Raw genomic sequence first — 57671 nt, 5'->3', positions numbered from 1 at the left:
GACGATGAACGGCTCGCTGAAGTTCAGGCGCAGGTTGCGTTCCTGAGTCAGGGTCATGCCGCTGCCGATCATGTCGAACTTGTCGGTCATCAGCGCCGGGATGATGCCGTCGTAGCCGGTCGAAACCAGCTCCAGCTTGACGCCCATGGCTTTGGTCATGGCTTTGAGGATGTCGACTTCGAAGCCGATGATCTCGCCGCGCTTGTTGGTCATCTCGAACGGCATGTAGGTCGGATCCATACCGACTTTCAACGTGCCGCGCTTGACCGCTTCATCAATTGCGCCAGCCTGCGCCGCAGTGACTGCAACCAGTGCCGTGACGCCGACCAGCAGCATCGACAGATACTTCTTCATCTTCAAGTCCCCAAAACCATTGCGTTTGCGGCGCGAAAACCAACAGAGACGGGCAAAAATGCCCGGGTGCGCCAATTCGGGGACGGATGCTAACGCACTCGTTCGTTTGCACAAGGTTTTTTGATCGATTGCAGATCAGCGCCCGCTGTCGTCAGGGCAAAAAAAACCCCGCTTTCGCGGGGCTTCTTATCAGGCCGGTTGAGCTTGCATGCTCACCGGTCGCAGCGGCAGCAACGGCGCATGCGGATCGGCTTTCACCGAAGCCCGCCATGCGTCCAGCCACTCGGCGTGACCTTCGCCCCAGACCTGCTCATGCAAGCGCGCCAGCGCAACCGGGTCGCTCAGCAGTTGCAGACGATCATGATTATTCAACCCGGCAGGGCCAACCTTGATCGCGTGACGAACACGCTCCTGACGCAGCCATTCGATCGGCTCGGCCTGACCGTGACGGGAAGTCGCCAGCGAGCACGCCAAGGCGTTCTGCTGCGGATCGACCACTGCACGGATAAAGCCGTCATTCAGCGCATGCCAACGGTTCTCGTGGGTGTACTGATCAGTCGCCAGCAGCGCCTGTGGCGGATTGTATTCCTCAGGGATGAGGAACAGGCTCTCGTCACGGGATTTAAGGCCCAGACCGACACGGCTGGAAATCACCGACACCGGGATCGACAGCATCAGCGAACCGACAATCGGTACCAGCCACCACAGGAAGCTCGGGTTCAGCCAGATCACCAACAGCGCCCAGCAGAAGCCCAGCAGGGTCTGCGGGCCGTGGCGTTTGACCGCCTCGCTCCACGGTGTGGAGTCGTCGTCACGCTGTGGCGAGTTCCAGGTCGCGGCCCAGCCGAGGAACGCGGCCAGCACGAAACGGGTGTGGAAAATCATCCGCACCGGCGCCAGCAGCATGGAGAACAGCATCTCCAGCAGCATCGACAGCGTTACCTTGAACTTGCCGCCGAACTCTTTCGCGCCCTTGGCCCATATCAGAATGATGCTCAACAGTTTCGGCAGGAACAACAGCACGATAGTCGTCGAGAACAGCGCGATCGCCTTGTCCGGGTGCCATTGTGGCCACAGCGGATAGAGCTGACGCGGCTCAAGGAAGTACTGCGGCTCCATCAGCGTGTTCACCGCCAGCAGCGCAGTCGACAACACCAGGAAGAAGAACCACAACGGCGCCGACAGGTACGACATCACGCCGGTGAGGAACACCGCGCGGTGTACCGGGTGCATGCCTTTGACCAGGAACAGACGGAAGTTCATCAAGTTGCCGTGGCACCAGCGACGGTCACGCTTGAGTTCGTCGAGCAGGTTCGGCGGCAGTTCTTCGTAGCTGCCTGGCAGGTCGTAGGCAATCCACACGCCCCAACCGGCACGACGCATCAGCGCGGCTTCAACGAAGTCGTGAGACAGAATCGCACCGGAAAACGCGCCCTTGCCCGGCAACGGCGCCAAGGCGCAGTGGTCGATGAACGGCTTCATGCGGATGATCGCGTTGTGACCCCAGTAGTGGGATTCGCCCAACTGCCAGAAGTGCAGACCGGCGGTGAACAGCGGCCCATAAACGCGAGTGGCGAACTGCTGCATGCGCGCATACAGAGTGTCCATGCCCGACGCACGCGGCGCGGTCTGGATGATCCCGGCGTCCGGCGTAGCTTCCATCAGACGCACCAGACTGGTCAGACACTCACCGCTCATCACGGAGTCAGCGTCGAGGACGACCATGTACTTGTAATCACCACCCCAACGACGGCAGAAGTCGTCGAGGTTGCCGCTCTTGCGCTTAACGCGACGGCGACGGCGGCGATAGAAGATCTTGCCGAAGCCCTTGGCTTCGCGGCAGACGTCCAGCCAGGCCTGTTGCTCGGCCACGCAGATGTCGGTGTCGTTACTGTCGCTGAGCACGAAGAAGTCGAAGCGATCCAGATCACCGGTAGCAGCGACCGACTCAAACGTTGCGCGCAGACCGGCAAATACCCGTGGCACGTCTTCGTTGCAGATCGGCATGACCAGCGCGGTACGAGCGTCTTTGGCAATCGGCTCGTTGCCGGCGCTTTTGCCGGAAATGCGATATTTATCGTGACCGGTGAGCAACTCGAGGAAGCCCATCAGTGCCGTCCAGAAACCGGCCGACACCCAGCAGAACAGAATCCCGAACAGAATCAGAATGCTGGTTTGCAGCGCATACGGCAGCACTTGCGTGGCGGTTTGCAGCAGCGGCTGGTGCAGGACTTCGTCCAGATCGACGAACGACCAGCCCTGGTACGGCATGATGCCTTTCATGTACCAGCCGGCAACGATGGTCTGGCCGAGCATCAACACCAACAGAATGTAGCGGCGGATCGAACCGACAGTGCGCCAGCGCGCGGCCGGCAGGACGTTCTCGTCCTTCGGCGGTTGCGGTGGATTGGTACGGCCGGTCATACGGCGCCAGCCACGCACCAGAATATTGGTGCGCCATGGCTCCGGAACGACTTTGGTCCGACGAATCGGCGGTGTGGCCTTGAGGCTGACTCGACCGCTGGCGTCGAGCACCAGCATTTCCGCCTCTTCAAGCTCTTCGGCGGTGCTCAGGGTCAGGCGCTTGCCCACCGAAGCCTGGGCGGCTTCGGTGGGGGCGTCGAACGTCGAGGACGACAGGCGTTGATGCAGCTCGCTGAACGACTGGCAACCCGCGAGTTCCGCGCGCTGCTGGTCGGTCATCGGCAGATGCGCCAGATACTCGGACAGAGTCTCTGGCTGTACTTGAGAGTTACTCATCGGCAGGCAACTGATAGCTCCAGGTCTCGGTCAGGACTTCTTCAGTCGGCGCCGATTCCGGTGTGGCTGGGGCCGCGTCCGCAGCGACTGGCTGCTTGGCGTCTTTGTTGGCCTTGTCCTTGGCATCTGCAACTGGCTTGGCGTCGGCCTGTTTGGCCTCGGCGGCCTTGGCTTCCTTGTCGAGCTTCTCTTGCTGCTTGGCGGCAACCTTGTCGGCCTTGGCGACGGACGAGTTGGACGCCGGCACCGAAGATTTGGCCAGATCAGCGGTCACGATTGGCTGCACCAGGGCGGCTCGCATCTCGGTCGACTTGCTCGCGTCCTTGATCTTCATCCGCAGGGTCAAGCGCCAGCCCTTGGTTTCCGGGTTGTAGCGCACGCTGTTCTCGACCAGTTCGGCGTTGTCGCCAACGCTGACCTGGCTGCGCACGTCGGCATCCGGAGTCAGAGCGGCCAGCGATGGGCCTTCGAAGTCGACCAGATAGGCAACGCTGCCGTCCGGCTGACGGATCAGGTTCGATTGTTTGACGTCACCGGTGGAACGCAGAGTCTGCGCAACCCAGGCGCTGTCCGGCGCGTGAATCGCCGCTTCGTCCATGGTCCAGTGCATGCGGTAAGCGAAGTCCAGCGGCTGGCCTGGCTCCGGCATTTTTTCCGGGCTCCAGAACGCAACGATGTTGTCGTTGGTTTCGTCGGCAGTCGGAATTTCGACCAGATCGACGGTGCCTTTGCCCCAGTCACCCTTCGGTTCGATCCAGGCGCTTGGGCGCTTGTCGTAGCGGTCGTCGAGGTCTTCGTAGTGGCTGAAGTCACGGCCACGTTGCAGCAGACCGAAACCACGCAGGTTCTCGACGCTGAAGTTGCTCACGGCCAGATGTTTCGGGTTGTTCAGTGGGCGCCAGATCCACTCGCCGTTGCCGGCATGGATCGACAGACCGCTGGAGTCGTGCAGCTCACGACGATAGTTGAGGACTTTCGACGGCTGGTTGGCGCCGAACAGGAACATGCTGGTCAGTGGCGCGATGCCCAGTTTGCCGACCTTGTCACGCAGGAACATCTGCGCCTTGACGTCGACAATGGTGTCGCTGCCCGGACGCAGGATCAAACGGTAGGCGCCGGTGGCACGCGGCGAATCCAGCAGAGCGAAGATCACCAGGTGCTTGTCGCCCGGCTTCGGCTGTTGAATCCAGAATTCGCGAAAACGCGGGAACTCTTCACCCGACGGCAGCGCGGTATCGACCGCCAGACCACGGGCCGACAGACCGTAGGTGTGACCCTTGCCGACAACGCGGAAGTAGCTCGCACCGAGCATGGTCATGATTTCGTCTTGCTTGTCGGCTTTGTTGATCGGGTACAGCACACGGAAACCGGCATAACCCAGTTGTTCGGTGGCTTTAGGATCGAATTTCAAATCGCCGAAATCGAAACGCGTCGGATCGTATTTGATCTCTTCGACGGTGTTCGCCGTGATTTCGTTGATTTTCACCGGTGTATCGAAGTGCATACCCTGGTGATAGAAGGACAGTTTGAACGGCGTCTTCTGATCAGCCCACTCAGCCTTTTCGGTGAGGAAACGGATTTTCTGATAATCCGCGAACTTCATGTCGCGGAACTCGTTCGGCAGGTTGCTGCGCGGGGCTTCGAACTTCTGCCCGGCCAGCTCTTTAGCCTTGGCGGATACATCGTCAAGATTGAACGCCCAAAGCTGACCGGCGCTGAGCAGGCACAGGAGCGCCGAACCCGCTACCAGGGCACTTCGCATGCGTTTGGCAGACATTTTTGCTGCATTACAGGGACTAACGATCACGAGCAACCCTCGCCGAAAACAGATCAAAAAACCAACGGCCAGATGAAGTGTCTTTAAAGGTATCGGCATTGAAAAGCCGACCTACCAGAGCACCCTTGCCAAGTTGGCGAGCATTGTTCCGACTCCGCTAGGGCAAAATGATTCCCCAATCGGATCCAGACAAGTCTCTACCTAAGTCAAAAATGGACCAACGAACGCTGATCCCCATAGCGCGCGATTATCTAGTAGCCCGCGTGACAACGCATCAGGGGTAACAAAGTATTTATCGCGAAAACACCCTAAAAACAGTCGAAATTTCCTAAAAAGGTGTTTCAGGTGCTTTCAGGTCTGTAACAAAAAGGTAACAGGGCCATCGTTGACCAAATGCACCTGCATATCGGCGCCGAATCTACCTGATGCCACAGTGCCATGCACCTGTTTCGCTTTGCTCAATAGATAGTCGAACAATTCCTCGCCCAGCGCCGGAGGGGCGGCGGTCGAAAAGCTCGGCCGCAACCCGCTTTTGGTGTCGGCCGCGAGGGTGAACTGAGAGACCAGCAACAGCCCGCCGCTAACGTCCGCGAGGGACAAGTTCATCTTGCCCTCGGCGTCGCTGAATACCCGATAGTTAAGCAGCTTATGCAGAAGTTTGTCGGCGCTGGCACGCGTGTCGTCGGGTTCGACCGCCACCAGCACCAGCAAACCGTGATCTACCGCGCCAACCACCTCTCCCGCCACTTCGACTCGCGCGCCACGCACGCGTTGTAAAAGCCCCTTCATGCTTCTTCGGGCGGCAGGTCGAGCAGGCGTCGGGCCATTTGACCGGCGGCACGTACCAATGCGTCGGTGATACCCGGTTCGGACGCAGCGTGGCCGGCATCGCGGATCACTTGCAGCTCACTGTTCGGCCAGGCCTGGTGCAATTCCCAAGCGTTATCGAGCGGGCAGATCACGTCGTAACGGCCGTGGATGATCACGCCGGGCAGATGGGCGATCTTGCCCATATCGCGAATCAGTTGGTTCGGTTCAAGGAAGGCGTTATTGGTGAAGTAGTGGCATTCGATCCGCGCAATCGACAAGGCGCGCTGCGGTTCGGAGAAACGATCGACCACCAGCGGGTTCGGCCGCAGGGTCGCGGTGCGCCCTTCCCAGGTCGACCAGGCTTTGGCCGCGTGCATCTGGGCGATCTGATCATTGCCGGTCAGGCGCTTGTGGAAAGCGTTGAGCAGGTCGTCGCGCTCGTCCACTGGGATCGGCGCAATGTAGTCCTGCCAGTAATCGGGGAACAGACGGCTGGCACCGGCCTGGTAGAACCACTCGATTTCCTGCGGACGGCAGAGAAAGATCCCGCGCAGGATCAGACCGTGAACGCGCTCCGGATGGGTTTGCGCGTAGGCCAGTGCCAGGGTCGAACCCCACGAGCCGCCGAACAGCACCCATTTGTCGATGCCCAAGTGTTTGCGGATTCGCTCAAGGTCGGCGACCAGATCCCAGGTGGTGTTGTTTTCCAGGCTGGCGTGCGGGGTGGAGCGTCCGCAGCCGCGCTGGTCGAAGGTGACAATGCGGTACAGGTTCGGATCGAAATAACGGCGGCTCTGTGCATCGCACCCGGCACCGGGGCCGCCGTGGATGAACACGACCGGCAAGCCTTCCGGCGAACCGCTTTCGTCGACGTACAGCGTATGCGTGTCATCGACAGCCAGATCGTGCCGGGCGTGTGGTTTGATCTGCGGAAACAAAGTCTGCATTGCGCGCTCCGTAAGGGGTCGAGGTCATCCCTGGGGGGACTTCTATTATTCTGCCGTTGGGCATCATAAACCCGATTTACGTCAATGAGCATGCCCCCACAGAAAGAGGTTTATGCGCTGTAGCGGGATTTGCCCCAGGCGATGAAGCCTTGCAGCAACTCCTTGAGCACCACCCGTGTCGGCTCGGCCAGATCGGCGCGATAGCGGAACGGTTCGAACTCTTCCATGTACGTGCTCTGCCCCAGTTCCAGTTGCACGGCGTGGATGTTCTCGGCCGGGTTGCCGTAATGGCGGGTGATGTGGCCGCCCTTGAAGCGACCGTTGAGCACATGGCTGTAATCGCCATGACGCGCGCAGATCGCTTCCAGTTGCGCGGCCAGTTGCGGATCGCAGCTCGCGCCGTTGAAGGTGCCGAGGTTGAAGTCCGGCAATTTGCCGTCGAACAGGTGCGGGATGATCGAACGGATAGAGTGTGCATCGAACAGCAGCGCATAGCCGAACTCGGCCTTCAGCCGTGCCAGCTCCTCTTGCAAGGTGCGGTGATACGGCGTCCAGATCTGCTCCAGATATGTCGCGCGTTCTTCTTTCGACGGCTCCAGCCCTTCCTTGAACAACGGGATACCGTCGAACAGCGTCGCCGGGTATAGCCCGGTGGTGGCGCCGGCGTACAGCGGCTTGTCGTCGGACGGCCGGTTGAGGTCGATGACGAAACGCGAGTACTCGGCCGCCAGCGTGCTGGCGCCCAGTTCTTCGGCAAAGTCGTAGAGCTGCGGAATATGCCAGTCAGTGTCCGGCAGACTTTTCGCGTCGCCAATCAGGCCGGCCTCGACCACCGGGGTCAGACGTACACCGGCATGGGGCATGCTGATCAGCAGCGGCACGCGACCTTGTTTGAAGCTCAGAACCTTATCCACAACCGCTCTCCTACAGACTTGATTCAACGCCGTGACGCACGACGCGTTTGTCCAGATCACCACCGAGCCAATAGGCCAGATCCGCCGGACGATCGATGTGCCAGGCGACAAAATCCGCGACCTTGCCGACTTCCAGTGAGCCGTGAGTGTCGGCCATGCCCAGCGCTTGCGCGGCATGAATCGTCGCGCCGGCCAAGGCTTCTTCCGGGGTCATGCGGAAGCAGGTGCAGGCCATGTTCAACATCAGGCGCAGGGACAATGCCGGCGAGGTGCCGGGGTTGAGGTCGCTGGCGATGGCGATCTTCACCTTGTGCTTGCGCAGGACGTCCATTGGCGGCAATTGGGTTTCACGCAGGAAGTAGAACGCGCCCGGCAGCAGCACCGCGACGGTGTCGGATGCGGCCATGGCGATGGCGTCGGCTTCGTCCATGAACTCCAGGTGATCGGCGGACAACGCGTGGTAGCGCGCGGCCAGGCTGGAGCCGTGCAGCGACGACAATTGCTCGGCGTGCAGTTTCACCGGCAGACCGAGTTTTTGCGCGCTGATGAACACGCGCTCGACTTGCTCCGGCGAGAACGCCAGGTATTCGCAGAAGGCATCCACGGCATCGACCAGACCTTCAGCGGCCAGCGCTGGCAGCATCTCGGCGCAGATGTGATCGATGTAGTCGTCGGCGCGATCCTTGTATTCCGGTGGCAACGCGTGGGCGGCCAGGCAGGTGCTGCGCACGCTGATCGGCAGCTCTTTTGCCAGGCGACGGATGACCCGGAGGATTTTGCGCTCACTGGCCAGATCGAGACCGTAGCCGGACTTCATTTCCACCGTGGTCACGCCGTCGCGCATCAGGCTTTTCAGGCGTTTGGCGGCGCTGGCGAACAGTTCGTCTTCGGTTGCTTCACGAGTGGCGCGTACGGTACTGGCAATGCCACCACCCTGCGCCGCGATCTCGGCGTAGCTGACACCTTGCAGGCGCTTTTCGAATTCGCCGCTGCGGTTGCCGCCGAACACGGTGTGGGTGTGGCAATCGATCAGGCCGGGGGTAACCCACGCGCCTTGCAGATCATTGACCGCCGGGTATTCGCCGGAGGGCAGTTGATGACGCGGGCCGATCCACTCGATATGCGCACCGGACGTCACGATGGCCGCGTCCTCGATGATCGAGTAGACGCCTTGCGCCATGGTTGCGACGTGGCAGTGTTGCCAGAGGGTTTTCATCCCTTAGTCTCCACACTATTCAAAATCGATTTCGCGAGCAGGCTCGCTCCCACAGGGATACGCATTCCAACTGTGGGAGCGAGCCTGCTCGCGAAGAGGCTCTTACAGGCTAGGCAGCAATTTCGCCGGAACCAGCTCAGTCAAACACCGCGAAGCCAACAACTCAGTTGCCGCATTGATGTCCGGCGCAAAGAACCGGTCCTTCTCATAGAACGGCACTTCCTGACGCAGAATCGCCCGGGCCTTTTCCAGCTTCGCCGAAGTCTTCAGGCCGTTACGCAGATCCAGGCCCTGTACCGCCGCGAGCCATTCCACCGCGAGAATCCCGCGAGTGTTCTCGGCCATTTCCCACAAGCGTTTGCCGGCAGCCGGGGCCATGGACACATGGTCTTCCTGGTTGGCCGAGGTCGGCAGGCTGTCCACCGAATGCGGGTGGGACAACGCCTTGTTTTCACTGGCCAGTGCCGCCGCCGTCACTTGGGCGATCATGAAACCGGAGTTGACCCCGCCATTGGCCACCAGGAATGGCGGCAGTTGCGACATGTGCTTGTCCATCATCAGCGAGATGCGGCGTTCACTCAGCGAGCCGATTTCAGCGATGGCCAGGGCCATGTTGTCAGCGGCCATGGCCACCGGTTCGGCGTGGAAGTTACCGCCGGAAATCACATCGCCTTCAGCGGCGAACACCAACGGGTTATCTGACACGGCGTTGGCTTCGACCGCCAGCACCTCAGCCGCTTGACGGAACTGGGTCAGGCAGGCGCCCATGACTTGCGGCTGGCAGCGCAGGGAGTACGGATCCTGGACCTTGTCGCAGTTCTGGTGCGAGTCGGAAACTTCGCTGCGCTCACCGAGCAAATCACGGTAAGCGGCGGCGGCGTCGATCTGGCCTTTCTGGCCGCGGGCGGCGTGAATACGCGCGTCGAAAGGCGAGCGCGAGCCGAGCACCGCTTCAACGGTCAGACCGCCCAACGCGATCGCACCGGCAAACAGATCCTCACCTTCAAACAGACCGCGCAAGGCAAACGCAGTCGACACCTGAGTCCCGTTGAGCAGCGCCAGACCTTCTTTCGCCGCCAGCGTCAGCGGCGTCAGGCCGGCGACTTTCAGCGCCTCGGTCGCTTCCATCCACTCGCCCTTGTAACGCGCCTTGCCCTCGCCCAGCAGCACCAGCGACATGTGCGCCAACGGCGCCAGATCACCGGAAGCACCCACCGAACCTTTCAGCGGAATGTGCGGATAGACCTCGGCATTGATCAGCGCAATCAGCGCATCGATCACCTGCCGACGAATCCCGGAGAAACCACGGCTGAGGCTGTTGACCTTGAGCACCATGATCAGACGCACCAAGTCATCGCTGATCGGCTGACCGACGCCGGCGGCGTGGGACAACACCAGCGAGCGCTGGAGGTTTTCCAGGTCTTCGCTGGCAATACGAGTCGAGGCCAGCAGGCCGAACCCGGTGTTGATGCCGTAGGCGGTGCGGTTCTCGGCGAGGATCTGTTCGACGCAGGCCACACTGGCTTCGATCTGCTGCGATGCGCTGTTGTCGAGGGTCAGCTTGACCGGGTTTTGAAAAACGTCACGCAGTTGAGCCAGGCTCAGTTGGCCGGGGATCAGGTTTAGCGCAGTCATTTAAATGCTCCTTTTGAGAGATTGTTATTGGCTCGCCAGTCGCTCCGGAGCATTCCGTTATCCGTCGCATTTCGCTTTTTGGGCGATCCGCGCCTTGGCACGCTGGCGTTTAAGAAATCAGTGCAAATTCGGTAATACGTTGTGCAGCAAATTCGGGTCTTTCAAAACGCTCGCAGCGGCGGCGATATCCGGCGCCAGCCAGCGGTCCTGATCGTAGGCCGGGACTTTCTCACGCAGCAGGCGCCACGCGATATCGGTGCCCGCGCCAAAGCGCTGCGCTTTCAAGAATTCAAACGCCTGGGCCGCCAGCAGATATTCGATGGCGAGGATCTGCGTGCAGTTTTCCAGCGCGCGATGCAGCTTCAGCGCGGCGCTGGTACCCATGCTCAGATGGTCTTCCTGCAAACCGGAGGTGACGTAGTTGTCGAGCACCGCCGGTTGCGCCAATTGGCGGTTTTCCGCACACAGCGACGCGGCGACGTATTGCACGATCATCATCCCCGAGTTCACCCCCGGATTGGCCACCAGAAACGCTGGCAAACCGCTGACGTGCGGGTTGACCAGACGATCGAGACGGCGCTCGGCAATCGAGCCGATTTCCGCCACGGCGATCGCCAGCAGATCAGCGGCCATCGCTACCGATTGGCCGTGCGGATTGGCTTGCGACATGACGCGGAAATCGTCCGGTGTCCCCAACAGCAACGGGTTGTCGGTGCAGCCGTTGAGTTCGGCTTCGACCTGTTTGATTGCGTGCTCGATTTGATCGCGCGCGGCGCCATGAACCTGCGGGATCGAACGAATGCTCAAGGCATCTTGAGTGCGAATGCCTTTGCTCGACGCGATCACTTCACTGCCATCAAGCAACGCGCGCAGATTGACGCCAACCTGCTGCATGCCCGGGTGCGGTTTGAGCGCAATGATCTCGGCATCGAACGCATCGATCTGACCACGCTGAGCTTCGAAACTCATGGCGCCGATGACGTCGGCCCATTGCAGCAGACGCGTGGCATCGGCGATGGCCAGACAGCTGAGGCCAGTCATGCACGGCGTACCGTTGACCAGACACAAACCGTCTTTCGCGCCGAGTTGCACCGGTTGCAGGCCCTCTTCTGCCAAGGCCTGTTGTGCAGAAACAATCTGCCCGCGATAGCTGACATTGCCCACGCCCAGCAGCGCAATGCCGATGTGCGCCATGTGGGTCAGGTAGCCCACCGAGCCTTGCGACGGAACCTGCGGGGTGATGCCGCGATTGAGCAGTGCCAACAGTGCTTCGACGACCCGGCGGTGCAGGCCGGATTTGCCTTGGCTGAAGTTGCGGATCGCCGCGCAGAGGATGGCGCGGGTCTGTTCGTCAGGCAGTACCGGGCCGACGCCGCAGGCGTGGCTGAGCAAGGTGTTGCGCGACAACTGGCTGAGTTGTTCGTCTTTCAGCGAGACGTTGGACAACCCGCCCAGACCGGTGTTGACGCCATAAGCGCGCTCGCCGCTGACGACAATGCGCTGGACGATGGCCTGAGCGTTTTCGATGCGCGCCCAGGCCTCGCCCGACAGCTCAAGTTGCGCGCCGTGCCGTGCGACGGCGACCACGTCCTGCCAACGCAGATGGTCGCCGGTGATCACGATTTTTTCAGCCTGGGACATCTAAAACCTCATGCCAATTCTGTTGATGCGGAAATCCTGTGGTGAGGGGATTTATCCCCGATGGGTGGCGAAGCCGCCCCAAATATGCAGCCCGGCTGCTTCAGGTACACCGCATGCAATCCTGAGGGGCGGCTTCGCCGCCCATCGGGGATAAATCCCCTCACCACAAAATCTGTCAAACCACCGCCGCACGCCGCTGCACGAACCGGTCGACATACTCATCCGCCGGCGAATGCAGGATCTCGCGCGGCGTACCGACCTGAATCAGCTTGCCGTCCTTGAGGATCGCAATGCGGTTGCCGATGCGCACGGCCTCGTCGAGGTCGTGGGTGATGAAGACGATGGTCTTGTGCAGGGTCTTTTGCAGTTCCAGCAACTGGTCCTGCATCTCGGCGCGGATCAGCGGATCCAGCGCGCTGAACGCTTCGTCCATCAGGATGATGTCAGTGTCCGCCGCCAAGGCACGGGCCAGGCCGACACGCTGACGCATGCCGCCGGAAAGCTGATGCGGGTATTTGTTTTCGTAGCCCTTGAGGCCCACGGTGTTGATCCAGTGCAGCGCCCGTTCGGCGCACAGTTGCTTGCTCTCGCCGCGCACTTTCAGGCCGTAGGCGACGTTGTCGAGCACAGTCTTGTGCGGCAGCAGGCCGAAGCTCTGGAAGACCATGCTGATCTTGTGCCGGCGAAATTCGCGCAGGGCTTCCATGTCGTATTGCAGGATGTCCACGCCGTCGACCAGGATCGCGCCGCTGGTCGGGTCGATCAGGCGATTGAAATGGCGCACCAGCGTCGACTTGCCGGAGCCGGACAGGCCCATGATCACGAAGATCTCGCCGGTGCCGATGCTCAGCGACAGGTCGTTGACCCCGACCACGCAACCGGTTTCGTTCAGCACCTGATCCTTGGTCTTGCCCTGGCCAACCATGGCCAAGGCGTCCTTGGCGCGGTTGCCGAAAATCTTGAAGACGTTTTTGACTTCGATCTTGCTCACGGTTGCGTTGCTCATTTGCTCACCTCATGCCGTGGCCGACCATATGCCTGAGTAATGCGGTCGATGACCACTGCGAGAATCACGATCGCCAGACCGGCCTCAAGACCCCGTCCGACGTTGAGGGTCTGAATCCCCACCAACACATCTTCACCCAAGCCACGGGCGCCGATCATCGAGGCGATCACCACCATCGACAGGGCCATCATGGTGGTCTGGTTGATCCCGGCCATGATGCTCGGCAGGGCCAGCGGCAGTTGCACGCCGAACAGTTGCTGCCAGCGGTTGGCGCCGAAGGCGTTGATCGCTTCCATGACTTCGCCGTCGACCTGCCGGATGCCCAGATCGGTCAGGCGAATCAGCGGTGGCGCGGCGTAGATCACGGTCGCGAAAATCGCCGGCACCTTGCCCAGACCGAACAGCATCAGCACCGGGATCAGGTACACGAAGCTCGGCATGGTCTGCATGATGTCGAGCAGCGGCATCAGCACCGAACGCAGGCGATTGCTGCGCGCCGAGAGAATCCCCAACGGTATGCCGATCAGCACCGAAATGATCGTCGCGACCATCATCAGCGCCAGGGTTTGCATGAGTTTGTCCCACAGGCCGACAGCGCCAACGAGGAACAGCAGACCGACGATCACCGCCGTGGTCACCACTTTGCGCGTTGCGTGCCAGGCGACGACACCGACGATTGCCAGCATCAACCACCACGGCGCTGCACGCAGCAGGCCTTCAAGATTGACGATGGCCCACAGCAGGGTGTCCGAGATCTGGCGGAACACATCACCATAGTTGGTGACGAGGGAATCGACCCAACCGTTGACCCAGTCGGCGATGGAAAAGGTAAAGCTTTCGGGAAACATAAGAGACTCTCAATCAAGGGGTTGCGATCAAGCATCCGACTGCCGTGGCCGGCAGCCGGAGAAGCTGGACCTACAAGGCCGCGTCGATCTTTTTGGCTGCGTCTTCGCTCACCCATGCGTGCCAGACTTCAGGATGTTCCTTGAGGAAGATTTTCGCCAGTTTTGGCGACTCGATACGTTCCTTCGCCATGCGGCCGAGGTTCTGGTTGAGCAGGTCGATTGGCAGGTTGACCTTCTCCAGCACGGCCACCAGCTCCGGGGCTTGCTCGTGGAAGGTCTTGGACAGGCCGACCTTGATCGTCACGCGCTTGTCGACGCCCGGTTTTTCTTCCAGTTTGACCAGATCGACCTGGCCCATCAGCGGGGTTGGCGACCAGTAGTAGAACAGGATCGGCTCGCCACGCTTGTAGCTCGACAGAACCGCCGCATCCAGCGCCGGGCCGGTGCCCGGACGGAAGTTGGTGTAGCTGCTTTCCAGACCATAGCTTTTCAGCATTTCGCTGTTGTCCAGCTCGCAGGTCCAGCCGGCCGGGCAGTTGTAGAAACGGCCTTTGGAGGGCTCTTCGGCGTCCTTGAACACAGCAGAGTACTTGGCCAGATCAGCGATGTTTTTCAGGTCAGGGGCTTTCGGTTCAAGTTTGCGCTTGGCGTCGCCTTCGATCACGTAACGCGGCACGTACCAGCCTTCGATAGCGCCCACTACAGGGGCGCCAACGCCGACGACTTTGCCGGCCTTCTCGGCCTTGTTCCAGACCTCGCTGCGGCCGACCCACTCTTCGGCGAACACTTGAATGTCGTTGCTGCTCAGGGCGTTTTCCATGGTGATGGAGTTGCCCGGCAGGCTGTCGGTCTTGCAGTCATAACCTTTTTCCAGCACCACTTGCAGCACGTCGGTCAGCAGCATGCCGCTTTCCCAGTTCAGACCGGCGAATTTCACCGGTTTGCCCGATTCGCACCAGCCGGCGGCTTGAGTTGCGCCAGCGCTGGCCAACAGGCCCATGGACAGCAATGTAGTCAGCAGGGTCTTGTTCGATTTCATTGTTGCGACGCTCCTAATCATGAATTGGCTTACGGCAGTCAAGAGGCATCCAGCCCTGTCCACGTCCAATCAGGCCTGCGCCGCAGCGCGAACGGCCCCACTTGTTTTAGGTTGTACAACGCTGTCCTGCTCGACCGGCAGAATCAGTTGATCGGGCACTGGGCTGTGCCATTTTTTTGCGCACACGTAATACACGGCGGCAGGCAGCAGCAGACCGATGATCCAGGAGATATCCACATCACCGAGAGCGGCCACCAGCGGACCGGTATAGAACTTGGTGGAGATGAACGGCAATTGCACCAGTACCCCGAAGACGTAAACGCTGATACCGAGTAGGTTCCAGCGGCCATAGCGACCGTTCGGATCGGCCAGCGCCGGCACGTCATAGCGCTCGCGAGTGATGCAGTAGTAGTCCACCAGGTTGATCGCGCTCCACGGCGTGAAGAACGCGAGCAGGAACAGGATGAAAGACTTGAACGCACCGAGGAACGAGTGCTGACCGAGCAACGCGATCAGGGTCGCCGCGCCGACGATGAACAGCACGAACACCAGACGCTGCATGCGCGAGACCTGCAGATGGCCTTTGAAACCGCTGATGATGGTGGCGATGCACATGAAGCTGCCGTAGGAGTTCAGCGTCGAGATGGTCACCTTGCCGAACGCAATGCTGAAGTACAGCAGCGCAGCGGTGGCACCGGTTCCGCCCAGACCGACGATGTAAGCCACTTCATGGCCGGCGAACTGGCCGTTGGCCGAAGCGGCAGCAAACACACCAAGGATCATCGCCACTTGGGCGCCAATCACCGAACCGGCGCCGGCGGCGAAAAAGGTTTTCACCGCTGACGTCTTGCTCGGCAGGTAGCGCGAATAGTCAGCCACATAAGGGCCGAAAGCGATCTGCCAGGACGCCGCGAGTGACACCGCCAGCAGGAAACTGCTCCAGCTGAAGTGACGGATTTGCAGGAGTGCGCCGACGTCGGTCTGGCTCATCAGGCGCCAGAACAGAAAAACGAACGCAATCACGCCAATGACGCTGGCGACACGGCCAATCCAGTGGATGACCCGATAACCCATCACCGTCACCAGTACGATGACGCTGGCGAAAATCAGAATGCCGATGCTGTCGCTGACGCCAAACAACTGGCCCAACGCCTGGCCGGAAAGCACCGTGCCCGTTGCGGTGAAGCCCAGGTACATCAGGCACACCAGCACGATCGGGATGGCTGCGCCATAAACCCCGAACTGCACGCGGCTGGAGATCATCTGCGGCAGGCCAAGCTTCGGCCCTTGCGCCGCATGCAGCGCCATCACCCCGCCGCCCAGCAGTTGACCGATCAACAGACCGATCAACGACCAGAACACATCACCGCCCAGCACCACGGCCAACGCCCCGGTGACAATCGCCGTGATTTGCAGATTGGCACCCATCCACAGGGTGAATTGGCTGAACAGACGACCGTGTCTTTCCGCTTCCGGGATGTAGTCGATCGAACGCCTTTCGATCAACGGTTTGTTGCCTGCACGATCGGGACTGACAGCCATGGTTCAACCTCTGTGGATTGTTATTCTGGGTTGGTTCGTACCCCTGTAGGAGCTGTCGAGTGAAACGAGGCTGCGATCTTTTTGAAGATCAAAAGATCGCAGCCTTCGGCAGCTTCTACAGGGTTTTTGCGTTTATTTACCGGTAATCATCGGCAGGTTCAGGCCCTGTTCCTTGGCGCAGTCGATGGCGATCTGGTAACCGGCATCGGCGTGACGCATGACACCGGTGGCCGGGTCGTTGTGCAGCACGCGGGCGATACGCTCGGCCGCTTCGTCAGTACCGTCGCAGACGATCACCATGCCCGAGTGCTGGGAGAAGCCCATGCCGACGCCGCCGCCGTGGTGCAGGGAAACCCAGGTCGCGCCGCTCGCGGTGTTGAGCAGAGCGTTGAGCAGTGGCCAGTCGGACACGGCGTCGGAACCGTCCTGCATCGATTCGGTTTCACGGTTCGGGCTGGCCACCGAGCCAGAGTCGAGGTGGTCGCGACCGATCACGATCGGCGCCGACAACTCACCGCTGCGGACCATTTCGTTGAACGCCAGACCGAGCTTGGCGCGCAGGCCCAGGCCAACCCAGCAGATACGTGCCGGCAGACCCTGGAAGCTGATGCGTTCGCGGGCCATGTCCAGCCAGTTGTGCAGGTGGGCGTCGTCCGGGATCAGCTCTTTGACCTTGGCGTCGGTTTTGTAGATGTCTTGCGGATCACCCGACAGCGCCGCCCAGCGGAACGGGCCGATGCCACGGCAGAACAGCGGACGGATGTAAGCCGGTACGAAACCCGGGAAGTCGAATGCGTTCTCGACGCCTTCTTCCTGGGCCATCTGACGGATGTTGTTGCCGTAGTCGAAAGTCGGGATGCCTTGCTTCTGGAATTCCAGCATCGCTTTGACGTGCACGGCCATCGACTGCTTGGCGGCTTTGATCACAGCGGCCGGTTCGGTCTTGGCGCGGGCGCGGTATTCGTCCCAGGTCCAGCCGGCCGGCAGGTAGCCGTTGAGTGGGTCATGGGCGCTGGTCTGGTCGGTGACCATGTCCGGGCGCACGCCGCGCTTGACCAGTTCCGGCAGGATTTCAGCCGCGTTACCCAGCAGGGCGATGGAGATCGCTTTGCCTTCTTTGGTGTACTTGGCGATGCGCGCCAGCGCGTCGTCGAGATCGGTGGCTTGCTCGTCGACGTAACGGCTTTTCAGGCGGAAATCGATGCTGACCTGCTGGCATTCGATGTTCAGCGAGCACGCGCCGGCCAGGGTTGCGGCCAGAGGCTGAGCACCGCCCATGCCGCCCAGACCTGCAGTCAGGACCCACTTGCCGGTGAGGTTGTCGTTGTAGTGCTGACGGCCAGCTTCAACGAAGGTTTCGTAGGTGCCCTGAACGATGCCCTGGCTGCCGATGTAGATCCAGCTGCCGGCGGTCATCTGGCCGTACATGGCCAGGCCTTTGGCGTCGAGTTCGTTGAAGTGCTCCCAACTCGCCCAGTGTGGAACCAGGTTGGAGTTGGCGATCAGTACACGCGGGGCGTTGCTGTGAGTCTTGAACACGCCGACCGGCTTGCCGGATTGCACCAGCAGGGTCTCGTCGTCGTTCAGGTTGGTCAGGCTCTCGACGATCTTGTCGTAGCACTCCCAGTTACGCGCGGCGCGACCGATACCGCCGTAGACCACCAGCTCTTTCGGGTTCTCGGCGACTTCCGGGTCGAGGTTGTTCATCAGCATGCGCAGCGGCGCTTCGGTCAGCCAGCTCTTGGCGGTCAGCTTGGTGCCGCGCGATGCACGGATTTCGACGTCACGGTGCTTCGTAAAGTTAGTAGCAGTGGTCATCTTGTTGTCAGTCACGAAAAAGACTCCTCAGCGATCAATTCAAACCAACCCTGGCAGTGGGCAAGCAGCCTGTGCGCTTCAATGCGCGACAAGCGAATCAGTGGACGCTGCGGACTTATACGCATACGTCTTTACTTGTACATACAAGCATATGCAATCAAGCGGCCAACTTGCTGGAGGAGTGCTCAAGAAAAATTGCGGATACGACTGGAGGGCGCCTGAATCAAGGGTTCTGGCGTGGGTGAAATTTTTCGCGCGGGTGGTTTTTGAAGTTGGGGAGTTGTTACGAGAGCGTGGTTTTGCGCCACGCTGGGGCATTCGGTAACAAATTGGTGCGGAGAAAGAAACAGGAGGTATGAACGCTTTTGTGGTGAGGGGATTTATCCCCTCACCACAGGATGTGTTACCAGATTTAGATCAGCGTGCAGTGAGTTCGATTACGCAGCAGGCCGCATCGACGGCGACTTCAACCAGCCCGGTGTTACCGTCCAGTTGCAGGCAATCGTGTCGGCCAAGTTGCGCAACGCTGTCACCGACCCGCACCTGCAGCAACTCACTGACACTGAACACCAACACCGTGCCCGCCGAACTGAAAAACCGCTGTTCACCGTCCAGCCACTGCAAGCGCGCGCTGTAGCGCTGCGGCGCGTAGATCAGGTTGAAGTCACGGATTGCGCCGCCGAGCAGCGTGCAGGAAACCTGGCTCTCACCGCTGAAGGCGAACGGGTCGAGGGGTAACAGTGGCCGAGTGTCGTCACCGTCGACGCACAAAGTCATACCGTCACCTTGCAGCACAGTGATCACGCGCTGGTAACCGGCGAAGGTCGAAAAGCCGCCGGACTCGGCGATGTCGGCAATCGACAGACGCCAGCCAAAACCATCAAGGCCAGCGCCAGCGTCACGGGTGATTTCTTCGGTGCTGCCACCGCCGTTTTTCCACGGCATGCGCGGGTAGCCTTCGGCGCGTAAAACCTTCAAACCATTCATTTATGCTCTCTATTTATGGAACCGACCTTCCAGACGATGACGGGAACCCGGGTGAATCAATCGCGCGGCGGTCACCGGCTGACGGCCCGACCATGTGCGACGGCGAATCAGCAGGCATGGCTCGCCTTTTTCGATTTGCAGCAACTTGCACTCGGATGACTCGGCGAGGATCGCTTCGACTACGTGCTCGCCCTCGGTCAGTGGCGCGACTTGATTGAGATAGGCGTAAGGCGTTTGCAGGGTGAAGTCCTGCTTGAGGTATTCCGGGGCGACCAGCGCATTGACGAAACGGTCTTCGATTTGCACCGGAATGTCGTTTTCGTAATGCACGATCAGCGAGTGAAAGACCTTCTGCCCTTCGCGCATGTCCAGTGCCAACGCACGTTCGGAGCCGGCGGCCTCTTCTTCGAGAGTGATGACCTGGCAGGTGTGGCGATGACCGCGCGAGGCGATCTCGTCGGCGATGTTGTGTACTTCGAACAGCGCGGACTGGCTCTTCGGTTCGGCGACAAAAGTCCCGACACCTTGCATGCGCACCAACAGGCCGTCGGCGGTCATCTCGCGCAGCGCGCGGTTGATGGTCATGCGGCTAAAACCGAGCTGATTGACCAGTTCGCTTTCCGACGGTACGCGGTAGTGCGGCGGCCAGTTACCGCTGTCGATCTGCTGGGTGATCATCTGTTTGACGCGGGCGTACAAGGGCGCCGGACTGTCGCCCATGTTCGCGGCCAACGGGGAAACTGGAGGCGGAGTCGGCACGGTGGATCCTTGTTCGTCGGTAGAGGTTGCTAGCTTGCCGGAGTTTACCGGGCAGGCAAACGTCTGTATATGTATATACAAATAACACACGATGGGGTGCTGAACCATGTCCGCTTTCTTTGCCGAACGCGCGCTGCTGCCTAACGGATGGGCCAACAATGTACGTCTTGAGGTCAGCGCCGATGGCGTGTTGACCCAAATCCAGGCCGATTCCACCGCAGATGGCGCCGAACGATTAAGCGGTCCGCTGCTGCCGGGGATGCCCAATCTGCACTCCCACGCGTTCCAGCGAGCAATGGCCGGTTTGGCCGAAGTGGCCGGTAATCCCAACGACAGTTTCTGGACGTGGCGCGACTTGATGTATCGGCTCGTCGGAAAAATCAGCCCCGATCAACTCGGCGTCATCGCCCGACAGCTGTACATCGAAATGCTCAAGGCCGGTTACACCTCGGTGGCCGAATTTCACTACGTGCATCATGACAGCAACGGCCAGCCTTACGCCGATCCGGCCGAGTTGGCGTTACGCATCAGTCAGGCCGCCAGTGAAAGTGGTATCGCCCTGACCCTGCTGCCGGTGCTCTACAGCCACGCAGGTTTCGGTGGGCAGATCCCGAATGACGGCCAGCGCCGCTTCATCAACAGCACCGAAAACTACCTGAATCTGCAGTCACGCTTACAGCCGCTGCTGGCGCAACAGAAGGCGCAATCCCTGGGCCTGTGCTTCCACTCGTTGCGCGCGGTCACCCCGCAGCAGATCAGCGAAGTGCTGGCGGCCAGCGACAAGCAGTGCCCGGTGCACATCCACATCGCCGAACAGCAGAAAGAAGTCGATGACTGCCTGAGCTGGAGCGGTCGTCGTCCGCTGCAATGGCTCTACGAAAACACCGACGTCGATCAGCGCTGGTGCCTGGTTCACGCCACCCACGCCAACCCGGAAGAAGTCACGCTGATGGCGAAGAGTCGCGCCATCGCCGGCCTGTGCCTGACCACCGAGGCGAACCTCGGCGACGGGATTTTCCCGGCGGTGGATTTCCTCGCTCAGGGCGGGCGCATGGGCATCGGTTCCGACAGCCATGTGTCGCTCAGCGTGGTGGAAGAATTGCGTTGGCTGGAATACGGCCAGCGTCTGCGTGATCAGCGACGTAACCGCTTGTATGGCGCGGATCAGCAAATGGTCGGGCGCACGCTGTACGACGCCGCACTGGATGGCGGTGCTCAGGCACTGGGGCAACCGATTGGTGCGCTGGAAGTTGGCAAACGCGCGGACTGGATTGTGCTCGATGGCAACGATCCGTATCTGGCGACAGCCACTGGCGACGGGATTTTGAATCGCTGGCTGTTTGCCGGCGGCGATCGTCAGGTGCGTGATGTGCTGGTCAATGGCCAGTGGGTGGTGCGCGATGGGCGGCATGCGGCAGAAGAAGAAAGCGCTCGGGCGTTCACCCAAGTCCTGCGCGAACTTCTGGGCTGACCCAAAACCAAATGTGGGAGCGAGCCTGCTCGCGAAAGCGGTGTATCAGTCAACATTTTCGTTAACTGACACGCCCTCTTCGCGAGCAGGCTCGCTCCCACATTTCGATTTTGTGGCGATGCTTAATTCGAAGTCTTGGCCATCTGCCGGTCCGTCGCCCGCCAGATCAATCGCGTGGTGTCATAACCCTGCTGACGCGCCTTGCTCAGCAGCTCTTCGCGCACCACACCGTTAACGGTCGGCGTGCGCGACAGCAACCACATGTACTTGCGGCTCGGGTCGCCGACGATGGCGGTCTTGTAGTCATCGCTGACGTACAACACCCAGTATTCGCCCTTCGCCACACCCGGAATCAGGCGTGAGAACCAGGTATCGAACTCGACCCACAGCTTGTCGGTCTTGCCCGGCACCTGTGGATAAGCCGTGCCCTTGGCTTCTTCCCATTGCCAGTCCGGAGTCAGGCAGCGATTGAGCACCGCGACATTACCGTCAGGCTTGAGGGTGTAATGGGCTTCGGATTGCGCGCAATTGCGCTGGAAGTACATCGGCAAGCGCGCCAGCTCATACCAGGTGCCCTGGTAACGCTTGAGATTGACGCTGTTGACGGTTTTCGGCGCCAACGGATCTACGCCGGAAGTGGCGCAGCCGGCCAGTACCAGGCCGGCAAAAAGGATTAGCAATAACCGCTTCATTTTTCTTCTCCGTGGGCGCGAAGCCCCGGTTTACTTCAGGCCTTGGCCGGAAAACATCAGCACTTTGTCACCGGCGTATTGCACGCTGATAAAGCTGTTCTTGTCGCCCCAAGTGCAACTGGACATGCCGAGCGCACCCGAGCAGTCAGTGGGTTTGCCGAGCAGTGTCTCGACTTCAGCCTTGGCCATGCCAGCCGAAAGCTTCGAGTAGTTTTCCTGATTGACCTTGCTGCATGCGGCCAACAGCACGCAAAACGACAGAAGGGCGATAGATCGCAGCGACATGGTGTAACTCCTGGAACGAGGGGGGATGGCATGGTGCCAACCAGAAGCTTAGAAGAGAAAACCCTCATCTGGTTCCGTGGGCGGACGGCTATTTATTAGCCCGCCCGTCTGGCTTTTGCCTTTAAATCAGACACTTTGTAGGGCTATTGAGCATTTCGTCGTATTTCACCAAAGCAGCCTAATCTTTGGCGCGCGGCGGTCGAAATAAGAGCAGCGCAAAGCCCCCGAGTATGGCAAATTGCCGCCCTTTCTTGACCAGCACCTTCGCGGTAGTTCATTCGATGACCAGAAACATGAAATTCAGCCACAAAATCTTGTTGGCTGCCGCCCTCGTGGTGGCCGTTGCGTTCGCCTGTTTCATTTTGTTCAACGACTATCGTCAGCGCGAAGCTCTGGGCAGCAGCACCGAAGCCACGATGCAGGAGCTGGGCAGCCTGACCACCAGCAACATCCAGACCTGGCTGGAAAGTCGCATTCAATTGCTGCAATCGCTGTCTCAACAGGTTGTCGTCGACGGTAATGCGCCTGCCAGCCTGAAACGCATCATCGACCTGCCCGCCTACACCGGCAATTTCCAGCTCAGCTACTTTGGAGGTGCGGACGGCGTGATGTTCTCCGTGCCCGCCGGCAACCGCGCGCCGGATTACGACCCGCGTGCCCGCGGCTGGTACAAAGCGGCCAACAGCGCCCAGCAGACCATCGTCACCGAACCGTACATCGCCGCCTCCTCGGGCAAACTGGTGATCACCGTCGCCACCCCGGTACAGCGTCAGGGCCAGATGCTCGGCGTCGCCGGTGCCGACATCGACCTGACCAGCGTCAGCGCGATCATCAACTCGCTGAACTTCGGCGGCCACGGCCATGCGTTCATCGTCAGTGCCGACGGCAAAATCCTGATCCACCCGGACAGCAAACTGGTGCTCAAGACCCTCGCCGAGGCCTATCCAAACGGTGCGCCAAAAGTCAGCCCGGGCCTGAAGGAAGTCGAGTTCGACGGCAAGACTCAGTTGATCTCCTTCACCCACGTCAACGGCGTGCCATCGGCCGACTGGTACGTGGCGCTGGTGCTGGATAAAGACACCGCGTTTTCGATGCTCAGCGAATTCCGCACCTCGGCGCTGATCGCCATGGTCATTGCCGTGGTGATCATCATCGCCCTGCTCGGCATGCTGATCCGCGTGCTGATGCAACCGCTGCTGACCATGGGCCGAGCCATGCATGACATCGCCGAAGGTGAAGGCGACCTGACCAAGCGTCTGGTGATCCACGGTAACGATGAGTTTGGCGCGCTGGGCACATCGTTCAACCGTTTCGTCGAACGCATCCACACCTCGATCCGCGAAGTGGCCTCGGCCACCGGCCAGGTCAACGAAGTCGCCCTGCGCGTGGTCGCCGCGTCGAACTCGTCGATGTACAACTCCGATCAGCAATCCAGCCGCACCAACAGCGTCGCGGCGGCGATCAACCAACTCGGCGCCGCCGCCCAGGAAATCGCCCAGAACGCCGCCCTCGCCTCGCAACACTCAAGTGATGCGCGCAGCCTCGCAGTCGACGGTCAGCAGGTTGTGGATAAAACCATCCACGCGATGCAGCAGCTCTCGGCGAAGATCAGCGATTCCTGCGGCAACATCGAAACCCTGAACAGCAACACGGTGAACATCGGCCAGATTCTGGAAGTGATCACCAGCATCTCCCAGCAAACCAACCTGCTCGCGCTGAACGCCGCGATTGAAGCGGCCCGTGCCGGTGAGGCTGGCCGTGGTTTCGCCGTGGTCGCTGACGAAGTGCGAAATCTGGCGCACCGCACCCAGGATTCGGCGCAGCAAGTGCAGAAGATGATCGAAGAACTGCAAGTCGGCGCGCGCCAGGCGGTCAGCATCATGACCGAGAGCCAGCGTGAGAGCGAAAGCAGCGTCGGCATCGCCAACCAGGCCGGCGAACGCCTGGGCAGCGTCACCCAGCGCATCGGCGAGATCGACGGAATGAACCAGTCGGTAGCGACCGCGACTGAAGAACAGACCGCTGTGGTCGAGTCGATCAACGTTGATATCAACGAGATCAACACGCTGAATCAGGAAGGCGTGGAGAACTTGCAGGCGACGTTGCGGGCGTGCTCGGATCTGGAGCAGCAGGCGGCGCGGTTGAAGCAGTTGGTGGGTAGTTTCAGGATTTAAGGCGCTGCCACAGGCCTGTTCGCGGGCAAGCCCGCTTCCACATTGGAATGCATTTCAACTGTGGGAGCGAGCCTGCTCGCGAAGAGGGATTCAGCCGCGATGAAGATTTAGAACCGTGACCCCGGCCCAGACAGAAACTCCAACTCCTCAGCCGTAGACTCGCGCCCCAACACCGCATTGCGATGCGGAAACCGTCCAAACCGCGCAATCACTTTCTGATGCCGCTCGGCATAATCCAGATTGTCGGCAAACACCACGCGCTGCGCTTGCGGCTGCTCAGCGACCAGATCGATAAACCGCGAAACCGCTTCGTTCTGCACCGCAAGGTTTTCGCAGTGTTCGAAGACGAGGTAGATGAATACCCGCTGAATCGGCTTCAACTGCCGGTCAAAATCCGCAGCAATGCCTTGCGCGACGAGCTTCTGCGCACGCAGATCACCGGAGAAAGCTTTGGGAGAGTCGCGAAAGATCATTCGCGGCAGTTGATCAAGCAAAAACACCACCGCCAGCCAACCTTCGGGACATTGCGTCCACTCGGCCAATTCGCCGGCCAGTGCCTGATCGACAAAGACCCCGAAACGCGTCTGCGCTTCGAGGTCTTGGCTGTCACGCTTGCCGAACCACAACTTGCCCTTGTCAGCCGAAACCTCGTCCGGTAATTCGGCGTGACCGAACCACCAATCGAGCAACGGCTGCCAGGGCGCGTTCATGGCTTAAGCCTTGTGGTAGGCCGTGGCGCGTGCGACTTCTTCTTTCGAACCGAGGAATACCGCAACACGCTGGTGCAGACCTTCAGGCTGAATGTCGAGGATACGCTGGTGACCGTCGGTGGACGCGCCGCCCGCTTGTTCCACCAGGAACGACATCGGGTTGGCTTCGTACATCAGACGCAGTTTGCCCGGCTTCGACGGCTCGCGGCTGTCGCGTGGGTACATGAACAGGCCACCACGGGTCAGGATGCGGTGAACGTCGGCAACCATCGCCGCGACCCAACGCATGTTGTAGTTCTTTTTCAGCGGACCTTCTTCGCCAGCCAGCAGCTCGTCAACGTAGCGCTGCACAGGGGCTTCCCAGTGCCGCTGGTTGGACATGTTGATGGCGAATTCCTGGGTGGACTCAGGAATGGTGATGTCTTCGTGGGTCAGCACGAAGCTGCCCATTTCGCGGTCCAGGGTGAAGCCTTTGACGCCGTCGCCCAGGGTCAGTACCAGCATGGTCTGCGGGCCGTAGATCGCGTAACCGGCAGCGACCTGCTCGGTGCCTGGCTGGAGGAAGGCTTTTTCATTCAGCGCTTCGTTCTGGCTCAGGTATTCGTTCGGGCAACGCAGCACGGAGAAGATAGTGCCGACCGGGGCGTTGATGTCGATGTTCGACGAACCGTCCAGTGGGTCGAATACCAGCAGGTACGCGCCTTTCGGGTATTTGCCCGGGATCTGGTAGGCATTGTCCATTTCTTCGGACGCCATGCCGGCCAGGTGACCGCCCCATTCGTTGGCTTCGAGCAGGATCTCGTTGGAGATCACGTCGAGCTTCTTCTGCACTTCGCCTTGTACGTTTTCAGTGCCCATGCTGCCCAGAACACCACCCAGGGCGCCTTTGGACACGGCGTGGCTGATCTCCTTGCAGGCACGCGCCACCACTTCGATCAGGAAGCGCAGATCGGCAGGAGTGTTGTTGCTGCGGGTCTGCTCAATCAAATAGCGACTCAAGGTAACGCGGGACATGGACGGCTCCGGTGGAATGGGGGGCTAAAAACCCGCGCAGTTTACAGGGAGTCTGAAAACGTAGCGAGCGAAGACGCCCGGTAACGTGCGTTGGGGCGCAATTGCTTGCATCAGACGTGATTGGGTCGGGAGAGTTCAGGTACGGGGTTTAGCGTAGACCGGTTCGAGACGGGTGGTGCTTGGCTGACGGCAACAGTTCGAAGATTTTTGCTGGCTGGTAGACCGCGATCGCGAGCAGGCTCACTCCTACAGGGAGCGCATTTCTTCAGATGGAATGCGATCCCTGTAGGAGTGAGCCTGCTCGCGATCGGGTGCGCAGCACCCGCCTTTTTCAGGAATTAGCGGGAGGCTTACGCAGCAGACTGAACGCCATCGTCCCGAGAAAAACCACACTCAGCAGCAACACCGCCCACAAACCGATCTTCTTCCAATTGGTTTCGGCCACGGCCGCCGTAGTGGCGGTTGAGGTCTGCGTGATTATTGCTTCCCCCTGAACCGTCGCCTTACCCAACGTCGCCAGTTTCTCCGGTTTGAAATCCGGGATCAGCGTCGACAACGGCAAGTTAGCGGTTTTCACACTTGGACTGCCCAGCGCCAGACTGTAAGGCCCTGCCCCACGCGCAAGGAAAATCACCTGCGTCGCCCGCACCGCATATTTCAAACTCGGCGCCTGCTCGCCCAAACCACCACCGCGCTCATCCACCGTCAGCTTCAACTGCTGCACGGTCTGCCCGTACAGTTGCAATTCGTTCTGCACCACGTCCTGACCATTCTGCGTCAGGCGATACAGCAAGCCACTGCTCAGCGTCTGCCAAGGCAGGCTGCTCTCACGCCGACCGGCCAACGCCACCGGCGCCAGACTGTTCGGTTGTTTCAACTCAACCTGAACCCGCTCGACATTCAGCCCCATCGGCAACTGCCAGGTGTATTCCCCGGCCTTGGTGCTGCTGCCGGCCAATGCCTGCGACCAGACCAACGGCAGCGGCAGGTTGCGCGGATCGCTGCTTTTCAGTTGCGCCGAGGTGAGGATCGGCGCCGAACTCGGCGAATCCCACAGCAAGCGCAAATAACGCGCCGAATGCCCTGGCAACGTCACTTCGTGCTGTTCGATGCGCTCATCGGAGAAGGTCAGGCGCGCGACCTGCCCTTCGCCCCACGGCTGCCAGCGCTGCAAATCGTCGCTGGCCTCGATGCTGAAACGCTGAAAGCCGTCGCGCTCGCTGGTCCAGTCGAGGATCAGTTGCTGCAACGGCGCCTTGATCGCGCTGGCATCGAGCAGCCAGCCGCGCAGCACTTCTTCACCGGCCTCCAATTGGCTGGACGGTTGCACTTCCACCAGCGTGCCAGTGGTGGTCGATTGCACGCGCACATTCGGCGCGCGCTCAGTGGCGTCGGCGGCGTTGTACAGCGGGAACCACTTCACGTCGTGCAACTGGCCGTCGTCGCGGGTCTGCGCCGATTCGCGGGCCAAGGCATAGGCCTGAGCTTCGCCGGCAGCGTTGAAGACGCGCAGATCGCCGAGATCGGTCTGGCGCGCCTGCAATTGCACGCTCAGCGGCAGTTCGAGGCGATACCACGGGCCATCGCCCGTGACCGTCAGCGGCACTTGAGTGGCGAAGTCCGCCGGTTTTTCCTGGCCGCCGGCAGCCATCACCACGCCCAACGCCAACCACCCCAGATTACGCATGTGACTCAAGATGAAACTCCTTCGGTGTCCGGGGCCGGTTTGTCCGCCGCCGGCTCAGCATCAGCACGTTTGGGTGGCAGCGGCGCGAAGTAGCCAACCACCAGCAACAACACGCCAACGCCGATAAACGAGACGATCCGGGCGAGGCCGCCACGGTTGCTCAATTCGACAAAAATCAGTTTGGCCACCACCAGCGCAATCAGCGCCGCGCCGATCAGCCAGACCTCGCGACGATGGCGCAGATGCCCGCCAATCATCAGCCCCAGCGCCATCAACGTCCAGACGATGGACAACCCGGCCTGCACCAGCATCGAAGCGAGCAGTTGATCAAGCTCAAAGGGAATTCCCGCCCAGTGGTGCGCGGCGCGGGTCACCAACGCGGTGCAGAAGGCGAACAGCGACACCCCGGCGACCAATTGTGTGGCGTAATCGGCGTAGTCCTGGCGGATCGACAGCTGCGACACCGCACTGCGCGACCACACGTAAACCCCGAATAATGCGAACAACAGGCCCAGCTCCAACGGGTTGAGCAGCGGCACATACGGCAGCGGTTCGGCATTGCCATCGCTGACGCCGTTGGCCAGCCAGAACCAGCCGAGCATCAACACCGCCAGCGGCGCGGCGGCGTACAAGCGGTACTCGCGGGCAAACGCCGCGACCGGCCAAGGCCAGTTGCGCGGTGCGGCTGCCAGCAACAGATACAGGCTCGGCAAAATCGCCCAGCCCAGCCAACGCCAGGCGTTGTATTGCTCGGACAACAGCAGCAAGCCGTAGCGCAACTCCAGCGCCAACACGCCGATCAGCAGCCAGCAGCCGAGCACATGCGCAGTGCTCAAGGCCCGCGCCGGCAGCATCGGCGCCAAACGCCGCAGACTGAAGAAATGCACTGCGAACACCAACGTCCACGCCAGCCAGCCGAAATCTGCCGCCGGGTGATAACGCGAGTGCCAAGCCGCAAGCAGCACCAGCCCGGTCGCCGGAATCAGCAGCGTGCAGAGCAGGCCCAGCGCAGGCCATTTCAAGCGCAGCGACAGCAGCGTCCACAACGCCACGCTCAGCGCCGCAACCAGCAACAGCAGAGTGCCTTGCAGATTCACCGGGGCAAAACGCAGCACCTCACTGACCCACGCCAGCACCCACCAACCGGCGCCCCACACCAGCAACACCTCGGATAAGCGCTGCAAACTCAGCGCATCGAACGCCGAGGCGTGATTGCCCAGTTGCAGGCGCCACGCACCGATCATGGCGGCCAGACCCAGCACCAGCGGCGTCCAGAATCCGCCATGTGCCAACGGTTTCAAACCCTCACCGGACAGCGGCCCAAGCAACTCGGGACCGGCCAGCAAGAACGCCGCACCGCCGATCACCTGCAACAGCAGACCGAAGACAAAACTCACGCGCTGCTTGAGGTACAGGCTCAACCAGATGATCAGCAAACCACTGGCCGCCCACACCGCGCTCGCGGTCTGCCAAGGCAGGACAAACAACACCGCCAGATTGATCAACACCAGACCGGCGAGCAGCACCACCGACAAGCCGCGCAACAGGCGCACATCGCCGCGCACCATCTCGTCGCGAGCGGCCAGCAGCATGCCGGCGATCAATGCGAGACCGATCAAGGATGCGCTAAGCAAACCGCTCCAACCGGCGCTGAACACCGCCGCCGAATCTTCGCCCGCGCCTTGCAGCCGCAGCAGGAACAACGCGCCACCCAGCAGTTGCACGGCAAACGCGGTAAACAGGAAGGTCCGCGATTGCAGGCGCAGGCCGACAAACAACGTCGCCAGACCCGCCAGCGCCCAACTGATCGCGGTGCCTTGGACGAAGAAGAACAACGGCGCCAGCAGATAAAGGAAGGTCAGGCCCAGACACGCCAAAACCGGCAAGGCCTGACGCTCCCACGGCGACACTTGTTCCGGCGAGGCCTGACGCAGTTGGTAGAAACTGAACAGCAACGCCATGCCGAGCATCAGCGCGCCCAGCGGAGCACCGTCGAGCAGGCTGCTTTCGCCGACATTCAATTGACTGATGAAAGCCAGCGCCGAACCCAATTGCAGGAGCAAGGCAAAGGCCCGGGCAAACGGTCGATGCTGACGCAAACCGAGCCAGAAAATCCCCGCACCTTCGACGGCCCAGGCTGCCGAAGTCCAGCGCGCATCGAGCCCCAGCGGAATCGCCAGACTGGCGAAAATCACCCCCAGCGCCAGACAGGTTTCACCCAGCAACACGGCGCGCCCGCCCATCAACACCTTGGCCAGGCCCATGTAGATCATGCCCAGCGCGAGGGCGCTGAACGCGGCGGCAAATTCCAGATGCTGGACCAACGCGAACTGCAGACCGAAGCCGATAATCGGCGGGCCAAACAGCATCGTGCCATCGACATAATCGCCCTTGCGCGCCGACCATTTCAGCAGCGCTTCACGATCGCCATCCGCCGGGGCATCGGGCATATCCAGCAGTTTCCGCCGGGCAAACAGCAGGCCGATGGCGAGATACATCAGGAAGAACAGAATCAGGAACGGCTCGGTGCTCCACAGAAGCTCCGGCGCGTACGAACGCAGCCCCCAGGCGAAGCCGATACCGAAGGTGCCGACGAAGCCGATCAGGTTGAGCAGACGCCAGGCCTTGAACCAGGCGATGGTGAGAATGCCGGCGTTAAGCAAAGCGAAATAACTGAACAGCGCGACATGGTTGCCGGCGCCGGTGGACGTCAGGATTGGTGCGGCAAACCCGCCCAGCGCGGCGACACACGCCAGCGCCAGAGAGTCCTGGGTAATCGCCAGGATCGCCGAGAACACCGTCACCGCTACCAGCAAGCCCAGTGCGGCGGACGGATCCAGCAACGGATGCAGACGCATCGCCGCAAACACCGTCAGGTACAACACCGCGATGCCAGTGCCTTGCAGCATCAACGCATAGCTGTTGTTGCGGTGCCGCAGCCACCAACCCAACGCCAGCAAGCCCAGCGCCGCAGCCGCGACTCCGGCGTAACGCAATTCGATCGGCACCACCATGCCTTCAGTGGCGTAACGCAGCAGGAATGCCAGACCGAAGAACAACAGCACCACACCGACCCGCAGCACGGTATTGCCACCGAACAGCCAGTTGCGCGCGGCGCTGATCCCGCGCTCGATGAGGTTCGGGCCACGGGGTTCGGCGGGTTGTTGTGGTTCAGGTTCGGGCGTGACGGCGTCCAGACGCCAGACATCGGCCGGCAAGGGTTGGCTGGTTTCACGAGCGACGGCGGACAGTGGTTCCAGATCGGCCGGCAGTTCCCAGACCAGTTCGGGGGCCGGGGCCTCTTCGACGACTTTGACAGGTTCGGCCAATGGCTCGCTGAGCGGTGCCACACTCGGTGGCGGCGCAGCACGAACCGGTGCGCCTTCGAGCAGGAACAGGCGCTGTTCAATGCCCTGCAAGGCAACCTTCGCCTGCTCAAGTTGATGCTGCTGATGCGCAGCCTGCGAGCCAAGCCGCGCGATGCGCAGCGCTTGCCCGATCACCAGCCCCAGCAGCGCGCCCAACAGCGCCGAGCTGAACGACTCGTCGAGCAGCCAGCCGAGCACCAGCCCGATCAACATGAACATCCATTGCATGGTCGATATCCCTAAGCGCGAAGGCCAATCCGGGAAGATTAGCGCAGCCTGATCGAAAAAGATCGCAGCCTTCGGCAGCGCCTACAGGGGTTCACATGACCTGTGTAGGAGCTGCCGAAGGCTGCGATCTTTTCCGGGGCGCCAGTATATCGAGCCGAGCGGAAAGTTACTCCAGCGCTTTCCAGATATCCGTGGCGTACTCGCGAATCGTCCGGTCAGAGGAGAACCAGCCCATTCGCGAAGTGTTGAGCACCGCCGAACGCCACCAGTTGTTGCTGTCGTGCCAATGCTCTTCGACGCGCTTCTGTGCTTCCCAGTAGGAGTCGAAGTCAGCGCAGACCAGGAAGCGGTCGTAGTCCACCAGCGAATCGATCAACCCGGTGTAGCGCGAAGTGTCATCCGGCGAGAACACGCCACTGCGGATCGCTTGCAGCACGTCGTTGAGGCGATGGGACGCAGCGATGTCCGGCGCCGCGCTGAACTCGTGGTTCTGTTTGCGCGCTTCAACCTGCTGGGCACTGAGGCCGAAGATAAACATGTGCTCGGCACCGATGCGCTCGCACATTTCCACGTTGGCGCCGTCGAGGGTGCCGATGGTCAGCGCACCGTTGAGGCCGAACTTCATGTTACTGGTGCCCGAGGCCTCGAAACCGGCGGTGGAAATCTGCTCGGACAAGTCTGCCGCCGGAATAATGCTCTCCGCCAGGCTGACGTTGTAGTTGGGCAGGAACACCACTTTCAGCAAGCCACGCACGGTCGGGTCGTTGTTCACCACCCGGGCGATGTCGTTGGTCAGCTTGATGATCAGTTTGGCCTGGTGATAACTGGCCGCCGCTTTACCGGCGAAGATCTTCACGCGCGGCACCCAGTCGACTTCCGGCTCGGCGCGAATCGCCTGATACAGCGCCACGGTGTGCAGCAAATTGAGCAACTGGCGTTTGTATTCGTGGATCCGTTTGACTTGGACGTCGAACATCGCCGCCGGGTTGACTGCGATCCCCAGCCGCTCGTGAATCAGATAGGCCAAGGCCTTCTTGCTGTGCAGGCGTTGCTCGGCGAAGGCTTTTCGGAACGCGGGTTTCTCGGCAAACGGTTCGAGATCGAGCAGGCGCTCTTCAGGGTTGTCGAGCAAGTCCGGGCCGAGGGCATCGACCAGCATCGAGGTCAGCTCGGCGTTGGCCTGATACAACCAGCGGCGGAAAGTGATGCCGTTGGTTTTGTTGTTGATCCGCTCCGGATACAGCTTGTGCAACTCGGAGAACACCGTACTGCGCATCAGTTGAGTGTGCAATCCGGACACGCCGTTGACGCTGTGCGAACCAAGGAATGCGAGGTTACCCATGCGCACCCGGCGTCCGTTGTCTTCCTCAATCAGTGACACCGCGCGCAGCACGTCGAAATCGTGGATGCCCTTGGCCCGCAGCGAGTCGATGTGCTGGGCGTTGATCAGGTAAATGATCTGCATGTGCCGTGGCAGCATGCGCTCCATCAAACCTACCGGCCAGGTTTCCAGCGCTTCCGGCAGCAGCGTGTGGTTGGTGTACGACAGCGTGTCGACGGTGACTTGCCACGCCGCATCCCAGGCCACGTCGTAGACGTCGACCAGTTGGCGCATCAATTCGGCGACGGCAATCGAGGGGTGGGTGTCGTTGAGCTGGATCGCGGCATGATCGCCCAAGGTCAACACCGAGGTGTGCATGTTGCGGTGGCGACGCAGCAAATCCTGCAACGACGCGGCGACAAAGAAGTATTCCTGGCGCAGGCGCAACTCTTGCCCGGCCTCGGTGCTGTCCGCCGGGTAAAGCACACGCGAGATACTTTCGGCGCGGGCCACTTCGGCAACGGCCCCGAGGTGGTCACCGGCGTTGAAGCGCTCAAGGTGCAAATCTTCCATGGCCCGCGCACGCCACAGGCGCAAGGTGTTGACGCTCGCCCCGCGCCAGCCGACTACCGGCGTGTCGTAGGCAATCGCGCGGACGGTTTCGGCGGGAGACCAGACTTGTTTGGTTTTGCCGCTGGCATCGGTGACGGTTTCAACGCTGCCACCGAAGCCGATGGAATAAACAACTTCCGGCCGTTCGAACTCCCACGGGTTGCCGAAATCCAGCCAGTGTTCGGTCTGCTCCTGTTGCCAGCCATCGACGATGGCCTGCCGGAACAAGCCGTGCTCGTAACGAATGCCGTAACCGTGGCCGGCGATGCCGAGGGTCGACATGCTTTCCATGAAGCATGCCGCCAGTCGTCCGAGGCCGCCGTTGCCGAGCGCCGCGTCAGGCTCCAGCAGACGGATGCGCTCCAGATCGACACCGAGCTCGGTCAGGGCTTCACGCGCGACGTCGAGCAGGCCGAGGTTGCTCAGGCTGTCGTAGAGCAGCCGGCCGATGAGAAATTCCAGCGAGAGGTAATACACCCGCTTCTGACCTTTGCGGTAGATCTGCCGGGTGTGGTCCATCCAGTGCTCGACCATGTGATCTCGCGCGGCCAGGGCAATGGCTTCGAACCAGTCATGGTCGAAGGCGTGATCGGGGTCTTTACCCACCGCGTAGGTGAGTTTGGTCAGGACGGCGTCGCGAAATGCGGCCACCTCTGCTTCGCGAACTAGTGGTTCTTGAGTCATCGATAGGACCTCGGGCGAGCGGGGAATTGTCTGAGCCTAGACGGTCTGACCGACGGTAACGGCTCTGGTTCGGCAGTTTTTCCCGGGACTGTGAGATAGCCCGGCAAACGCTTGGCATCTGCCCCAATGAATGCAGGGGCCGTGCCGATTTGTCCAACCGATTGGCCGCACGCAGAAAAAATCTGGCGAAAGGTTGTTCAAAAATCCACCAGTCCCGGTATGATCGCGCGCCCTGATGCACACACGCCTGGTAACTCCCGATGATGAAGCCCAACCTGATTGCCGCCGCCGAGATCGATCGTCTCGATACGTGGGCCAAATATTCGGCCCCGATGTGCGGCTCTTGTATCTCCAGCTGCTGCACGCTGCCGGTCGAGGTGAAGATCAAGGATCTGGTGCGCATCGGCGTGGTCGATGAATTCGAGCTGGGCGATCCGCCGAAGAACATCGCCAAGCGCCTGCAAAAGGAAGGGCTGGTCGAGCGCTTCAATCAGAAGTCGGGCATCTTCACCCTCCAGCGCATGAGCAACAACGATTGCTACTACCTGGATCGTAAGAGCCGCCTGTGCACCATTTATGACAAGCGCCCCGACACCTGCCGCAACCACCCGAAAATCGGCCCGCGCCCGGGATACTGCGCTTACAAGCCGAAGGAAGTCGAGCGGGTGCAGAATTTCCGGGCGATCGAGAAGTTCTGATGCTGATCGTTCCCACGCTTCGCGTGGGAACGCAGCCCGGGACGCTCTGCGTCCCAAAAAGCCGAACGCGGAGCGTCCGTTGAGGCATTCCCACGCAGAGCGTAGGAACGAGATCATCAAACCCCAGACAAACAAAAACGCCCCCGGTCTCTCGACCGGGGGCGTTTTCATTCAGCCTGAACTAATTACTTAGATCTTGGCTTTCTTGGCAGCGCGGGTACGCTCGCTTTCGTCCAGGATCTTCTTGCGAAGACGGATGGACTTAGGAGTAACTTCGCACAGCTCGTCTTCCTGGATGTATTCCAGAGCCTGTTCCAGAGTGAACTTCACTGGTGGAACCAGAGCGATGGTTTCGTCTTTACCCGAAGCACGCATGTTGTCGAGCTTCTTGCCTTTGGTTGGGTTGATACCCAGGTCGTTGTCGCGGCTGTTCTGGCCGACGATTTGACCGGTGTAGACCTCCTGACCGTGTTCAACGAACAGCTTGCCACGCGCCTGCAGGGTTTCCAGCGAGTAGGTCAGAGCCTTACCGGTTTCAACCGATACCAGAACGCCGTTCTGACGGCCGGACATGTGGCCCGACTTGACGGTGTCGTAGCGATCGAAGATCGAGGTCAGGATGCCAGCACCGTTGGTCAGGGTCAGGAACTGGTTACGGAAACCGATCAGACCGCGAGCAGGGATGTTGTATTCCAGACGAACACGGCCCTTACCATCCGGAACCATGTTGGTCAGGTCGCCTTTACGCAGACCCATCTCTTCCATGACCTTGCCCTGCGAATCTTCAGGGATGTCGATGGTCACGTTTTCGAACGGTTCTTGCTTGACGCCGTTCACTTCACGAATGATCACTTCCGGACGGCCCAGGGCCAGCTCGAAGCCTTCGCGACGCATGGTTTCGATCAGTACCGAGAGGTGCAACTCACCACGGCCGGAAACCTTGAACTTGTCAGCGGTGTCGCCTTCTTCAACTTTCAGAGCAACGTTGTACAGCAGCTCTTTGTCCAGACGGTCCTTGATGTTACGGGACGTCACGAACTTGCCTTCTTTACCGCAGAATGGCGAGTCGTTTACCTGGAAGGTCATCGAAACGGTTGGCTCGTCAACGGTCAGAGGCTTCATCGCCTCGACAGTGTCCGGGTGGCACAGGGTGTCGGAGATGAACAGCGAGTCCATACCGCTGACGCAAACGATATCGCCTGCGAAAGCTTCTTCAACGTCGATACGGTGCAGACCGTGGTGACCCATCAGCTTCAGGATACGACCGTTACGCTTCTTGCCGTCGGCACCGATAGCAACAACCGGGGTGTTCGGCTTGACGCTACCACGAGCGATACGGCCAACGCCGATAACACCCAGGAAGCTGTTGTAGTCCAGTGCCGAGATTTGCATCTGGAACGGACCTTCACGGTCAACTTTTGGCGCTGGAACGTGATCGACTACCGCTTGGTACAGCGGGGTCATGTCTTCAGCCATGGCGGTGTGATCCAGACCGGCAATGCCGTTCAGGGCCGAGGCGTAAACAACCTGGAAGTCCAGTTGTTCTTCGGTAGCACCGAGGTTGTCGAACAGGTCGAAGATCTGATCCAGAACCCAGTCCGGACGCGCGCCTGGACGGTCAACCTTGTTGATGACCACGATCGGACGCAGGCCGGCTTCGAAAGCCTTCTTGGTCACGAAACGGGTTTGCGGCATAGGGCCGTCTTGAGCGTCAACCAGCAGCAGAACGGAGTCAACCATCGACATTACGCGTTCAACTTCGCCGCCGAAGTCGGCGTGGCCCGGGGTGTCCACGATGTTGATGTGGTAGCCGTTCCAGTTGATGGCGGTGTTTTTCGCCAGAATGGTAATACCGCGCTCTTTTTCCTGGTCGTTGGAGTCCATCACGCGCTCGTCGTTGAGCTCGTTGCGCTCCAGAGTGCCGGATTGACGCAGGAGTTTGTCTACCAGGGTGGTTTTACCGTGGTCAACGTGGGCAATGATGGCGATGTTGCGTAGATTTTCGATCACTTGTGTATCTCGATCAGAGGATTCGGTTTGCTGACAAGTCTTGGCAGCGATTAGCAGTAGTGTCCGGCATGGCCGTTACAGCTTGACGGCGGTGTCGGGGGGCCGGTGACGCAGGCCACAGGCAAACAGCCCCGGGCACTTAGCTCGGTCGATAAACGCGCACATTGGCATGCCCCTCACTGAGCAAATGGTGGGCATGCAGGCGACTCATCACGCCTTTGTCGCAATACAGCAGGTACTGGCGAGTAGGGTCCAGTTCCTTGAAACGTGCGTTCACTGCATAGAACGGCATCGTCTGTACCTCTATGCCGGCAAGCTCCAGCGGTTCGTCTTCAGCGGCATCCGGGTGACGGATGTCGATGACGATCTGACCGGCCAGCGCTTCGCCGACTTCTTCAATCTGCAAATCCTGGCCCAATTCGTCGATGACTCGATCGATCGCGACCAGTTTGGCGTTGGCGAGCGCACGCTCGAGCACCGCCATGTCGAATTCTTTCTCTTCGTGCTCAACGCGGCCACGCTTGGCGGCGGTCTTCGGATTGACCGAGATGACGCCGCAGTATTCCGGCATGTGCCGGGCGAAATCGGCGGTGCCGATCTCGTTGGCCGTGTCGATGATGTCCTGCTTGTGGGCGACGATCAGCGGGCGCAGGACCAGTTTATCGGTCACGCAATCGATCACCGACAGGTTCGGCAGCGTCTGGCTCGAAACCTGGGAGATCGCTTCACCGGTGACCAGCGCATCGATATGCAGGCGGTCGGCGATCGCGGAGGACGCGCGCAACATCATACGCTTCAATACGACGCCCATATGACTGTTATCGACTTTACCGAGAATTTCGCTCAACACTTCTTCGAACGGAACACTGACAAATAGCACGCGTTGCGAGCTGCCGTACTTCTTCCAGATGAAATGCGCGACTTCCATCACGCCCAATTCGTGGGCACGCCCGCCCAGATTAAAGAAGCAGAAGTGCGCCATCAGGCCGCGGCGCATGATCTGGTAGGCCGCAACGGTCGAATCAAAGCCGCCGGACATCAATACCAGCGTCTGCTCCAACGCACCAAGCGGATAACCGCCGATGCCGTTGTGCTGGCTGTGGATGACAAACAACCGTTTGTCGCGAATTTCCATGCGAACTTTAATTTGCGGTGCTTTCAGGTCGATGCCGGCGGCACCGCACTCACGGCGCAGCTTGCTGCCGACGTATTTTTCGACGTCCATCGAGCTGAACGTGTGCTTGCCTGCACGTTTGCAGCGCACCGAGAAAACCTTACCGGCCAGTGCATCACCGTAGTGCTGTTTGCACTTTTCGGAGATGTCGTCGAAGTCACCCAGCGGGTACTCGTCGATCTGCAAAAAGTGCGCGATGCCCGGCATGCAGGTCAGGCGCTCACCCATCTCTTTCAAGGCTTTGGGGTCGGTAACGCGGGTTTCCAGCTCGAGGTTGTCCCACACGCCGTTCACCACCACAGCCGGGTCCAGATCGCGGAGCACGGCGCGGATGTTCTTGGCCAACTGGCGGATGAATTTCGTCCGGACAGGTCGGCTTTTGATGGTGATCTCGGGGAAGACTTTTACGATTAGTTTCATGAAAACAGCGCGCGCAGGGCCAGCCGAAAAAGGGGGGCGCGGATTATAGCGGAAATTGCTCAAGGTTTAACCAGTTAATGTGCAGAAGGTTTTGCGCGCACCAAAACGGGTCATTTATGGATTAAGACGCTACATTAGAGGGCGAGATTTTCACCATCAGGCCACTTTGCACCTTTATAAGCGTGAATTTGGGGCAAAAAACCCATGCTGGGGCACTGGCATGCAATTTGCTCCCTTGTGAGGCAGGTTGCCTTGGCAGAGTATTCGCGCCGGCATCACCACTATTAAGGGCATCCACTACCAGCCCTAATTCACCCGGAGGACACTATGTCGAAGTCGGTTCAACTCATCAAAGATCATGACGTCAAGTGGATTGATCTGCGCTTCACGGACACCAAAGGCACTCAGCACCACGTGACCATGCCGGCTCGCGATGCGCTGGAAGACGACTTCTTCGAAGTCGGCAAGATGTTCGACGGTTCCTCCATCGCTGGCTGGAAAGGCATCGAAGCCTCCGACATGATCCTGCTGCCGGACGACGAAACTGCCGTTCTCGACCCGTTCACCGAAGACGCGACCCTGATCCTGGTCTGCGACATCATCGAACCGTCGACCATGCAAGGTTACGATCGCGACCCGCGCGCCATCGCTCACCGCGCCGAGGAATACCTGAAGACCACTGGTATCGGTGACACCGTCTTCGCCGGTCCAGAACCAGAATTCTTCATCTTCGACGAAGTGAAGTTCAAGTCGGACATCTCCGGCTCGATGTTCAAAATCTACTCCGAACAAGGTTCGTGGATGTCAGACCAGGACATCGAAGGTGGTAACAAGGGTCACCGTCCAGGCGTCAAAGGTGGCTACTTCCCGGTTCCGCCGTTCGACCACGACCACGAAATCCGTACTGCCATGTGTAACGCACTGGAAGAAATGGGCCAGACCGTTGAAGTTCACCACCACGAAGTGGCGACTGCCGGTCAGAACGAAATCGGTGTCAAGTTCAACACCCTGGTGAAGAAAGCTGACGAAGTTCAGACTCTGAAATACGTTGTACACAACGTTGCCGACGCTTACGGCCGCACCGCTACCTTCATGCCGAAGCCGCTGTACGGCGACAACGGTTCGGGTATGCACGTACACATGTCCATCTCCAAAGATGGCAAGAACACCTTCGCTGGCGAAGGCTATGCCGGCCTGTCCGAAACCGCTCTGTACTTCATCGGCGGCATCATCAAGCACGGTAAGGCCCTGAACGGCTTCACCAACCCGGCTACCAACTCGTACAAGCGTCTGGTGCCAGGCTTCGAAGCTCCGGTCATGCTGGCCTACTCGGCTCGTAACCGTTCCGCCTCGATCCGTATTCCTTACGTCAACAGCCCTAAAGGCCGTCGTATCGAAGCACGTTTCCCGGATCCGGCTGCCAACCCGTACCTGGCTTTCGCAGCACTGCTGATGGCCGGCCTGGACGGTATCCAGAACAAGATCCACCCAGGCGATGCCGCTGACAAAAACCTGTACGACCTGCCGCCTGAAGAGGCGAAAGAGATCCCACAAGTTTGCGGCAGCCTGAAAGAAGCCCTGGAAGAGCTGGACAAGGGCCGTGCGTTCCTGACCAAGGGCGGCGTGTTCTCCGACGACTTCATCGACGCTTACATCGCGCTGAAATCCGAAGAAGAAATCAAGGTCCGCACCTTCGTACACCCACTGGAATATGAGCTGTACTACAGCTGCTGATCCGGTAGCGCCGCGCTAAGCGGCGTGACAAAAAGAGGCCTCCTTCGGGAGGCCTCTTTTATTGCTCGGTGTCCCGTCCTGAATAAGGTTTACACCTTCTGACCCATTCTCAGGAGGGAGTAATGAATACGGGAGAAAGGCGCAGTCAGCGTGATTACACGCTGACCTTTAAATTGTCGGTCGTCGATCAGGTCGAAAAAGGCGAGTTGAGTTATAAAGAGGCTCAAGAGCGCTATGGCATTCAGGGTAAAACGACCGTACTGAACTGGTTACGCAGGCATGGTCGGCAGGACTGGAGTCAAGGCGCGTCCATTCGCTCCAAGAGACCCCGTTCCATGGATGAGCCCGATAAACCCCTGACACCCGAACAGCGAATCAAAGAGCTTGAAGAAAAGCTTGCCCAAGCCAACCAGAAAGCTCAGTTTTTCGAGGCCGTCGTTGACGTTTTGAAGAACGACTTCGGTGTTTCTGTCGTAAAAAAGCGATCCGGCAAGTCCTCTCCCAAGGGCAGATCCAAGGCCTGAGCATCAGTAGGGCTTGCCAGTTCATGGGGATTTCCCGTCAGGCTTATTACAAGCGCAACCGGGCGTGTGATGCCCGGGCCCGTCATGCCCAGGAAGTGATGGGATTCGTGAGGGAAAAGCGACTTAGGCAGCCGCGCCTTGGCACCCGAAAACTTCACAATCTAATGCGCACTGAGCCAGAAGTGTCCGTAAAGGTTGGTCGAGACCGTTTATTCGATATCTTGCGAGATCGGCGCGAACTGGTTCCCCGCAGACGGGCGTATCACAAAACGACAGACAGCCATCATCGCTTTCGCCGGCATCCAAACCTGCTCAAAGATGGACCGATTCAGGTAGTCGCCAAGGCGCCAGAGCAAGTATGGGTTGCGGACATCACCTACTTACCGACGCAAACGGGTGTGGCTTATCTGAGTTTGATCACCGATGCGTACTCTCGAAAAATCGTGGGGCACCATGTCCATGAAAGCTTGCACACCGAATCGGTGATCCAGGCGTTCAACAAAGCCCTCAGGCAGCGGACAACGGAGCAACGCCTGGTGCATCACTCGGATAGAGGCGTCCAATACTGCTCCGAGCTTTATCAGCGGCTGCATGCCAAATACGGCATCACCTGCTCAATGACCGATGGCTACGACTGCTACCAAAATGCGTTGGCTGAGCGTGTGAACGGGATTTTGAAAAACGAGTTATTGCTGCATCGCCCCAAAGATTTTGCAGAGGCCATCCGGATGGTGGACGAGTCGGTGCAGATCTATAACAACGAGCGGCCTCATCTGTCGCTGAAATACAAAACGCCCGATGCGGTGCATCGGGCGTTTTGAGGCTGAAACAGGTGTAAACCTATTTCAGGACTAGACACGGCTTTATGGCAAACGATGAGTTCTGTGGAAACTGAGGCGTATGAAAGGTTTCAGTAATGCTTGGCAAAATGCGTCCTGAGTTGGGACAACTGCCGCACCTGACCTATGCTGCAACCCATCGTTTTCTTCCCCGGTCGAGTTCATGGGTCGCACCTTTCTCTACATCCTGCTGCTGATCGCCCTGCCCGCCGCCGCGCAGATCTACAAGTACACCGACGCCAACGGCAACACGGTGTACAGCGATCACTCGCCGGACGGCGTAAACGCGCAGTCGGTGGAGTTGCCGCCGCTCAACACGGTCGAGCCTCAGTCACCAGGCGCACCCGCCGCGCCAACCTCCGACAACCGGGAGCCGCCGCGTAATGCCTACGCCATCCTCGAGCTCGCCGGTCTGCCCACCGAGGAAGCCCTGCGCGCGAACAACGGCACATTCACGGTCAACGTGCTGATCAAGCCGCGCCTGCAACCGCCGCATCAATTAAGACTGCTGCTCGACGATCAACCCTACGGCCAGCCGAGCAACGTGCCGATCCTGCAACTGGTTAACGTCGACCGAGGTGATCATCGACTCGCAGTGCAGGTGATCGATGGTCAGATGATCATTCAGCAAAGTCCGCCAGTGGTCTTTACCGTGCAGCGGGTGCACAAGCCATGATCCGCGAATGGCTGGTCGCCGTGTTGGCACTGACGGCACTGCAAGCCTCGGCAGAGGTGTTCACTTACGTCGATGCGCAGGGCAATCGCGTCTACACCGACCAGCCGCGTGGTAACGCCAAGCGAGTGCCGCTGGCGACCAGCAACCGAATGTCGGCCAATCCAACCGGCGCCGCGCCGATCACCACGGCGAAAAAATCTCCGGAGCAACCGCTGTTCCACTACGACATGCTCCGTGTTCTGGTGCCCGAGCCTGACGCAACCATTCGCAGCAGCGCCGGCGAAGTGATCGTCAGCGTGACCAGCGAGCCGGGCCTGCAAGCAGGCCATCGCTATCGCCTGTTGCTGGACGGCAAGGCCACCGGCAAGCCCGGCCTGAGCCCGGTGTTCCCGTTGAGCAATATCGACCGTGGCAGCCACAGCCTTTCGGTCGAGATTCTCGATGCGCAGGGCCGCACCGTCGAACGCACTGCTAATCAGCCCTTCCACATGCTGCGCATCTCGCTGGCGCAGAAGCGCCAGGTCAAACCCTGCACAACGGACGATTACGGCGTCCGCCCGGAATGTCCGCTTAAAGACAAACCTGAGGAACCGAAAAACCCTTTCCTGCGTTTCTTCTAACGCCCATCAGCTTTGCGCACTATATTGGTGCAACAAGCTGCACTCTTCACACATTCCAACCCATTTTGGTTCGAAAGTACCCGCAAGCGCTGGCGAACTGCCACGCAAACGAGCGTCAAACGCCTGTTTCATGGGTTGAGCGCTTCTTTTCGGAGCCTTGGTTTGGTTTTTGCATTTTCCGTTTAACGACGCCTGCTTCTTGCGCACGCTCCGCCCCCAAAAGAGGCTCTGATGACTATAAGTGACGCAATTCATCGTTTGCTGCTCGACAACCTGACCACCGCTACCATTCTGCTCGACGCCGAATTGCGCCTTGAGTACATGAACCCGGCGGCAGAGATGCTGCTGGCCATCAGCGGTCAGCGAAGCCATGGGCAGTTCATCAGCGAGCTGTTCACCGAATCCACCGAGGCGCTCAACTCTTTGCGCCAGGCAGTGGAACAGGCGCATCCATTCACCAAGCGCGAAGCGATGCTCACCGCCCTCACCGGCCAGACCCTGACCGTGGATTACGCGGTGACGCCGATCCTCAGCAATGGCGCGACCATGCTGTTGCTGGAAGTCCACCCGCGTGACCGCTTGCTGCGGATCACCAAGGAAGAGGCGCAGTTGTCGAAGCAGGAAACCAGCAAGATGTTGGTTCGCGGCCTCGCCCATGAGATCAAGAATCCCCTAGGAGGTATTCGGGGCGCGGCGCAACTACTGGCCCGCGAACTGCCGGAAGACAGCCTGCGCGACTACACCAACGTGATCATTGAAGAGGCCGATCGTCTGCGCAATCTGGTCGACCGCATGCTCGGTTCGAACAAGTTGCCGTCGCTGGCTATGTGCAACGTTCACGAAGTGCTCGAACGCGTCGGCCAACTGGTCGAAGCGGAAAGTCAGGGCTGCATCACGCTGGTGCGCGATTACGACCCAAGCATTCCCGACGTGTTGATCGACCGCGAGCAAATGATTCAGGCCGTATTGAACATTGTGCGCAATGCGATGCAGGCGATCAGCAGCCAGAACGAGCTGCGCCTGGGTCGCATCAGTTTGCGTACCCGGACCATGCGTCAGTTCACCATCGGCCACGTCCGCCATCGTCTGGTGACCAAGATCGAGATCATCGACAACGGTCCGGGCATTCCGGCGGAACTCCAGGAAACCATTTTCTTTCCCATGGTCAGCGGCCGTCCGGACGGTACCGGGCTGGGCCTGGCCATTACCCAGAACATCATCAGCCAGCACCAGGGCCTGATCGAGTGTGACAGCCACCCAGGCCACACCACCTTCTCGATCTTTCTGCCACTGGAACAAGGAGCCACATCGACATGAGCCGTAGTGAAACTGTGTGGATCGTCGATGACGACCGTTCTATCCGTTGGGTTCTGGAAAAAGCCTTGCAGCAGGAAGGCATGACCACCCAGAGCTTCGACAGCGCCGATGGCGTGATGAGTCGTCTGGCCCGTCAGCAACCGGACGTGATCATTTCCGACATCCGCATGCCGGGTGCCAGTGGCCTGGACCTGTTGGCACGGATTCGCGAGCAGCACCCACGGCTGCCGGTCATCATCATGACCGCTCACTCCGATCTGGACAGCGCTGTCGCCTCTTATCAGGGCGGCGCGTTCGAATATCTGCCCAAGCCGTTCGACGTTGATGAGGCGGTTTCGCTGGTCAAGCGCGCCAATCAGCATGCGCAAGAACAGCAAGGCCTGGAAGTGGTGCCAGCGCTGACTCGCACTCCGGAAATCATCGGCGAAGCGCCGGCGATGCAGGAAGTGTTTCGCGCCATCGGCCGCTTGAGCCACTCCAACATCACCGTGCTGATCAACGGCGAATCCGGCACTGGTAAAGAACTTGTCGCCCACGCCCTGCACCGCCACAGCCCGCGCGCGGCCTCGCCGTTCATCGCGCTGAACATGGCGGCGATCCCCAAGGATCTGATGGAATCCGAACTGTTTGGCCACGAGAAGGGCGCGTTCACTGGCGCGGCCAACCTGCGTCGCGGCCGCTTTGAGCAGGCCGACGGCGGCACGCTGTTCCTTGATGAGATCGGCGATATGCCGGCGGATACCCAAACCCGTCTGCTGCGCGTATTGGCCGACGGCGAGTTCTATCGCGTCGGTGGTCATGTTCCGGTCAAGGTCGACGTACGGATCATCGCCGCGACCCACCAGAATCTGGAAACACTGGTCCACGCCGGGAAATTCCGTGAGGACTTGTTCCACCGCCTAAACGTGATCCGCATCCACATCCCGCGCTTGTCGGATCGTCGTGAAGACATCCCGACCCTGGCCAAGCACTTCCTCAGCCGTGCCGCGCAGGAATTGGCGGTCGAGCCGAAGCTGCTGAAAAGCGAGACAGAGGAATACCTGAAGAATCTGCCGTGGGGCGGCAACGTGCGCCAGTTGGAGAACACGTGCCGCTGGATCACGGTGATGGCCTCCGGGCGCGAAGTACACATCAGTGACTTGCCGCCGGAACTGCTGAGCCTGCCGCAGGATTCGGCGCCAGTAACCAACTGGGAGCAGGCGTTGCGCCAGTGGGCGGATCAGGCGTTGGCGCGTGGCCAGTCGAGTCTGCTCGACAGTGCAGTGCCGGCGTTTGAGCGGATCATGATCGAAACGGCGTTGAAACATACCGCCGGGCGTCGTCGTGATGCCGCGGTGTTGCTGGGTTGGGGGCGTAATACCCTGACGCGCAAGATCAAGGAACTGGGGATGAAGGTCGATGGTGGGGATGATGATGAAGGGGATGAGGGTTGAGTTCGACCTCAACACCTGAGCGATCTTTTTTCGCATGCACCACCATAAGGCACTTTGACCCGCTATCGCGCACAGCGAGCGGTTCAAAATCCGACACCAAATCACTTGAAAACTGAAACTTTATAAACACGAAAGCCCCGTATTCCGGGGCTTTCGCATTTCTGAAGACGGTTTTTGTTTCAATCCGTAAAAAGCTGGCACGCCCCCTGCAATACCTCTTACAGGTGATTCGATTCACCCACCCTTTCGGGGACCTTGGTACAGGCAGGCCGGGGATTCCCCTCTTTACACCGGGCTCACACCGCAACGGATGCGCCCACCCTTTTGGGATCCTTGGTACAGGCAGGCCGGGGGTTCCCTCTTTACACCGGACTGACGCCATCGCGCAGTCCAGCCTTTTGGGAACCCTGATACAGGCAGGTCAGGGATTCCCGCTTTTATTGCTCCCGGAGATGGATCTCCAGCCGCCAGCGGTCATCGACCTCGCTCCCGGCCCAGTCACCCTGCAGCGGCCGCGCTGCCAGTACCGTCAGCAACAACCCGCCATCACTCACTCGCGTCCGCCAATTAACGTCCTTGCCGTTGAGCTTGAGTTGGCCCTTCTGCGCCTTGCCCTCAGCCTGGAACAACAGCGCCACCGTGCCGTCGATGATTTCACCGTGCAGCTTCGGCTCGTTGTTGAACCAGACCACCAGACCGCCGTCAGTCGCCTCGATCTGCTGCAGCACGCTCGGGTCGGGCGTGGTCAGGCGACCAATCATCAAACCGATCATCAGTCCGACAATCGCCAGCGAACCGATCACCCGTGGGAATAGTTTCGAACGCGAGTCCGTTTGCGGCGTAGAATGCGCGTCATCTTTACCTTCGGAGCCGTGCATGTTTCACGTCATCCTTTTTCAACCAGAAATTCCGCCGAATACCGGCAACGTTATCAGGCTGTGCGCCAACAGCGGCTGCCACCTGCATTTGATCGAACCGCTGGGCTTCGAGATGGACGACAAGCGCTTGCGTCGTGCCGGTCTCGATTACCACGAATATGCCACGCTGCAACGCCACGCCGACCTCGCCAGTTGCCTGAAAAGCCTGGGCAACCCGCGCTTGTTCGCCTTCACCACCAAGGGCTCGCGACCGTTTCATGATGCCGCGTTCGTCCCGGGCGATGCGTTCATCTTCGGCCCGGAAAGCCGTGGCCTGCCGCCAGAGGTACTGGACGCCCTGCCCGCCGAACAACGCTTGCGCCTGCCAATGCGCGAAGGCTGCCGCAGCCTGAACCTGTCCAACACCGTGGCAGTGGCCGTGTACGAAGCGTGGCGCCAAAACGACTTCAAATAACACGCAAGCCCCTGACCGATCGTTCCCATGCTCTGCGTGGGAACGATCAGCCAAGAAAAAAGCGCCTGTTACGGCGCTTTTTTCGTTGTTGCTCAGACCGTTTATTGAACGGTTGGCGTCTCGCCGCTTTCCTGCATGCGCTGCAGCTCTTGCGCGTACAGGGCGTCGAAGTTCACCGGAGCCAGCATCAACGCCGGGAACGAACCACGGGTCACCAGGCTGTCCAGAGTCTCACGAGCGTACGGGAACAGGATGTTCGGGCAGAACGCACCCAGGGTGTGGCTCATCGAAGCCGGGTCCAGATTCTTGATCAGGAAGATACCGGCCTGTTGCACTTCAGCGATGAAGGCCACTTCGTCGCCGTTTTTCACGGTAACGGACAGGGTCAGCACGACTTCGAAGAAATCGCCTTCCAGCTCTTTCTGGCGAGTGTTCAGATCCAGACCGACGCTCGGATCCCACTGCTGGCGGAAAATCGCCGGGCTTTTCGGGGCTTCGAAGGACAAGTCGCGTACGTAGATGCGCTGCAAGGAGAATTGCGGTGCGGTTTCTTCTTCGCTGGCTGCAGTGTTCTGTTGGTCAGTCATCTCAGATCCTTTCTGATCTTGGGTCTTTAGGGATTGCTGTACGTGGGTGCAGCCGTTCAGGCCTTGAGCAGCGCGTCGAGCTTGCCGGCGCGCTCCAGGGCATATAAATCGTCACAACCGCCGATGTGCTTGCTGCCGATCCAGATCTGCGGCACGGATGTGCGGCCGGCCTTCTGGGTCATTTCGGCGCGCACCTGCGGCTTGCCATCGACCTTGATCTCTTTGAAGGCCACGCCTTTGTTCTCGAGCAGGTACTTGGCTCGCGAGCAATAAGGGCAGTAATCGCTGGAGTAGACGATGACTTCGCTCATATCACTTCACCAACGGCAGGTTGTCGCCTTTCCAGCTGGAGATCCCGCCGGACAGCTTGGCGGCGGTGAAGCCGGTCTTCATCAGTTCGCGGGCGTGGGTACCGGCGGTCTGGCCCAGTGCATCGACCAGAATGATGGTCTTGGCCTTGTGTTTTTCCAGCTCGCCAGTGCGCGCGGCCAGCTTGTCTTGAGGAATGTTGATCGCGCCAACGATGTGGCCGGCAGCGAAATCCTTGGCCGGACGGATGTCCACCACCACGCCTGCTTCTTTGTTGACCAGCGCGGTCAGCTCGCCCGTGCTCAGGCTTTTACCGCCGCCCTGCATCGTGTGCGCCAGCAGCAGAGCCAGCAGTACGACGAAGATACCGACAAGAATGTAGTGGTTAGTGGCAAATTCAATCAGGTGAGCAACCATCGAAGGAGGTTCCAGGGCGTTAAAATGTCGGCCAGTATACACAGCCCCTATGGTGGGCCAAACCCCGTCCGGCGGTGACGTGGATTGAACTTGGCTTTAAACTCCAACTCCCTTTTCCATCGCCTTCTTCTTTATTAGCCACGAGTGGATTCCATGACTACCACGCCTAAACCTTTGGTCCTGATCATTCTCGACGGCTTCGGTCACAGCGACAGCCCCGAATCGAATGCCGTTTTCGCGGCGAAGAAGCCCGTGCTGGATCGCCTGTGGGCCACAGTGCCGAACGGTTTGATCTCGGGCAGCGGCATGGACGTCGGCCTGCCGGACGGTCAGATGGGCAACTCCGAAGTCGGCCACATGAACCTCGGTGCCGGTCGCGTGGTGTATCAGGACTTCACCCGTGTGACCAAATCGATCCGCGACGGCGAGTTCTTCGAGAACCCGACCATTTGCGCCGCTGTGGATAAAGCCGTGGCTGCGGGCAAAGCCGTGCACTTCATGGGCCTGCTGTCGGATGGCGGCGTGCACAGCCACCAGGACCACCTGATCGCCATGGCCGAACTGGCCTTCAAGCGCGGCGCCGAAAAAATCTACCTGCACGCCTTCCTCGATGGCCGTGACACCCCACCGAAAAGCGCCGCGTCGTCGATCGAACTGCTCGACGCGACGTTCCAGGCACTCGGCAAGGGCCGCATCGCCAGTATCGTCGGCCGCTACTTCGCCATGGACCGTGACAACCGCTGGGACCGCGTGGCTCAGGCGTACAACCTGATCGTCGACGGCAACAGCGAATACAACGCCGCCACCGCTCAGGAAGGCCTGGAAGCCGCTTACGCTCGCGGCGAGAGCGACGAATTCGTCAAAGCCACCACCATCGGCGAGCCGGTGAAAGTCGAAGACGGCGACGCCGTGGTGTTCATGAACTTCCGCGCCGACCGCGCCCGCGAGCTGACCCGCGTATTCGTCGAAAACGATTTCAACGACTTCGAGCGCGCACGCCAGCCTGCACTTGCCGGTTTCGTCATGCTGACCCAATACGCGGCGAGCATTCCCGCGCCTTGCGCCTTCGCCGCCGGCAGCCTGGAAAACGTGCTGGGCGACTACCTGGCGAAAAACGGCAAGACCCAGCTGCGCATCGCTGAAACCGAGAAATACGCCCATGTGACCTTCTTCTTCTCCGGCGGTCGCGAAGAACCGTTCCCGGGCGAAGAGCGCATTCTGATCCCGTCGCCGAAAGTCGCCACCTACGACCTGCAGCCGGAAATGAGCGCGCCTGAGGTGACCGACCGCATCGTCGATGCCATCGAAAACCAGCGCTACGACGTGATCGTGGTCAACTACGCCAACGGCGATATGGTTGGTCATAGCGGCGTGTTCGACGCGGCAGTGAAGGCGGTTGAATGCCTCGACACCTGCGTCGGCCGCATCGTCGAAGCGCTGGAGAAGGTCGATGGCGAAGCACTGATCACCGCTGACCACGGCAACGTCGAAAAAATGGCCGATGAAGAAACCCACCAGGCGCACACCGCGCACACCACCGAGCCGGTGCCGTTCATTTATGTCGGCAAGCGTGACCTCAAGATCCGTGAAGGCGGCGTACTGGCGGACGTGGCGCCGACCATGCTGAAACTGCTGGGCCTGGAAAAACCGGCAGAAATGACTGGTACCTCGATTCTGGTCTGACTCGAATCAGCAAGCACCGCAAAAAACCTGTTGGAATGATTTTGTGGTGAGGGGATTCATCCCCGATGGGTGGCGGAGCCGCCCTGAAACCTGACACCGCGGCGTATCAGATGCATCGGGTGTTCGGGTTTTACGACTGCTGCGCAGCCGATCGGGGATAAATCCCCTCGCCACAGGTCACTCCTACAAAGGTTTGTGGTGTTTTTCAGTCCAGTTATCACACAGCCCCAATTGGGCGTTTTTTTTGCAGCGTCGGGCGGGCATACTAGGCCGTCCCTTACCCTGGTGCCGCCCGCCCCTATGCTTCGCGTCCTGATTGCCCTCGCTCTGACCTGCCTGCTCCAACCGGCCTTCGCTGACGAGCGCGCGCAAACCCAACAACAGTTGGATGCCACGCGTCAGGATATTGCCGAGCTGAAAAAGCTGCTGGGCAAGCTCCAGGAAGAAAAATCCGGCGTGCAGAAAGAGCTCAAGGGCACTGAAACCGAGATGGGCAAGCTGCAGAAACAGGTCGATGCGCTGCAGAAAGAACTGCAAAAGAGCGAATCCGAGCTGCAGCGACTCGATGCGGAGAAAAAAAAACTCCAGAGCGCGCGCACTGAACAGCAGAGACTGATCGCCATCCAGGCCCGCGCGGCCTATCAGAACGGCCGTCAGGAATACCTCAAGTTGCTGCTCAACCAGCAGAACCCCGAGAAATTCGCCCGCACCCTCACCTATTACGATTACCTGAGCCAGGCCCGCCTGGAGCAGCTAAAGAACTTCAACGAAACCCTGCGCCAACTGGCTAATGTCGAAAAAGACATCGGCTTGCAGCAAGCGCAATTGCTCGTCCAGAAAAGCAGCCTCGACAGCCAGCGTGACGAGCTCGACAAGGTTCGCAAGGAACGCCAGCAAGTCCTCGCCAAGCTCAACGATGACGTGAAGGCCCGCGACCAGAAGCTCGTCGCTCGCGAGCAGGATCAGGCAGACCTGTCTAAAGTCCTTAAAACCATTGAAGAAACCCTGGCCCGACAGGCTCGTGAGGCAGAAGAAGCGCGGCAGAAAGCGCTGATCGCCCAGCAGGAAGCGGAAAAAAAGCGCTTGCGTGAGGCGCAGGCTGAAAACAGCGACGCCCCACGAAAACCAGCCAGATCAACAGCCGGCGCGCTGGTTTCCAGCAGCGGCGAGACCTTTGGCGGGCCTTTTGCTGCAACCCGGGGAAAACTTCCGTGGCCAGTTGATGGTCGACTGCTGGCACGCTTCGGTGAAAGTCGTGGCGACGATGCCCGGACCAAGTGGGATGGCGTGATGATCAGCGCCTCTGCCGGTAGCCAGGTGCACGCCGTACACGGCGGGCGCGTAGTGTTTGCCGACTGGTTGCGCGGTGCCGGGCTGCTGGTGATCCTCGATCACGGCAACGGTTTTCTGAGTCTTTACGGTCACAACCAGACGCTGCTCAAGTCAGCCGGCGACGTGGTTAAAGCCGGTGAGTCCATCTCCACTGTCGGTAACAGTGGCGGCCAGGACACATCAGCGCTGTATTTTGCAATTCGTCAGCAGGGTCACCCGAGTGATCCGGCGCAATGGTGCCGCGCGCAAGGATAGGCGTTGAGTCACCAAATTTCAGGAGTTCGTTCGACATGCTGCATTTGTCCCGCCTTACCTCGCTGGCCCTGACGATCGCCCTGGTGATCGGCGCGCCTTTGGCGTTCGCCGCTCAACCGGCCCCGGCCGTCGCGCCGGCAGGCACTGCCGCGACCTCCAAAGCCCCGCTGCCGCTGGAAGAGTTGCGCACCTTTGCCGAGGTCATGGACCGGATCAAAGCCGCCTATGTCGAACCGGTGGACGACAAGACCCTGCTGGAGAACGCGATCAAGGGCATGCTCAGCAACCTTGATCCACACTCCGCTTATCTGGGCCCTGAAGACTTCACCGAGTTGCAGGAAAGCACCAGCGGCGAGTTCGGCGGTCTGGGTATCGAAGTCGGTGCCGAAGACGGCTTCATCAAAGTCGTCTCGCCAATCGACGACACGCCTGCGTCGAAGGCCGGTATTCAGGCCGGCGACTTCATCGTCAAGATCAACGGCGCGCCGACGCGCGGCCAGACCATGACCGAAGCCGTGGACAAGATGCGCGGCAAGATCGGCCAGAAAATCACCCTGACCCTGGTCCGTGACGGCGGCACGCCGTTTGACGTGACCCTGGCGCGTGCAGTGATTCAGGTGAAGAGCGTTAAGTCGCAGTTGCTCGAATCGGGCTACGGTTACATCCGCATCACCCAGTTCCAGGTCAAGACCGGTGAAGAGGTCTCCAAGGCCCTGGCCAAGATGCGCAAGGACAACGGCAAGAAGCTCAACGGCATCATTCTCGACCTGCGCAACAACCCGGGCGGCGTGTTGCAGGCGGCGGTGGAAGTGGTCGACCACTTCATCACCAAAGGCCTGATCGTCTACACCAAAGGCCGGATCGCCAACTCCGAGCTGCGCTTCTCCGCCACCGGCAAGGACGAAAGCGAAGCCGTGCCGATGGTCGTGCTGATCAACGGTGGCAGCGCCTCGGCCTCGGAAATCGTCGCCGGCGCCCTGCAGGATCAGAAACGCGCTGTGGTCATGGGTACTACCAGTTTCGGCAAAGGCTCGGTACAAACCGTGCTGCCGCTGAATAACGACCGCGCGCTGAAGATCACCACCGCGCTGTACTTCACGCCCAATGGTCGCTCGATCCAGGCCCAGGGCATCGTCCCGGACATCGAAGTGCGCAAGGCCAAGATCACCAACGAGGCGGACGGCGATTACTTCAAGGAAGCCGATCTGCAAGGTCACTTGGGCAATGGCAACGGCGGCGCCGACAAACCGACCGGTTCCGGCACCAAGGCCAAAGCGATGCCGCAGGATGATGATTACCAGTTGGCCCAGGCCCTCAGCCTGCTCAAAGGCCTGAGCATCACCTCCGGCCGTTGAGGATGGGTTTGCGTTTCCTCTTCGTCCTGTTGTGTTGTCTGGCGGGTACTGCTCACGCAGAGCTCGCCAAACCGACACCGCACAAAGCCTACCTGACGCTGATCATCGACGACCTGGGGCAGAACCTGCCCCGGGACCGCCGTGTGCTGGCCCTGCCCGGCCCGGTGACCACGGCGATCATGCCCGACACACCGCACGCCACCGAATTCGCCCGCGAGGCCCATCGCGCCGGCAAGGTCGTCATCCTGCACATGCCGATGGACCCGGCCACCGGTCCGTTTGCCTGGCATCCGGAACTACCCATCGAAGAACTCGAAAAACGCCTCAACGCTGCGTTCAAAAGGGTCCCCTTCACCGCCGGCATCAATAACCACATGGGCAGTCGCATGACTGCGCAACCGGTAGCGATGGCATGGTTGATGGCGGAGTTGCAGCGCCGCCACAAGTTCTTCGTCGACAGCCGCACCAGCGCGCAGACCGTGGCCGCGCAACAGGCGCAGAAGATCGATCTGGCGAGTGTTTCCCGCGATGTATTCCTCGATGACGAGCGCACCGAGGCGGCGATCTTCACCCAGTTGCAGACAGCGATCAGCCTTGCGCACAAACAAGGTTCAGCCGTGATGATCGGACATCCTTATCCACAGACGTTGGCGGTGCTCGAGCGCGAGTTGCCCAAGCTCAAGGCCCAGGGCATCGAGTGGATCGACATCAAGCAGATGATCAGCGTGCGCAGCAATCGCGCCATGGCCGGTCATGGCAAAGACGGCGTGTATCGGTAACACCCGGTCACGAATGTAAATACATAGTTACCGCCAGAGGTCTGGCGCACTTGCTGATAGTGAGACCTGCAACAGGTCGCGACTCCCCTTGAGTCGCCCATCAACTATCAGGACTGACTATGACGACCGATGAACAAATCACTTCGTCTGCCGGGCGAATGAACTCCATAAAAATCGACAACCTGCTGATCAACTTCACGACAGAATTTCTGCGAATCTGGGATACCAGCGGTTTGCAGGCAAAACCTGCAGCCTTCTGGCACCCCACCCCTGCCCCTGATCTGCTGCCAGGCTATTTTCCTCTGGGCGACGTCGCCTCTGTCGGTCACGGCAATATCAACGGCACGCGCGTGGTGGCTGTGGTTTGCGAAGCAGACACACCCAGCACCGATCCCGCCAAGGGCAAGGCGCTGTGTCGCCCCGACGATTACCAGTTGATCTGGAAAGATTCCGGCTCAGGATCGAAAAGAGACCTATCGATCTGGAAACCAATCCCCCCAGACGGCTACGTGGCACTGGGGTCGGTTTGCTCAAGCGACCACGAAAAACCTTCGTTCAACGCGGTCCGTTGTGTCCGTGAGGATCTGGTGATTGCATCGAGCGGCACCGAACCGGTCTGGAACGACAAAAGCAGCGGTGCCCGACAAAGTGTGAGCGTCTGGACTGCCGTACCGCCAGCCCCCGCATCGGGTGAGATCCATCTGGCACCGGGCACCTTTACCGGTTTCAGCGGCTACTCAAGGCCGGCCAATGCTCCTGTCTACTCGTTGCGCATGCAGATCCCGCTTCAGGTCAACCCGCAGCCAACAGCACCTGTGCTTTGCGGGGAAACGCCAGCGCTTGCGGAGGCTGCGGACAAGCCCACTTACACCGTTCGACTTCCCTGGTTTGCAGTAAGAGACCCGCAACTCCCTCCCCTTGAGCAGCTACGCCTGTCACCTTGCTATCTTCTGGAACGCACGGATCAGTATGTGCTGGTCGGCCATGGCCACAACACAGACGACCAGAGCAAGACGTTCAGATGGACGTCTCCCCGTGCGCAGCGAACTGAAAGCCTGCGCACATTCACCCGCATCACCTCGGTCGAGTTTGGCGCTCAATGGCAAACCAACCTGCCCAACCCGCTCCTGTTTTCGGCGCGACTGAGCCACGATTTCACCCAATGTGAAATTCACGCCAACGAATGGTTAAACACAGCAGCCATTGACGTGGTCGCTGTCGTGGACAAAAACAGATCCGTGGCGGTTTATCTGAAGCAGAGCGACTACCGGCTAATGCGCGCTGACGGTACGCCGGTGACAGGTGGTTTCAGTTACACCGATGGCGCCAGCCTGCACATCAGCCAGTACACGCCCGCGGAGCCTGAAGTCGCTGTCGTTGCGCAACAGGAGCCAGAAGTGGAAATGGACACACGGACTCCCGGAGCAGACAACGAAGTCATCGCCTCGCCACCGGAGCCAGATTTGCCGAGCGCTACAGATACCGCGCCATGATGTCGTCAACTACACCTTCTTTGCGCAGTTGATCGAGCGCGGCCTGAAGCTTGGCGACAACGTCGTCGGAGACGTCTTTGTTCAGTGCCAGGTACAACTCTGCGCTATTGAAACGCAGCACGGTCTTGAGCCCGGTCACACCATCCTGTCGCGCCAGATATCGGCCGGCAGGATCACCCGTCGCCCACAGGTCGATCTGACCGTTGACCAGCTTCTTCGCATTGTCCTGATCGCGCAGCACGACTACCGGCTTCAGGCCTTGCTTGGTCAGCGTCTCGGCAATCGCATCGCCCTTGTAGGCACCGATCTTGTATTTGCGCGCGTCATTGAGGGTTTCGAGGGTGATCTTGCTGTCAGCCTTGGCCAACAAAATCCAGTCGTCGGGGCCGATCGGGCCGACCCATTTGAAGAGTTTCTCGCGATCCGGCAACCGCGCCATCACGAAGGCACCGTAACCGGGATTTTCCAGCGCCAGTTTGTAGACCCGCTCCCAAGGGAAGCGCAGTGTCAGGCTGTAGCTGACACCGGCACGCTGGAACATCTCGCGCACGATATCGGTCGCAATACCGTTGATGTTCTCGCCCTGGGCGAAGTTTTTGCCGTTCTTCGCCATGTTGTACGGCGGGAAGTTTTCGGTGAGCAGCACCAGATCGGTGTCGGGACTGTTTTCCGCACGGGCCGTGTTGAGCAGCAACACAGAGGCACTGGCGAGAACAAGAAGCAGGCGTTTGATCATGTCGGGCTACCGAAATCCATGGCGTGCCCAAGAGTGCCTTGGGTACGCCATGCTGTCCACTGGCCTGTATGGTTTAGCGCATTACAATCCCACGATGCGCCATATACGCCTTGGCTTCCTGCACGGTGTATTCGCCGAAGTGGAAAATACTCGCCGCCAACACCGCACTGGCGTGACCTTCGAGGATGCCGTCGGCCAGATGCTGCAGGTTGCCGACACCACCGGAAGCGATCACCGGAATGCCCAGTGCATCGCTGATGGCACGGGTCACGCCGAGGTCGAAACCGTTTTTCATGCCGTCCTGATCCATGCTGGTCAGCAGGATCTCACCGGCACCGAGGCCTTCCATTTTCTTTGCCCACTCGACCGCGTCGAGGCCGGTCGGCTTGCGACCTCCGTGGGTGAAGATTTCCCAGCGCGGGGTTTCGCCCGGGCCGGAAACCTTCTTCGCGTCGATGGCGACGACGATGCATTGCGAGCCGAAATGCTGCGCCGCTTCGCCAACGAATTCCGGGTTGAACACCGCAGCGGTGTTGATCGAAACCTTATCGGCACCAGCATTGAGCAGATTGCGAATGTCCTGCACGGTACGCACGCCACCGCCGACGGTCAGCGGGATAAACACCTGGCTGGCCATGCGCTCGACGGTATGCAGCGTAGTGTCGCGGCCATCGACGCTGGCGGTGATGTCGAGAAAGGTAATCTCGTCGGCACCCTGCTCGTCATAGCGACGGGCGATTTCCACCGGGTCGCCGGCATCGCGGATGTTCTCGAACTTCACACCTTTGACGACCCGGCCGTTGTCCACGTCCAGGCAAGGGATGATGCGTTTGGCCAGCGCCATGGTCAGTCCTCAGCCTTTGTACGAATCGCAGAAAGCTTGCGCTTCGGCGACATCGAGAGTGCCTTCGTAGATCGCCCGGCCGGTGATCGCGCCGATGATGCCCGGTGCCTTGGCGTCGAGCAGTGACTTGATGTCACCGAGGTTGTGGATGCCGCCGGAAGCGATCACCGGAATCTTCGTGGCCGCCGCCAGCGCGGCGGTGAACGGCACGTTGCAGCCCTGCATCATGCCGTCTTTGGCGATGTCGGTATAAACGATCGAGGACACACCATCGGCTTCGAACTGCTTGGCCAGATCAATCACCTGCACGGTGCTGATTTCAGCCCAGCCATCAGTAGCGACAAAACCGTCTTTGGCATCCAGACCGACAATGATTTTGCCCGGGAACGCACGGCAGGCTTCAGCCACGAACGCCGGATCTTTCACCGCTTTGGTGCCGATGATGACGTAGCTCACGCCAGCCTTGACGTAGTGCTCGATGGTTTCCAGCGAGCGAATGCCGCCGCCAATCTGGATCGGCAGGGTCGGGTAACGCTTGGCGATGGCAGTGACCACTTCGCCGTTGACCGGCTGGCCTTCGAATGCGCCATTCAGATCGACCAGATGCAGACGACGGCAACCGCCCTCTACCCACTTGGCAGCCATGCTCACCGGGTCATCGGAGAACACTGTGGAATCTTCCATGCGGCCCTGGCGCAGACGTACGCAGGCACCGTCTTTAAGATCGATAGCGGGAATAATCAGCATCTGGCAAACCTTCAAATTTGAATGTTCAGCTTGGCTCGGAAATCAGTTTTTCTCGAGC

Annotated in this window: 48 protein-coding genes and 1 pseudogene (2 of these 49 only partly in view); 16 read left to right on the top strand and 33 right to left on the bottom strand. The window is 60.0% G+C overall.

What is annotated here, in order from left to right:
- The 16 genes from ACA043_RS01870 to hutC all read right to left on the bottom strand — a co-directional run.
- Window positions 1-354, bottom strand: partial view of a transporter substrate-binding domain-containing protein gene (locus ACA043_RS01870; protein ID WP_187678844.1) — the start only. 444 nt of this gene lie to the left of the window's left edge; 354 of the gene's 798 nt are visible here — the first part of the coding sequence; the start codon lies at window positions 352-354; the stop codon falls past the left edge of the window.
- A 189-nt stretch (window positions 355-543) separates the two neighbouring features.
- Window positions 544-3114 (bottom strand): glucans biosynthesis glucosyltransferase MdoH, encoded by a 2571-nt coding sequence (gene mdoH / locus ACA043_RS01865; protein ID WP_497616099.1) that lies wholly within the window; start codon window positions 3112-3114, stop codon window positions 544-546.
- A complete protein-coding gene (locus ACA043_RS01860; RefSeq protein WP_489879715.1) occupies window positions 3107-4891 on the bottom strand; it encodes a glucan biosynthesis protein G in 1785 nt (594 codons plus the stop codon). The genes mdoH and ACA043_RS01860 overlap by 8 nt, the downstream gene beginning before the upstream one ends.
- A gap of 351 nt (window positions 4892-5242) precedes the next feature.
- On the bottom strand, window positions 5243-5680 hold the full coding sequence (gene dtd, locus ACA043_RS01855; protein WP_497658512.1) for a D-aminoacyl-tRNA deacylase: 438 nt from the start codon (window positions 5678-5680) through the stop codon (window positions 5243-5245).
- Window positions 5677-6648: a prolyl aminopeptidase gene (pip, locus tag ACA043_RS01850; RefSeq protein ID WP_187678848.1), complete on the bottom strand. Its 972-nt coding sequence runs from the start codon at window positions 6646-6648 to the stop codon at window positions 5677-5679. Before pip ends, dtd begins: the two co-directional genes overlap by 4 nt.
- Before the next feature lie 110 nt (window positions 6649-6758).
- Window positions 6759-7562, bottom strand: a complete 804-nt coding sequence (hutG, locus tag ACA043_RS01845) for an N-formylglutamate deformylase (protein WP_497658511.1) — start codon at window positions 7560-7562, stop codon at window positions 6759-6761.
- Between the two features lie 10 nt (window positions 7563-7572).
- Window positions 7573-8778 carry an imidazolonepropionase gene (gene hutI / locus ACA043_RS01840; protein ID WP_497658510.1) on the bottom strand — a complete coding sequence of 402 codons (1206 nt, stop codon included), beginning with the start codon at window positions 8776-8778 and terminating at the stop codon, window positions 7573-7575.
- A gap of 102 nt (window positions 8779-8880) precedes the next feature.
- Window positions 8881-10413, bottom strand: coding sequence for a histidine ammonia-lyase (hutH, locus tag ACA043_RS01835; RefSeq protein ID WP_497658509.1), 1533 nt, complete (start codon window positions 10411-10413; stop codon window positions 8881-8883).
- Between the two features lie 117 nt (window positions 10414-10530).
- Window positions 10531-12054, bottom strand: a complete 1524-nt coding sequence (hutH, locus tag ACA043_RS01830; RefSeq protein WP_497658508.1) for a histidine ammonia-lyase — start codon at window positions 12052-12054, stop codon at window positions 10531-10533.
- Between the two features lie 175 nt (window positions 12055-12229).
- Window positions 12230-13060, bottom strand: coding sequence for a quaternary amine ABC transporter ATP-binding protein (locus ACA043_RS01825; RefSeq protein ID WP_187678853.1), 831 nt, complete (start codon window positions 13058-13060; stop codon window positions 12230-12232).
- Window positions 13057-13908 (bottom strand): ABC transporter permease, encoded by an 852-nt coding sequence (locus ACA043_RS01820; RefSeq protein ID WP_042557230.1) that lies wholly within the window; start codon window positions 13906-13908, stop codon window positions 13057-13059. The genes ACA043_RS01825 and ACA043_RS01820 overlap by 4 nt, the downstream gene beginning before the upstream one ends.
- 70 nt (window positions 13909-13978) lie before the next feature.
- The gene (locus tag ACA043_RS01815; protein ID WP_187678854.1) at window positions 13979-14947 is read right to left on the bottom strand and encodes an ABC transporter substrate-binding protein; all 969 of its coding nucleotides are present in this window, start codon (window positions 14945-14947) and stop codon (window positions 13979-13981) included.
- Window positions 14948-15016: 69 nt separating this feature from the next.
- Window positions 15017-16489 (bottom strand): purine-cytosine permease family protein, encoded by a 1473-nt coding sequence (locus ACA043_RS01810; RefSeq protein ID WP_401270385.1) that lies wholly within the window; start codon window positions 16487-16489, stop codon window positions 15017-15019.
- A 132-nt stretch (window positions 16490-16621) separates the two neighbouring features.
- A complete protein-coding gene (gene hutU / locus ACA043_RS01805; protein WP_497618180.1) occupies window positions 16622-18307 on the bottom strand; it encodes a urocanate hydratase in 1686 nt (561 codons plus the stop codon).
- A gap of 417 nt (window positions 18308-18724) precedes the next feature.
- The gene (locus ACA043_RS01800) at window positions 18725-19294 is read right to left on the bottom strand and encodes a HutD/Ves family protein (RefSeq protein ID WP_497658507.1); all 570 of its coding nucleotides are present in this window, start codon (window positions 19292-19294) and stop codon (window positions 18725-18727) included.
- A gap of 9 nt (window positions 19295-19303) precedes the next feature.
- The gene (gene hutC, locus ACA043_RS01795) at window positions 19304-20014 is read right to left on the bottom strand and encodes a histidine utilization transcriptional repressor HutC (protein WP_162130175.1); all 711 of its coding nucleotides are present in this window, start codon (window positions 20012-20014) and stop codon (window positions 19304-19306) included.
- A gap of 145 nt (window positions 20015-20159) precedes the next feature.
- On the opposite strand from hutC, the gene ACA043_RS01790 reads away from it, so the two are divergent.
- Window positions 20160-21524: a formimidoylglutamate deiminase gene (locus tag ACA043_RS01790; RefSeq protein ID WP_497658506.1), complete on the top strand. Its 1365-nt coding sequence runs from the start codon at window positions 20160-20162 to the stop codon at window positions 21522-21524.
- Window positions 21525-21646: 122 nt separating this feature from the next.
- Here the strand turns inward: ACA043_RS01790 and ACA043_RS01785 are convergent, their stop codons facing one another.
- Window positions 21647-22216: a lipocalin family protein gene (locus ACA043_RS01785; RefSeq protein ID WP_099757755.1), complete on the bottom strand. Its 570-nt coding sequence runs from the start codon at window positions 22214-22216 to the stop codon at window positions 21647-21649.
- A gap of 30 nt (window positions 22217-22246) precedes the next feature.
- Complete coding sequence (locus ACA043_RS01780) at window positions 22247-22501, bottom strand: hypothetical protein (RefSeq protein WP_007952486.1); 255 nt, start codon at window positions 22499-22501, stop codon at window positions 22247-22249.
- A 230-nt stretch (window positions 22502-22731) separates the two neighbouring features.
- Here ACA043_RS01780 and ACA043_RS01775 point away from each other — a divergent pair.
- Together ACA043_RS01775 and ACA043_RS01770 are read left to right on the top strand one after the other, a co-directional pair.
- Window positions 22732-23817 (top strand): annotated as a pseudogene (locus tag ACA043_RS01775) (HAMP domain-containing protein); the annotation flags it as partial.
- Between the two features lie 93 nt (window positions 23818-23910).
- Window positions 23911-24675, top strand: coding sequence for a methyl-accepting chemotaxis protein (locus ACA043_RS01770; RefSeq protein WP_370872645.1), 765 nt, complete (start codon window positions 23911-23913; stop codon window positions 24673-24675).
- 107 nt (window positions 24676-24782) lie between these two features.
- On the opposite strand, the gene ACA043_RS01765 is transcribed toward ACA043_RS01770, so the two are convergent.
- The 5 genes from ACA043_RS01765 to ACA043_RS01745 form a co-directional block, all read right to left on the bottom strand.
- Window positions 24783-25385, bottom strand: a complete 603-nt coding sequence (locus ACA043_RS01765) for a DUF924 family protein (protein WP_497658505.1) — start codon at window positions 25383-25385, stop codon at window positions 24783-24785.
- A gap of 3 nt (window positions 25386-25388) precedes the next feature.
- Entirely contained in the window at window positions 25389-26399 is a 1011-nt protein-coding gene (locus tag ACA043_RS01760) for a class 1 fructose-bisphosphatase (RefSeq protein ID WP_187678860.1), read from the bottom strand.
- Between the two features lie 331 nt (window positions 26400-26730).
- Window positions 26731-28095: a DUF3999 domain-containing protein gene (locus ACA043_RS01755; RefSeq protein WP_497658504.1), complete on the bottom strand. Its 1365-nt coding sequence runs from the start codon at window positions 28093-28095 to the stop codon at window positions 26731-26733.
- On the bottom strand, window positions 28092-31682 hold the full coding sequence (locus ACA043_RS01750; protein ID WP_497658503.1) for a DUF2339 domain-containing protein: 3591 nt from the start codon (window positions 31680-31682) through the stop codon (window positions 28092-28094). Before ACA043_RS01750 ends, ACA043_RS01755 begins: the two co-directional genes overlap by 4 nt.
- A 166-nt stretch (window positions 31683-31848) precedes the next feature.
- Window positions 31849-34299: a glycogen/starch/alpha-glucan phosphorylase gene (locus tag ACA043_RS01745; protein ID WP_187678863.1), complete on the bottom strand. Its 2451-nt coding sequence runs from the start codon at window positions 34297-34299 to the stop codon at window positions 31849-31851.
- A gap of 260 nt (window positions 34300-34559) precedes the next feature.
- Here ACA043_RS01745 and ACA043_RS01740 point away from each other — a divergent pair, with 260 nt between their 5' ends.
- On the top strand, window positions 34560-34997 hold the full coding sequence (locus tag ACA043_RS01740; protein ID WP_064117051.1) for a YkgJ family cysteine cluster protein: 438 nt from the start codon (window positions 34560-34562) through the stop codon (window positions 34995-34997).
- Window positions 34998-35186: 189 nt separating this feature from the next.
- Here ACA043_RS01740 and typA read toward each other — a convergent pair whose 3' ends face one another.
- Window positions 35187-37007, bottom strand: coding sequence for a translational GTPase TypA (typA, locus tag ACA043_RS01735; protein WP_489879706.1), 1821 nt, complete (start codon window positions 37005-37007; stop codon window positions 35187-35189).
- Between the two features lie 139 nt (window positions 37008-37146).
- Window positions 37147-38601 (bottom strand): tRNA uracil 4-sulfurtransferase ThiI, encoded by a 1455-nt coding sequence (gene thiI / locus ACA043_RS01730; RefSeq protein ID WP_497658502.1) that lies wholly within the window; start codon window positions 38599-38601, stop codon window positions 37147-37149.
- A gap of 327 nt (window positions 38602-38928) precedes the next feature.
- Between thiI and glnA the strand changes: the two genes are divergently transcribed.
- The 6 genes from glnA to ntrC all read left to right on the top strand — a co-directional run bounded on the left by glnA (window position 38929) and on the right by ntrC (window position 45744).
- Window positions 38929-40335 (top strand): glutamate--ammonia ligase, encoded by a 1407-nt coding sequence (glnA, locus tag ACA043_RS01725; RefSeq protein ID WP_150604017.1) that lies wholly within the window; start codon window positions 38929-38931, stop codon window positions 40333-40335.
- A 122-nt stretch (window positions 40336-40457) separates the two neighbouring features.
- Window positions 40458-41680 (top strand): IS3 family transposase gene (locus ACA043_RS01720; RefSeq protein WP_123367138.1). Its coding sequence is split into 2 segments (ribosomal slippage): window positions 40458-40809 and window positions 40809-41680, totalling 1224 coding nucleotides; the frame shifts between segments, so codons are not numbered across the junction.
- A gap of 181 nt (window positions 41681-41861) precedes the next feature.
- On the top strand, window positions 41862-42374 hold the full coding sequence (locus ACA043_RS01715) for a DUF4124 domain-containing protein (RefSeq protein ID WP_401267809.1): 513 nt from the start codon (window positions 41862-41864) through the stop codon (window positions 42372-42374).
- Window positions 42371-42994, top strand: coding sequence for a DUF4124 domain-containing protein (locus ACA043_RS01710; RefSeq protein WP_401267806.1), 624 nt, complete (start codon window positions 42371-42373; stop codon window positions 42992-42994). Before ACA043_RS01715 ends, ACA043_RS01710 begins: the two co-directional genes overlap by 4 nt.
- 231 nt (window positions 42995-43225) lie before the next feature.
- The gene (gene glnL, locus ACA043_RS01705) at window positions 43226-44311 is read left to right on the top strand and encodes a nitrogen regulation protein NR(II) (RefSeq protein WP_187678868.1); all 1086 of its coding nucleotides are present in this window, start codon (window positions 43226-43228) and stop codon (window positions 44309-44311) included.
- Complete coding sequence (ntrC, locus tag ACA043_RS01700) at window positions 44308-45744, top strand: nitrogen regulation protein NR(I) (protein WP_003220781.1); 1437 nt, start codon at window positions 44308-44310, stop codon at window positions 45742-45744. Before glnL ends, ntrC begins: the two co-directional genes overlap by 4 nt.
- A gap of 437 nt (window positions 45745-46181) precedes the next feature.
- Here ntrC and ACA043_RS01695 read toward each other — a convergent pair whose 3' ends face one another.
- Window positions 46182-46622, bottom strand: coding sequence for a hypothetical protein (locus tag ACA043_RS01695; RefSeq protein ID WP_497658501.1), 441 nt, complete (start codon window positions 46620-46622; stop codon window positions 46182-46184).
- Between ACA043_RS01695 and ACA043_RS01690 the strand changes: the two genes are divergently transcribed.
- On the top strand, window positions 46621-47076 hold the full coding sequence (locus ACA043_RS01690) for a tRNA (cytidine(34)-2'-O)-methyltransferase (RefSeq protein ID WP_497658500.1): 456 nt from the start codon (window positions 46621-46623) through the stop codon (window positions 47074-47076). The two genes, ACA043_RS01695 and ACA043_RS01690, sit on opposite strands and share 2 nt — an antisense overlap.
- Window positions 47077-47177: 101 nt before the next feature.
- On the opposite strand, the gene secB is transcribed toward ACA043_RS01690, so the two are convergent.
- Genes secB through ACA043_RS01675 form a run of 3 tightly spaced genes read right to left on the bottom strand, consistent with a single transcriptional unit; the run spans window position 47178 to window position 48389 of the window.
- Window positions 47178-47663, bottom strand: coding sequence for a protein-export chaperone SecB (gene secB, locus ACA043_RS01685; protein ID WP_095190086.1), 486 nt, complete (start codon window positions 47661-47663; stop codon window positions 47178-47180).
- A gap of 56 nt (window positions 47664-47719) precedes the next feature.
- Complete coding sequence (gene grxC / locus ACA043_RS01680) at window positions 47720-47974, bottom strand: glutaredoxin 3 (RefSeq protein WP_038359971.1); 255 nt, start codon at window positions 47972-47974, stop codon at window positions 47720-47722.
- A gap of 1 nt (window position 47975) precedes the next feature.
- Window positions 47976-48389, bottom strand: coding sequence for a rhodanese-like domain-containing protein (locus ACA043_RS01675; RefSeq protein ID WP_187678872.1), 414 nt, complete (start codon window positions 48387-48389; stop codon window positions 47976-47978).
- A gap of 153 nt (window positions 48390-48542) precedes the next feature.
- On the opposite strand from ACA043_RS01675, the gene gpmI reads away from it, so the two are divergent.
- The 5 genes from gpmI to ACA043_RS01650 all read left to right on the top strand — a co-directional run bounded on the left by gpmI (window position 48543) and on the right by ACA043_RS01650 (window position 55286).
- Window positions 48543-50072 (top strand): 2,3-bisphosphoglycerate-independent phosphoglycerate mutase, encoded by a 1530-nt coding sequence (gene gpmI / locus ACA043_RS01670; protein WP_497658499.1) that lies wholly within the window; start codon window positions 48543-48545, stop codon window positions 50070-50072.
- Between the two features lie 300 nt (window positions 50073-50372).
- Entirely contained in the window at window positions 50373-51659 is a 1287-nt protein-coding gene (locus tag ACA043_RS01665; RefSeq protein WP_187678874.1) for a murein hydrolase activator EnvC family protein, read from the top strand.
- A gap of 35 nt (window positions 51660-51694) precedes the next feature.
- A complete protein-coding gene (locus ACA043_RS01660; RefSeq protein WP_123529840.1) occupies window positions 51695-53014 on the top strand; it encodes a S41 family peptidase in 1320 nt (439 codons plus the stop codon).
- A gap of 2 nt (window positions 53015-53016) precedes the next feature.
- Complete coding sequence (locus ACA043_RS01655) at window positions 53017-53793, top strand: divergent polysaccharide deacetylase family protein (protein WP_497658498.1); 777 nt, start codon at window positions 53017-53019, stop codon at window positions 53791-53793.
- Between the two features lie 119 nt (window positions 53794-53912).
- Window positions 53913-55286 carry a Vps62-related protein gene (locus tag ACA043_RS01650; RefSeq protein ID WP_497658497.1) on the top strand — a complete coding sequence of 458 codons (1374 nt, stop codon included), beginning with the start codon at window positions 53913-53915 and terminating at the stop codon, window positions 55284-55286.
- Here the strand turns inward: ACA043_RS01650 and ACA043_RS01645 are convergent.
- The 4 genes from ACA043_RS01645 to ACA043_RS01630 form a co-directional block, all read right to left on the bottom strand.
- On the bottom strand, window positions 55267-56022 hold the full coding sequence (locus tag ACA043_RS01645; RefSeq protein WP_187678878.1) for a substrate-binding periplasmic protein: 756 nt from the start codon (window positions 56020-56022) through the stop codon (window positions 55267-55269). The genes ACA043_RS01650 and ACA043_RS01645 overlap by 20 nt on opposite strands.
- Window positions 56023-56095: 73 nt before the next feature.
- On the bottom strand, window positions 56096-56866 hold the full coding sequence (gene hisF, locus ACA043_RS01640) for an imidazole glycerol phosphate synthase subunit HisF (protein ID WP_007897430.1): 771 nt from the start codon (window positions 56864-56866) through the stop codon (window positions 56096-56098).
- 9 nt (window positions 56867-56875) lie between these two features.
- The gene (gene hisA, locus ACA043_RS01635; RefSeq protein WP_007909210.1) at window positions 56876-57613 is read right to left on the bottom strand and encodes a 1-(5-phosphoribosyl)-5-[(5-phosphoribosylamino)methylideneamino]imidazole-4-carboxamide isomerase; all 738 of its coding nucleotides are present in this window, start codon (window positions 57611-57613) and stop codon (window positions 56876-56878) included.
- Between the two features lie 42 nt (window positions 57614-57655).
- On the bottom strand, window positions 57656-57671 hold the 3' portion of the coding sequence (locus ACA043_RS01630) for a DUF2164 domain-containing protein (RefSeq protein ID WP_187678879.1). It continues 245 nt past the right edge of the window; the window shows 16 of its 261 coding nt (coding positions 246-261); its start codon lies off the right edge, out of view; the stop codon is at window positions 57656-57658.

This window comes from Pseudomonas sp. LBUM1648 (genome assembly GCF_059716145.1).
Note: the sequence above shows the minus strand (reverse complement) of the source record. Positions and strands in the feature narration are given on the sequence as shown.

Coding starts and splice junctions, on each gene's coding strand:
- mdoH (WP_497616099.1), bottom strand. CDS start 3,114: ATGAGTAACTCTCAAGTACAGCCAGAGACTCTGTCCGAGTATCTGGCG.
- ACA043_RS01860 (WP_489879715.1), bottom strand. CDS start 4,891: ATGTCTGCCAAACGCATGCGAAGTGCCCTGGTAGCGGGTTCGGCGCTC.
- dtd (WP_497658512.1), bottom strand. CDS start 5,680: ATGAAGGGGCTTTTACAACGCGTGCGTGGCGCGCGAGTCGAAGTGGCG.
- pip (WP_187678848.1), bottom strand. CDS start 6,648: ATGCAGACTTTGTTTCCGCAGATCAAACCACACGCCCGGCACGATCTG.
- hutI (WP_497658510.1), bottom strand. CDS start 8,778: ATGAAAACCCTCTGGCAACACTGCCACGTCGCAACCATGGCGCAAGGC.
- hutH (WP_497658509.1), bottom strand. CDS start 10,413: ATGACTGCGCTAAACCTGATCCCCGGCCAACTGAGCCTGGCTCAACTG.
- hutH (WP_497658508.1), bottom strand. CDS start 12,054: ATGTCCCAGGCTGAAAAAATCGTGATCACCGGCGACCATCTGCGTTGG.
- ACA043_RS01825 (WP_187678853.1), bottom strand. CDS start 13,060: ATGAGCAACGCAACCGTGAGCAAGATCGAAGTCAAAAACGTCTTCAAG.
- ACA043_RS01820 (WP_042557230.1), bottom strand. CDS start 13,908: ATGTTTCCCGAAAGCTTTACCTTTTCCATCGCCGACTGGGTCAACGGT.
- ACA043_RS01815 (WP_187678854.1), bottom strand. CDS start 14,947: ATGAAATCGAACAAGACCCTGCTGACTACATTGCTGTCCATGGGCCTG.
- ACA043_RS01810 (WP_401270385.1), bottom strand. CDS start 16,489: ATGGCTGTCAGTCCCGATCGTGCAGGCAACAAACCGTTGATCGAAAGG.
- hutU (WP_497618180.1), bottom strand. CDS start 18,307: ATGACCACTGCTACTAACTTTACGAAGCACCGTGACGTCGAAATCCGT.
- ACA043_RS01800 (WP_497658507.1), bottom strand. CDS start 19,294: ATGAATGGTTTGAAGGTTTTACGCGCCGAAGGCTACCCGCGCATGCCG.
- hutC (WP_162130175.1), bottom strand. CDS start 20,014: ATGGGCGACAGTCCGGCGCCCTTGTACGCCCGCGTCAAACAGATGATC.
- ACA043_RS01790 (WP_497658506.1), top strand. CDS start 20,160: ATGTCCGCTTTCTTTGCCGAACGCGCGCTGCTGCCTAACGGATGGGCC.
- ACA043_RS01785 (WP_099757755.1), bottom strand. CDS start 22,216: ATGAAGCGGTTATTGCTAATCCTTTTTGCCGGCCTGGTACTGGCCGGC.
- ACA043_RS01780 (WP_007952486.1), bottom strand. CDS start 22,501: ATGTCGCTGCGATCTATCGCCCTTCTGTCGTTTTGCGTGCTGTTGGCC.
- ACA043_RS01770 (WP_370872645.1), top strand. CDS start 23,911: ATGTACAACTCCGATCAGCAATCCAGCCGCACCAACAGCGTCGCGGCG.
- ACA043_RS01765 (WP_497658505.1), bottom strand. CDS start 25,385: ATGAACGCGCCCTGGCAGCCGTTGCTCGATTGGTGGTTCGGTCACGCC.
- ACA043_RS01760 (WP_187678860.1), bottom strand. CDS start 26,399: ATGTCCCGCGTTACCTTGAGTCGCTATTTGATTGAGCAGACCCGCAGC.
- ACA043_RS01750 (WP_497658503.1), bottom strand. CDS start 31,682: ATGCAATGGATGTTCATGTTGATCGGGCTGGTGCTCGGCTGGCTGCTC.
- ACA043_RS01745 (WP_187678863.1), bottom strand. CDS start 34,299: ATGACTCAAGAACCACTAGTTCGCGAAGCAGAGGTGGCCGCATTTCGC.
- ACA043_RS01740 (WP_064117051.1), top strand. CDS start 34,560: ATGATGAAGCCCAACCTGATTGCCGCCGCCGAGATCGATCGTCTCGAT.
- thiI (WP_497658502.1), bottom strand. CDS start 38,601: ATGAAACTAATCGTAAAAGTCTTCCCCGAGATCACCATCAAAAGCCGA.
- glnA (WP_150604017.1), top strand. CDS start 38,929: ATGTCGAAGTCGGTTCAACTCATCAAAGATCATGACGTCAAGTGGATT.
- ACA043_RS01715 (WP_401267809.1), top strand. CDS start 41,862: ATGGGTCGCACCTTTCTCTACATCCTGCTGCTGATCGCCCTGCCCGCC.
- ACA043_RS01710 (WP_401267806.1), top strand. CDS start 42,371: ATGATCCGCGAATGGCTGGTCGCCGTGTTGGCACTGACGGCACTGCAA.
- glnL (WP_187678868.1), top strand. CDS start 43,226: ATGACTATAAGTGACGCAATTCATCGTTTGCTGCTCGACAACCTGACC.
- ntrC (WP_003220781.1), top strand. CDS start 44,308: ATGAGCCGTAGTGAAACTGTGTGGATCGTCGATGACGACCGTTCTATC.
- ACA043_RS01690 (WP_497658500.1), top strand. CDS start 46,621: ATGTTTCACGTCATCCTTTTTCAACCAGAAATTCCGCCGAATACCGGC.
- ACA043_RS01695 (WP_497658501.1), bottom strand. CDS start 46,622: ATGCACGGCTCCGAAGGTAAAGATGACGCGCATTCTACGCCGCAAACG.
- secB (WP_095190086.1), bottom strand. CDS start 47,663: ATGACTGACCAACAGAACACTGCAGCCAGCGAAGAAGAAACCGCACCG.
- grxC (WP_038359971.1), bottom strand. CDS start 47,974: ATGAGCGAAGTCATCGTCTACTCCAGCGATTACTGCCCTTATTGCTCG.
- ACA043_RS01675 (WP_187678872.1), bottom strand. CDS start 48,389: ATGGTTGCTCACCTGATTGAATTTGCCACTAACCACTACATTCTTGTC.
- gpmI (WP_497658499.1), top strand. CDS start 48,543: ATGACTACCACGCCTAAACCTTTGGTCCTGATCATTCTCGACGGCTTC.
- ACA043_RS01665 (WP_187678874.1), top strand. CDS start 50,373: ATGCTTCGCGTCCTGATTGCCCTCGCTCTGACCTGCCTGCTCCAACCG.
- ACA043_RS01660 (WP_123529840.1), top strand. CDS start 51,695: ATGCTGCATTTGTCCCGCCTTACCTCGCTGGCCCTGACGATCGCCCTG.
- ACA043_RS01655 (WP_497658498.1), top strand. CDS start 53,017: ATGGGTTTGCGTTTCCTCTTCGTCCTGTTGTGTTGTCTGGCGGGTACT.
- ACA043_RS01650 (WP_497658497.1), top strand. CDS start 53,913: ATGACGACCGATGAACAAATCACTTCGTCTGCCGGGCGAATGAACTCC.
- ACA043_RS01645 (WP_187678878.1), bottom strand. CDS start 56,022: ATGATCAAACGCCTGCTTCTTGTTCTCGCCAGTGCCTCTGTGTTGCTG.
- hisF (WP_007897430.1), bottom strand. CDS start 56,866: ATGGCGCTGGCCAAACGCATCATCCCTTGCCTGGACGTGGACAACGGC.
- hisA (WP_007909210.1), bottom strand. CDS start 57,613: ATGCTGATTATTCCCGCTATCGATCTTAAAGACGGTGCCTGCGTACGT.